Origin of the sequence: Modicisalibacter tunisiensis, assembly GCF_020148005.1 — a bacterium.
In the GTDB taxonomy this organism is placed as follows: Bacteria; Pseudomonadota; Gammaproteobacteria; order Pseudomonadales; family Halomonadaceae; genus Modicisalibacter; species Modicisalibacter tunisiensis.
Window position 1 is genome coordinate 1,708,886 of sequence record NZ_JAGXFD010000001.1, and the last position, 55,186, is coordinate 1,764,071.

Sequence of the window (55,186 nt, forward strand, 5' to 3'; positions counted from 1 at the left end):
GCATCACCCACACGGTGCGCGGGGCCTCGAGGCGCTCGACCATGGCCGCCAGGCTGGCGGCGTGGTCGGCGCCTTCCTCGATCAGCGCCGAGGTGACGGCGGCGTCCTGGTCATGGGCGACGACCGCGTGGCCGCCGCGCATCAGGCGGCGGGCGATGTTGCCGCCCATGCGGCCGAGGCCGATGATACCGAGTTGCATGGTGTTTCCTTTCACGATGGATCGGGGGATAGGGGAGTCGGGACGGCGGCAAGCCTACCGTCAGCGATGCCGGGACGCAAAGCGGGCCATGTCGTGTGACATGGCCCGTCGATGACACGCCGCCGGCAGGCGGAATGGGGTGGCGCTCAGTCCCAGCTCAGCGCCCCGCCGACCTGGTATTCGGTGACGCGGGTCTCGAAGAAGTTCTTCTCCTTGCGCAGGTCGATGATCTCGCTCATCCACGGGAAGGGGTTCTGCGCGCCGGGGAACTGCTCCTTCAGGCCGATCTGCGCCAGGCGGCGGTTGCAGATGAAGTGCAGGTACTCCTCCATGATCGCCGCGTTCATGCCCAGCACGCCGCGGGGCATGGTGTCGCGGGCGTAGGCGACCTCCAGCTCGGTGCCCTCGAGGATCATCTGGGTGACCTCGTCCTGGAACTCGGGCGTCCACAGGTGCGGGTTCTCGATCTTGATCTGGTTGATCATGTCGACGCCGAAGTTCAGGTGCATCGATTCGTCGCGCAGGATGTACTGGAACTGCTCGGCGACGCCGGTCATCTTGTTGCGCCGGCCCATGGAGAGGATCTGGCTGAAGCCGCAGTAGAAGAAGATGCCCTCGGTCACGCAGTAGAAGGCGATCAGGTTGCGCAGCAGCTCCTGGTCGGTCTCCGGGGTGCCGGTGTGGAAGTCCGGGCGCGCCAGCGACTGGGTGTGCTTGAGGCTCCACGCGGACTTGGCGGAGACCGAGGGCACCTCGCGGTACATGTTGAAGACCTCGCCCTCGTCCATGCCCAGCGACTCCACGCAGTACTGGTAGGCGTGGGTATGGATCGCCTCCTCGAAGGCCTGGCGCAGCAGGTACTGGCGGCACTCGGGATTGGTGATCAGCCGGTAGACGGCGAGCACCAGGTTGTTGGCGACCAGCGAGTCGGCGGTGGAGAAGTAGCCCAGGCTGCGCTCGACGATGCGCCGCTCGTCGGCGGTCAGGCCGTCGCTGCTCTTCCACAGCGCGATGTCGGCGTTCATGTTGATTTCCTGGGGCATCCAGTGGTTGGCGCTGCCATCCAGGTACTTCTGCCAGGCCCACTCGTACTTGAAGGGCACCAGCTGGTTGAGGTCGGCGCGGGCGTTGATCATGCGCTTGTCCTCGACATCGATGCGCGCGGCACCCATCTCGAGTTCCTCGAGCCCGGCGGCCACGTCGAGCTCCTCAAGCGAGGCGCGGGCACGGGCCAGCCGGTCGCCCTCGGCGGGGCGGTAGTCGCCGCCGGTCTCTCGGACGGCCGGCTCGCTGCGCGGCGCCGGCTGCGGGGCGGGGGCCGGCTCGGGCGTCTCGGCGACCGGGGCCTCGTCTTCGTGGAAATCGTCCCAGTTCAGCATGTGTCTGTCCTGTTCTCTCGCTGGCGGCGTCAGGGCATGACGCCGGTGGCTAGATTCTGTGAGCTTCGAGCTTCGAGCTTCGAGCGGCTCGCTGCCCGTGACCGGATTACTGACAGGCCTCGCAGCCCAGCTCGTCGATCTCGCCGGCGGAGGGGGCGCGCGAGCCGCTGCCGCCCTTGCCGGTCAGGAAGTCGTCGATGCCGCGCGGCTCGGCCTTGGGCGCCTCGGCGGCCGGGGCGGGGGCCGGTTCACCGCTCGGCGCGCCGGCGTTGCTCACGGCGTTGAGCTTGCCGCGGTCGACGGTCGACTTCTCCACCGAGGTGGCGCTCAGCGCCCGCAGGTAGTAGGTGGTCTTGAGCCCGCGGAACCAGGCCATGCGGTAGGTGACGTCGAGCTTCTTGCCCGAGACCCCGGCGATGTAGAGGTTCAGCGACTGCGCCTGGTCGATCCACTTCTGGCGACGCGCGGCGGCCTCGACCAGCCACTTGGGCTCGACCTCGAAGGCGCTGGCGTAGCGCGCCTTGATGTCGTCCGGCACACGATCGATCGGCTGGAGGCTGCCGTCGTAGTACTTGAGGTCGTTGATCATCACCTCGTCCCACAGGCCGCGTGCCTTGAGATCATTCACCATGTAGGCGTTGACCACGGTGAACTCGCCGGACAGGTTCGATTTCACGAACAGGTTCTGGTAGGTCGGCTCGATCGACTGCGAGACGCCGCAGATGTTGGAGATCGTCGCGGTCGGGGCGATCGCCATCACGTTGGAGTTGCGCATGCCCTGGCTGGCGACCTTGTCGCGGATGCGCTGCCAGTCCTGGGTGGTGGAGGTGTCGACCTCGATGTAGTCGGCGCCGCGCTCGGCCTTCAGCTTCTCGATGGAGTCGATCGGCAGGATGCCCTGGCTCCACAGCGAGCCCTCGTAGCTCTCGTAGCGGCCGCGCTCGGCGGCGAGGTCCGAAGAGGCCTCGATGGCGTGGTAGCTGACCAGCTCCATGGAGGTGTCGGCGAAGCTCACCGCGTCATTCGAGGCGTAGGCGATGCCCTGCTTGTAGAGGGCATCCTGGAAGCCCATGATGCCCAGCCCCACCGGGCGGTGCCGGAAGTTGGAGCGCTGCGCCTGGGGTACCGCGTAATAGTTGATGTCGATGACGTTGTCGAGCATGCGCACCGCGGTCTTCACGGTCTTCTTGAGCTTCTCGCCGTCGAAGGCACCGTCGAGTACGTGCTGGGCGAGGTTGATCGAGCCCAGGTTGCACACCGCGATCTCGTCGGCGCTGGTGTTGAGGGTGATCTCGGTGCACAGGTTGGAGCTGTGGACCACGCCGGCGTGCTGCTGCGGGCTGCGCAGGTTGCACGGATCCTTGAAGGTGATCCACGGATGGCCGGTCTCGAACAGCATCGACAGCATCTTGCGCCACAGGTCCTTGGCCTTGACGCGCTTGAAGAGCTTGAGCTGACCGGTGTAGGTCATCGCCTCGTACTCCTCGTAGCGCTTCTCGAAGGCGGCGCCGTAGAGGTCGTGCAGGTCCGGGCACACGGAGGGCGAGAACAGCGTCCACTCCTTGTCGTCGAACACCCGCTTCATGAACAGGTCCGGCACCCAGTTGGCGGTGTTCATGTCATGGGTACGGCGGCGGTCGTCGCCGGTGTTCTTGCGCAGCTCGAGGAACTCCTCGATGTCCAGGTGCCAGGTCTCGAGGTAGGCGCAGACGGCACCCTTGCGCTTGCCGCCCTGGTTGACGGCCACCGCGGTGTCGTTGACCACCTTGAGGAACGGCACCACGCCCTGGCTCTTGCCGTTGGTGCCCTTGATGTAGGAGCCCAGCGCGCGCACCGGCGTCCAGTCGTTGCCCAGGCCGCCGGCCCACTTGGAGAGCAGGGCGTTGTCGCGGATCGCGCTGTAGATGCCGTCGAGATGGTCGGGCACGGTGGTCAGGTAGCAGCTGGAAAGCTGGCTGCGCACCGTGCCGGCGTTGAACAGGGTCGGCGTGGAGGCCATGTAGTCGAAGCTGGAGAGCAGCTCGTAGAACTCGATGGCACGTGCCTCGCGGTCGTCCTCGTTGAGCGCCAGGCCCATGGCGACACGCATGAACATCACCTGCGGCAGCTCGTAGCGCACGTCGTCACGGTGGATGAAGTAGCGATCGTAGAGGGTCTGCAGGCCCAGGTAGGTGAACTGGTTGTCGCGGGTGTGATCGAGGGCGTCGCCCAGGCGCTCGAGATCGAACTCGGCCAGCGCCGGGTCGAGCTGCTCGAATTCGATGCCCCTGGCGATGTAGGCCTGGAAGGCCGGCTTGTAGAACTCGGCCATCTCCTGGTAGGTGGCCTCGTCGGCGATGCCCAGGAACGACAGCGCCTCGCGGCGCAGGTTGTCCTGCAGCAGCCGCGCGGTGACGTAGGTGTAGTTGGGTTCCTTCTCGACCAGGGTGCGCGCGGTCATCATCAGCGCCTGTGAGACCCCGTCGGCGCTGACGCCGTCGTAGAGGTTCTTCAGCGAGTCGTCGACGATCTTCTTGGGCTCGACGTTGTCGAGCTCGGCGCAGGCGTCGTGCACCAGCGTCTCGACCCGGCCCAGGTCGAGCGGACGCACGGTGCCGTCGGCCAGGGTGATGTTGAGCGTGGGGTGGGGCTTGGCGATGTCGCCGCCGGCGGCCTGGCGGGCGCGGGCGTGTTCCTCGCGGTAGAGCACGTAGGCGCGGGCGACCTTCTGCTCGCCGGCGCGCATCAGGGCCAGCTCGACCTGGTCCTGGATGTCCTCGATGTGCAGGGTGCCGTTGTCCGGCGTGCGCCGCTCGAAGGCCTCGACGATCTGCGCGGTGGCCTCGGCGACGAAGTCGCGGATGCGCGAGGAGGTGCCGGCGTTGTCACCCTCGACCGCGATGAAGGCCTTGGTCATGGCCACCGAGATCTTGCTGGCGTCGAAGGCGGCAACGTCGCCGTTGCGCTTGATCACCCGCAGTTGCTTGGGAGCGGTCACGTTCATGCCCGTCGGGTCGGGAGCGAGAGTGGTTTCCATGGCGCCGGTCATCCGTTGGTGATAGGTCGTGAAGTGAGTTTGCCGCCGGCAGGGCGGCATGGCAGCGCGGTCAGCGAGCCGCGGATGCGGTCATTGACAGCGCTTGCCTGGCTTGTTAGGCGGCACAGCATATAGTGCCCTTGACGTGAATGGGCACAAGATAGTGTGCTTTTCGGGGCTCGGCAAGTGGATAACTTGTGGGCAAGATGTGTCTTGTCCAGGGGCTTCCCGGTGACCCGGCTGCAGGGTGCATGGTTGCGCCTCTCGGCGTCTTCGGACGTTTTCGGCGCCGCGCGTGAGTGTTTACAATGAGATGCATTGGCACTTTATTCAGCAATTCAGCGCGAGTCGCTCCGGGGCCGTGATGCCGAAGACAGGCATCTCGCCGGTGCCGGACTGGCAGGACCCGCGAGCCGGAACGAGAACGGGTGTCCTCCGCGACGATTCGCTAGGGTTGAGGAGGGCCGTCTCGTAACCCCGTGTTGCAGGGTGTAGCATCACGGAAGCGGTTGCAGGGGCCGATGGGAACCGATCGTCGGCGGCGGCAGGCCGCCCCAGTCAACAGGATGGATGACAGCTTGGACAGCAAACACAAGGATCATGTACTGATCATCGAGGACGATGAGCGCCTGGCGAACCTGACTCGGGAGTACCTCGAGGCCAATGGCTTTCGCGTGACGCTCGAAGCGGATGGCACCCATGCCGTCGAGCGCATCGTCGAGCTGGAACCGGATATCGTGATCCTCGATCTGATGCTCCCCGGCGAGGACGGCCTGTCCATCTGCCGGCGGGTGCGCCCGCAGTACGCCGGCCCGATTCTGATGCTGACCGCGCGTACCGACGACATGGATCAGGTGCTGGGTCTGGAGATGGGCGCCGACGACTATGTGCCCAAGCCGGTGCAGCCGCGCGTGCTGCTGGCCCGCATGCGGGCGCTGATGCGGCGCAGCGAGCCGATGGAGAGCGCCAGCGGCGCGGTCCGCCTGACCTTCGACAATCTGGTGATCGACAGCGCCACCCGCGAGGCCTGGCTGGAAGGCGAGCGCATCGACCTGACCAGCGCCGAGTTCGACCTGCTCTGGCTGCTGGCCGACAACGCCGGCCGGGTGCTGACCCGCGAGGAAATCTTCTCCTCGCTGCGCGGCATCAAGTACGACGGCCAGGACCGTTCGATCGACGTGCGCGTGTCGCGAATCCGGCCCAAGATCGGTGACGATCCCAACCAGCCGCATCGCATCAAGACCGTGCGCAGCAAGGGTTATCTGTTCGTCAGGGATGCCTGATCGCCATGCGCCGGATGCTGGCCGACAGCACCTTCCTGCGGGTCTACGCCGCGCTGCTGCTGGCGCTGGTGCTGACCTTCGGCCTGGCGATGCTGGGCTATCTGGTGGTCGACCAGGTGCGTCGCGAGCACTATCGCGAGCGCCTGGCCAGTGCACCCATGGTGCTGCTCTCGACCCTGGTCGGCGAGGTCGCGCCCCTTGAACGCCCCGCCTGGCTCGAGCGCCAGAGCGAGCGCCTCAACATCGCCCTGATCCTGCATGGGTCGGATACCCTCGACATCAATTACTTCCAGCGTGCCCGGCTGCAGGAGGGGCGCCCGCTGGTCGAGAGGGACGGCCACGGGACCTGGCACCTGTGGCGGCAGGTGCCCGGTGAAGCCGTGATCCTCGAGGCGATGTTCGAGCAGTTGACCGAGCAGCAGATGCGCGGGCTGGTCGACAGCCTGCGCGGCTGGCTCGAGTCGGTACCCGACCCCGACCGGCGCCTGCAGGCGCTGGTCGACAAGCAGTCGCTGCCCATCACCCTGAGCCCCGACCCGCCCGAGGATCTCGACGAGCGCCAGGCCGAGCGGCTGCGCGGCGGCGAGGTGGTGCTGCGCCTGGAGCCCGTCGAGCGCAGCCTGTCGGCCCATGCCCGGCTTCTCTCGCTGGGCGACGAGGGCACCGGCACGCGCTGGCTGCAGGTGGGGCCGGTGCATGCCTTCGACACCATGCCGCTGACCCTGACCCTGGGGCTGGTGCTGATCTCGCTGATGCTGCTGGCCGGCGCCATCTACCTGATCGTGCGTGGCGTCGAGGCGCGCATGGCGCGCCTCGAGAAGGCGGCGACGCGCATCGCCGGCGGCTACCTGGACACCCGCGTCAAGGTCGACAGCAGCGATTTCATGGGCCGGCTGGGCATGGCCTTCAACGGTATGGCGGCGCAGGTGCAGTCGCTGATCCGCGCCCAGCAGGAGATGATCCGGGCGGTTTCCCACGAGCTGCGCACGCCGGTGGCGCGGATCCGCTTCGCCGTGCAGATGGTCGACGACATGACCGAGCAGGAGGCGGTGCGCCGCCAGCTCGAGGGCATCGACAACGATATCGAGGAACTCGACCAGCTCATCGACGAGATCCTCACCTACGCCCGGCTGGGCAGCGACAACGCCAGCGGCGTGCGCCTGGAAACCGACAGCGTCGACTGCCGGGCGATGGCCGAACGGGTCGTCGAGGCCCTGGCGCCGCTGCATCCGCGGATCCGGCTGTCGGTGGCGCCGGGCGCGGAGGTCGAGGTGGTCGCCGAGCCGCGCTACCTGCAGCGGGCGCTGCAGAACCTGGTGGCCAACGCCTGTCGGCATGCCGAGGGCCGGGTGCTGATTCACCTCTCCCAGGATGCCCGGGCCGTGCGCCTGGATGTCGAGGACGACGGTCCCGGGGTGCCGGAAGGGCATCGCATGGAGGTCTTCAAGCCGTTCGCCCGGCTCGACGACAGCCGCACGCGGCGCTCCGGCGGCTACGGCCTGGGCCTGTCGATCGTCCAGAAGATCATGCTCTGGCACGGCGGCAGCGTGGTGGTCGACGACAGTCCGAGGCTGGGCGGCGCCCGCTTCAGCCTGCTGTTGCCGGTCACCACCCAGGTCGTGCGCAAGGGCCCCGTCACCTGATCCGAGGAAATCCCATGTCCCCTGAGAAGACCGTGAGTGTCGCTGAGCTGGCGGGTGCCTGGCGGCTGGCACGCTTCGTCCACCGCTGGGCCGACGGGCGCGAACTGGCCCCGCTGGGCGAGGCGCGGGGCCGGCTGCTCTATCTGGTGGATGCCGCGGGCCGCCCGGCGCGCATGGCGGTGCAGGTGGCCGCCGGCCGGCGGCCACCGCTCGATCCGACCAGCGAGGCCAGCCTGGCCGCCCACTTCCAGAGCGGCTTCGCCTATGGCGGGCACTGGGCGCTGGAGGGGGAGGCGGTGCACCATGACGTCGACATCGCCAGCCTGCCGTTCTGGGAGGGCACCCGCCTGACCCGCGACGTATCGTTCGACACCGGGCGCCTGAGGCTGACCACCGAGGAGCCCAGCCCGCAGCTGCCCGGGGGCGGCTACACGACCCTTCTCGAATGGACCCGCGACATTCCCGGGTTTTCAGGACAAGCCTAAGCCGGCTTGATCCCCGACAGCACCGCGAATGACGTCTCGCGGGCGGTGCGCAGGAAATCCTCCATCCACGGCAGCTCGCGGGTGTCCTCGCGGATCGCCGCGAACAGCGTGCTCCACACGCCGTGCTCGCCCAGCGGCAGCGCCCGCACATAGTCGCGCTCGAGATACTCGGTCAGCGCCCAGTTGGGCAGGGCGCAGACGCCGCGGCCGCTGGCCACCAGCTGCATCATCATGATCGTCAGCTCGGCGGTGCGCACCTCGCGCGGCGCCAGCCCGGCGGGGTCGAGAAACTGGGTGAAGACGTCGAGCCGGGCATGTTCCACCGGGTAGGTGATCAGCGTCTCCTCGGCCAGGTCCGCCGGCGTCACGTAGGGCCGGTCCACCAGGCGGTGCTGCTTGGCCACCGCCAGCAATCCCTCGTAGCGGAACAGCGGCTCGTAGTGCACGCCGGCCAGCGGCTGCGGGTCGGCGGTGATCACCAGGTCGAGCTGTTCCCGGGCGAGTGCCGGCAGCGGGTCGAAGTTGTGGCCGCTGGGAATGTCGACCTCGACCTCCTGCCAGTGATCGCGGAAGCGGTCGATGGTCGGCATCAGCCACTGGAAGCAGCTGTGGCACTCGATGGCCATGTGCAGCCGCCCCTGTTCGTCGCCGGCCAGGCGCGCCAGGTCGCGTTCGGCCATGCGCACCTGGGGCAGGATCTGGTCGGCCAGCGCCAGCAGGCGTTCGCCGCTGCGGGTGAAGGCCACCGGGCGTGTCTTGCGCAGGAACAAGGGATTGCCGAGGCGCTCCTCGAGGTCCTTGATCTGGTGCGACAGGGCGGACTGGGTGAGGTGGACCCGCTCGGCGGCCTCGACCAGCGAGCCGGCATCGCGCAGGGCAATCAGGGTGCGGAGATGACGAAGCTCGAGCATGACATGAAAGCCACTCACGTTGATGATTAGTTAATTTAGTTTGATTCACCTTGCGTGGCCAGTGAGACTTGCCGTCAACGCGAATGGCGAAACCTGTTCACATTTTACCGGTTCACGACGGCAAGGAATAATCATGACGCTGGCTCATACCCTGGGATATCCCCGCATCGGGGCACATCGCGAACTCAAGCGTGCCGTCGAGGCCTACTGGAAGGGCGAGATCGACGCGGCCGCACTCGAGGCCACCGGCCGCGAGCTGCGTGCGCGCCACTGGCAGGCGCAGCGCGACGCCGGGCTGGACTTCATCACCGTGGGCGACTTCGCCTTCTACGATCAGGTGCTCGATGTCTCCGTGCTGGTCGGTGCGGTACCGCCGCGCTTCGGCGCCGAGGACGAGGTGGCGCGCGGCGACGTATCGCTCGACACCGCCTTCCGCATGGCCCGCGGCCGGGCGCCGACCGGCACGCCGGCGGCGGCCTGCGAGATGACCAAGTACTTCGACACCAACTATCACTACCTGGTCCCCGAGCTGTACCGGGATCAGCCACTGCGTCTTGCCGGCACCCGGCTGTTCGACGAGGTGGACGAGGCCCTGGCCACCGGCCATCCGGTCAAGGTGGTGCTGACGGGCCCGCTGACCTGGCTGTGGCTGGCCAAGAGCCGTGAGGCGGGCCTCGAGCGCCTCGCGCGGCTCGACGAACTGGTCACGGTCTACGGCGAGATCCTCGCGCGGCTGGCCGAGCAGGGCGTCGAATGGGTGCAGCTCGACGAGCCGGCGCTGGTCCAGGACCTGCCGCGGGACTGGCAGCAGGCCTTCGAGACGGCCTACCACCGGCTGCAGTCGGCGCCGGTCCGGCTGCTGCTGGCCACCTACTTCGAGGATCTGGGCGACAACCTGGGCCTGGCCACCGGGCTGCCGGTCGACGCCCTGCACATCGACTGCGTGCGGGCCCCGGACCAGCTCGAGCGGGTGCTCGACCGCCTGCCGGCCTACAAGATCCTCTCGGTGGGGGCGATCGACGGCCGCAACATCTGGCGCGCCGATCTGGCGGCACTGCGCGAGCGTCTGGCCACCGCCCGCATGCGCCTCGGCGAGCGGCTGTGGCTGGCGCCGTCCTGTTCGCTGCTGCATGTGCCGGTGGACCTCGACAGCGAGACACGCCTCGACCCCGAGCTCAAGAGCTGGCTGGCCTTCGCCCGCCAGAAGCTCGACGAGGTGGCCACCCTGGCGCGGCTGGTCGACAACCGCGGCGATGACGCCGACCGGGCCGCGCTCGAGGCGGCCACCGCGGCGCTGGACGCCCGCCGCCGCTCCACGCGCATCCATCGGTCGGCCGTCGCCGAGCGTCTCGCGGCGCTGCGCCCCGCGGACGCCCGCCGGACCAGCCCCTATCCCGAGCGGGCCCGCGCACAGCATGCCCGGCTCGAGCTGCCGCTGTTCCCCACCACCACCATCGGCTCCTTCCCGCAGACCGCCGGGATTCGCACGACCCGGCTCGCCTTCAAGCGTGGCGAGCTGAGCCGCGAGGCCTACGAGGCGCGCATGCGCGAGGAAATCGCCCATGCCGTCGAGCGCCAGGAGGCGCTGGGTCTCGACGTGCTGGTTCACGGCGAGCCGGAACGCAACGACATGGTCGAATACTTCGGCGAGCGGCTCGACGGCTTCGCCTTCACCGATTTCGGCTGGGTGCAGAGCTACGGCTCGCGCTGCGTCAAGCCGCCGGTGATCGTCGGCGATGTCAGCCGGTCGCGGCCGATGACCGTGGCCTGGAGCGAGTACGCCCAGTCGCTCACCGACCGGCCGATGAAGGGCATGCTCACCGGTCCGGTGACCCTCCTGCAGTGGTCCTTCGTGCGTGACGACCAGCCCCGCGAGACCACCTGCCGGCAGATCGCCCTGGCGCTGCGCGACGAGGTCGCCGATCTCGAGGCCGCGGGCATCGGCGTGATCCAGATCGACGAGCCGGCGCTGCGCGAAGGGCTGCCGCTGCGCCAGAGCGGGTGGCAGGGCTATCTCGACTGGGCGGTGAACTGCTTCCGGCTGAGCGCGGCGGTGGCCCGCGACGCGACGCAGATTCATACCCACATGTGCTATTCGGAGTTCAACGACATCATCGCCGCGATCGCCGCGCTGGATGCCGACGTGATCACCATCGAGACTTCGCGTTCGGACATGGAACTGCTCGACGCCTTCCAGGACTTCGCCTATCCCAACGAGATCGGCCCGGGGGTCTACGACATCCATTCGCCGAACATTCCCGAGGTGGACTGGATGGTGGCGCTGATGGCGAAGGCCGCCGAGAAGATCCCCGCCGAGCGGTTGTGGGTCAACCCGGACTGCGGCCTCAAGACCCGCGGCTGGGCCGAGGTCGAACCGGCGCTGGCGGCGATGGTCGAGGCCGCCGGGGTGCTGCGCCGGCGTTTCGGCTGAGCCAGGCCGGTCGAGCGCGACGCCCGGTCGCCGGTGTGCGGCCGGGCGTCGCCGCTTGCACGATGACTGATAAGATAGTCCCGATCGCATCGCTTTCATCCGACGGGAGTCATCATGCGCCTCATTCCTGCCTCGCTGCTTTTCCTGATGCTTGCCGGCCCGCTGGGCCTGGCCGGCTGTGCCGTCCGCCAGCCCGGCTCGCCGCCGCCGGCGGTGTCCGATCTGGCCTCCGGGGAGGCGTCGGCCGACACGGCCGATGTGCCCGCGTCTCCGCTGCTGCCCTCGGCCTTCTTCGCCGACGGGGCCGATGCCTTCATCGCCTGGCGCTGCACCCCGGCTCAGGACCTGATCGCGGCGTTTCCCGAGGATCACCTGCGACTGTGGTCGGGCCAGGGCCACTACCGGCTCGACCCGGCGGTGGTGGCCTCGGGCGCCCGCTATGTCAAGGGTGACCTGTCGTTCTGGAACAAGGGCGACAAGGCGCTGGTGGAGAGCGACAACGGCCGCCTGGAGTGCCATGAGGACGTGCATCGCCGGACCCTGACGCGGGCCGATCATCCCGACTCGATCTTCCACGCCGTGGGCAACGAGCCGGGCTGGACGCTGGACCTGGACCGCCGTGCCGCCCGCCTGCACCTGGTGACCGAGTATGGCGAAAAGGCGCGCACCCTGAGCTATCAGCTGCTCGGTCTCGACAACGGCGAGCAGGCCCGTGTCACCCTGCGTGCCCACGACAACGGCGAGCCGATCACCGTGCGCCTGCGGGCGCGGGCCTGCTTCGACGCGATGAGCGGCAAGCCCTATCCGGTGCGGGTGCGCATCGAGACTCCCGAGCGGGTCCTGCAGGGCTGCGGGCAGGGCATCGAGCGCTCGCCTTGAGTCGATTTCATCGAATGGTTGGCGGAGTTTTTTGCGATTCTCATTGCAAAAAAGCCAAGTAACATGGGCGGCATGATCCATTCATCAGGAGACCGGAGCCATGACCACACCGACCAGGGTACTGCTGCTCAACAGTTCGATTCTCGGCGACAACGGCCAGTCACGAGGCCTGGCGGCCCACTTCAGGGCGCAGGCCGAGCGTCGCGGCGGCGTGACCATCACCGAGCGTGACCTGGTGAGCGATGCGCTGCCCCACCTGGACGGTGCCGAGCTGGGCAGCTGGATGATCGAGCCGGCCGAGCGCGATGCCGCCCAGCGTGAGCTGGCCGCGCGTTCCGAGACGCTGCTCGAGGAGTTCTTCGCGCATGACGTGATCGTGCTGGCGGCGCCGCTGTACAACTTGGGCATTCCCTCGCAGCTCAAGGCCTGGTTCGACCGCGTGCTGCGCGCCGGTCGCACCTTCCGCTACACCGAGAATGGCCCGCAGGGGCTGGTCGAGGGCAAGCGCGCCCTGGTGCTCGCCGCCCGCGGCGGTCAGTATGCCGGCACGCCGCTCGACTCACAGACGCCGCACCTCACCCACATGCTGGGGCTGATGGGCATCGGCGACGTCGAGTTCGTGTATGCCGAGGGGCTGGCGATGGGCGACGAGGCACGTGAGAGTGCGCTGGGCGAGGCGCACCAGGCGATCGATGCGCTGGTTGACCGCCTGTAATCAGCGCGCCGTCTATCGCCAGCGATGCCGGGCCTCAGCGCCCGGCATCGTCGTTTCCGGCGCGTGATGCGACGAAGGTGCGGTGGTCCTGGGCGACGCAGTCGGCATAGCGCATCGCCAGGGTGATGACCAGGTCGGTGAAGGCGTCCAGCCGGCCTTCCAGGTGGTGGCAGACGTGGCGGGCGAAACGGCCCGGGTCGTCGGGATTGAGCGAGCGTGAGCCGCGCAGGTGCTCGCGGGCGAGGATCCGCCCCCACTGGCGGACCAGCTTGCGGTAGGGCTTGCCGGCGTCGATCTTGTGGGTCGGGTAGTCGGCCTTGAACGGCGAGCGCTCGCGCACCGAGAACACCGTCTCGCCGAGATGCAGCCAGCCCAGGTACGGGTCGGGATGCTCGGCGATGGCATGGAAGGCGGCGGCGTGGCGAATGCCTTCGTGCGGGAAGGCGGCGCGCCAGGCGCGCTTCTCGGCGCGGTCCATCAGCCGCCAGCCCTCCGGCGGTGTCTGCTGCTTGATGTCGAGGATCACGTCGTCGTGGCCGTGGGCCTCGTCGGCCTCGATCAGCACGTAATAGCGTTCCAGCCCCAGCGAGCCGGTGCCGGCGTCGAGGCGGCGCGCCAGGTCCTTGACGCGAAAGTGCGCCGCGCCCTGGTTGGCGGCGCCGCCGGACAGGGTCTGCGGGTATTCCGTCTCCACCGCCTTGCGCAGCTGGCTGGCCTTGTCGGCCGGCAGGCCGGCCAGCTTGTTGGGGCGGTCGGCGAAGCGACGCCCCTCGCCGTCGCGCCGGGTCCACTTGCCGAGCATGCGCGCCCGGCTGTTCCTGGCGGCGACGTCGCCGAGAAAGCCCTTGAGCACGCCCTTGGCGGTATCGAGGTTGACGGCCTCGGGGATCTCGCCCTCGCGGTGGCGGGCCAGCTCGGCCTGATAGTGGGCGAGCAGGGTGGCGACCGCCTTGCGCGTGGCCTTGGCGGACAGCCCCACGTTCTCCCGGGCGTCGAGCACCACGCTGATCGCCAGGCGCCAGACGTCGTACTGGTAGTCGCCGATCAGGGCGTCGTCGAAGTCGTCCATGCCGTAGCGCACGCGATCGTCGTGGTGGCCGTAGGCGCCGAAGTTGTAGGCATGGGCGTCGCCCTGCAGCCAGGTCTGGGTCTCGGGCGTGCCGCCGAACAGCGCGACGCGCCAGTCATGCCACACGTCGTCCCAGTAGAGGTGGTTGGTGCCGCGGAAGAAGCGGTAGGGCGAGGCGGCCAGCTTGGCATACTTGGCCTCGCGGTCGGCGGCGTCGAGGCCCGCGTTGGCCCGGGTGATGGCGTCGATCACCTGGCGGGGCCGGTTGTGCAGGGTCAGGGGCTGTGACATGCGATCGATTCCTGAAAGGTGGCGGCCGCCTGGGGCGGCGGTGCGGACAGGGAGTCTAGCTCAGGCGGATGACCGGCGTGTGTCGGCGTCCGTGTCAGGCCGCGGCCCAGGGCGGGCGATGGGCGAGAGCGCGAGCGTGAACCGGGCAGTCCTCGCGATGGGCGCCGGGCAGATAGCCGGTGCTCATCAGGAACTCGTTGACGATTTCCGGGCCGGTGAAGCGGAAGGTCCGCCGGAACAGCCGGGTCCACTCGGCGAGCGAACGCGGGTGATGGGCGTCCAGCCAGGCCTTGAAGCTGCCGTGCTCGGCCTGCAGGGCCTGCACCACGCCGGCGTTGTGGATCGCGGCGTCGACCTTGCGGCGGTTGCGGATGATGCCGGCATCGCCGAGCAGACGTTCGCGTTCGGCCGCGTCGTAGGCGGCGACCCGGGCGACCTGAAAGCCGTCGAAGGCCGTCTGGAAGGCCTCGCGCTTCTTGAGCACCGTCAGCCACGACAGCCCCGCCTGGTTGATCTCCAGGACCAGGCGCTCGAACAGGGTGTCGTCATCGGCGACCGGGAAGCCGTACTCCCGGTCATGGTAGGGCCCGTGGTAGGGGTGGCCGGGGGCCAGGTCACAGTAGTCGGCCATGGCGGTTTCCGCATCGCGAATGAAGGTGCCCGGGCCGCCCGTGTGACGCGGCGGCCGTCATCGGGCATCATGCCCCAGAACGCGTCGCCGGGAAAAGCCGTTCCCGGCAGCCCACCACGGAGGAACGTGAACATGCAGTATCTGCACACCATGGTTCGGGTCAGCGACCTCGAGGCGTCGCTGCACTTCTACTGCAACCTGCTGGGACTCAAGGAGATCAGCCGCAAGGAGAGCGAGAAGGGGCGCTTCACGCTGGTCTTCCTCGCGGCACCCGAGGACGAGGCGCGGGCGCGCGAGGAAGGCACGGCAATGGTCGAGCTGACCTGGAACTGGGACCCCGAGGACTACAGCGGCGGCCGCAACTTCGGCCATCTGGCCTATCGGGTCGAGGACATCTACGCCCTGTGCGAGCATCTCCAGGCCAACGGCGTGACCATCAACCGCCCGCCGCGCGACGGCCACATGGCCTTCGTGCGCTCGCCGGACGGCATCTCCATCGAGCTGCTGCAGAAGGGCGAGGCCCTGGCGCCGCGCGAGCCGTGGGCTTCCATGGAGAATACCGGCAGCTGGTAAAGAGGGTGCTTGCAAACTACTGCGCTAGGCCATGCTGCGTCGAAATCAGCCTCGCGCGCGAGCCCGGTCAATAGTGCTCATTTACAGGCTCGTAAACTCGTGCGCGAGCCCGGTCCGCTATTTCGGCTGATTTTTCCTTGCCTGGCCGTCGCTCGTAACATTTGCAAACACCCTCTGGGTATTGGTTCAGGATCGGGGAGGAGCGCATGCAGCTGGATGACGCGTTGCACGCCGCCTTTCGCCGCGAGGCGACGGGGCTGGAGGGCATCGATGTCGCGGTCTACGAGAAGTACGACCGCGACCCGTGCGAGCCGATCATCGGCCTTGGCCCGCGCGAGGCCCCGATCGGTTTCTTCGGGCGTGACCCGGGGGAGCAGGAGGTGCGCTGGGGCGAGCCGTTCATCGGCGCCGGCGGGCAGAAGGTCCGCGAGGGATTGTACCGGGCGATCCACGGTGCGGCACTGCCGGACTTCGAGGCCTCGCGCGAGGTCGGCCGGCTGGCCTTCTGGGCCAACACCGTGCCCTACAAGCCGCTCGGCAACAAGGCCTGGCCGATGGCGGTCAAGCGCCGCTTCCAGCCGCTGATGGCCGCGGTGCTGGTGGATCACTGGCAGGGACGCGAACTGATCACCCTGGGCCGCGAGGCCTTCCTGTGGTTCGGCATCAACCAGTCCCGCGAGACGCGCCAGGCGCTCGACGCGTTCTGGAAGCGCGACGACCGCTTCGAGACCCATCACGACACTCCCCTGCAGCTGGAGAACGGCCACGCGGCGACCTTCCGGCTGTATCCGCTGCCGCATCCCTCGCCGCTCAACCAGACCTGGTACCGGCGCTTTCCGGACCTGCTGGCGGCACGCCTGGAATCACTCGATGCCGCGCGCCGGCTGGGCTGAACCGGCCGTGTGGCGAGCCTAGGCACTGTCTGAAAAGTCGACGAGCGAAGGTCAGACAAGGCAAAAATCAGCGAAAAGGCGGAGTTTACGGGGTGTAAATGAGCATTTTGAGCTGATTTTTAACGCAGTATGGCCGAGCGCAGACAGTTTTCAGACAATGCCTAGTCGGGGCGGATCGCCAGCCGCCCGCTACCCAGCAGGATCAAAGCGAGAGCGCCGATCAGGTACATCCCCTGCAGTTCCAGTGCCCAGCCGCCCTGATCGCTCAGGCTCAGCAGCTGCCCGGTATGCACCAGGGCGATGGCGACGATCATGTTGCCGGCCATCAGCACACCGGCGATGCGCGTCTGCCAGCCGAGGATCGCCATCAGCGGCGCCACCACCTCGCCGACCAGCACGCCGTAGGCCAGGACGGTGGGCAGGCCGTGATCGGCGACGAGCCCGCCGATCCAGTTGAGCGTGGCGGGGTGCAGCAGCTTGGCGATTCCGTGCAGGAGAATCAGGCCGCCGAGGCCGAGCCGCAGCAGCAGCTTGCCGAGGGCGTCGTTGTGGAGGGCGTTGCGCATCGAGTTCCTCGCCGTGAGTGGTGGGCTGATGTGACGTCCTACTATTCCATGATTGGGTCACCGGGCCCAGCCACGCTTTCCACGACGAGACAACGCCGTCGGGCGGCGCGAACAAAATCCCCCGAGCCCCTACAAAAGCCGGGACCGAGCGGCTACCCTAAGGACCGTCGAGCGTGCCGTACCTCGACGGCGCGTCCTGCCGGGCGAAGTGGCAGGGCGTATCTGATCCGGACACAAGAGACCGGGCACCAGAGAACAGAGAACGACATCGCAACCGAAGACTCGTCGCATCGCCAGGCGTGATGCGTCGTCGCGGGCCACCGGGCAAGGACGTCCGTGACACCACGACGACATCGAGCATTCGGACCATGAGGCTCCTCGTACGGCCCGGTCGCCACGAGGAAGCAGCCGCCGGCACGAGGCCGGTGGAAGGAGAAAGGGACTTTCCATGCGAGGCATCTTCCGTCCTTTGCAGGCTCGGCTGGCGCGCATGCTGCCGGTGCGTGCCCTGCCCCCCGAACGACAGCGCTACTTCCATACGCTGTCGCGACTCTACCTGATCGCCATCATCACCTACGTCGTCGACCTGATCCCGCTGTTCTGGCTGCTGGGCAGCCGGCGGCTGCTGGCGGTGTCGCTGGTCGGCCTTGCCGTGACGCTGGTGGCCCGCGAGATCCACCGGCGCGGCTACATGAGCAGTGCCGTGCTGCTGCTGCTGGGGATGATGACCGTCCACATGCTCTCGGCCCTGCAGGTCTACGGCAGCGGCCGGGGCTTCGAGCTGTATTTCGCCCTGACCCTGCTGATCACCTACATCAGCGCCCTCGACCAGCGCCTGAAGTGGCTGGTCAGCACCGGGGTGCTGACGCTGACCGCCTGGCAGCTGGTGCGTGACGGCGCGTCCGGGGGCATGCTGGCGCCCGGCGTGGCTAATGCCGTGCTGGTGGTGAACCTGGCCACGGTGAGCGTGCTGTTCGGCGTGATCCTGCGCCAGCTCGAGGGCGTGACCGAGCGTCTCGAGGTCAGCTACCGGCGTCAGGCCAATCACGATGCCCTGACCGGCGTCTACAACCGGCGTGCGGCCCTCAAGGCCGTCGAGCGTGCTCAGTTCGACGGTGCGCCCTTTGCCCTGCTGATGCTGGACATCGATCATTTCAAGCGCATCAACGATACCTACGGCCACAAGTGCGGCGACCGCGCGCTGTGCCATGTGGTCGAGTGCCTGCGTCTCAATCTGCGTGACGAGGACATGCTGGGCCGCTACGGCGGCGAGGAGTTCATCGCCGTGCTGCAGGGCATGGATCGCGAGGAGGCGATGGGCGTGGCCCGGCGTCTGCGGGCCTGCGTGAGCGACACGCCCTACGAGACGCAGAGCCACGGCACGCTGTCCCTGACGGTGAGCATCGGCGTGGCGGTGCCGCGGGAAGCCGCCGACCTCGATGCCCTGGTGGCGCTGGCCGACCAGCGGCTGTATGCCGCCAAGCGCAGCGGGCGCAATCGGGTCTGCGGCCACGACATCGAATCCCCCGCCGCCCGCGAGGCCATGCGGGAGATGCCGCTGGCCTTCGCACCGTCACGCTCGTGAGCGCCTCCGGCCCGGCCAGAGGCGGCCGGGCCGGCAGGGTCGGGGCTACAGGGCGGCGATCTTGTCGCGCTGCTCGGCGAGCACCTGGCGGCTGGCCTGGGCCTCGGCCAGCTTGGCGCGCTCCTTCTCGACCACCTCGGCGGGCGCCTTGGCAACGAAGCTCTCGTTGCCGAGCTTCTTCTCGAGTCCGCCGATGAACTTGTCCTGCTTGTCGAGCTCCTTGCCCAGGCGCTTGAGCTCGGCGTCCTTGTCGATCAGCCCGGCCATCGGCACCAGCACCTCCATGTCGCCGACCAGCTGGGTGGCGGCGAGCGGTGCCTCGGCGGGGTCGTCGAGCCATTCGGCGCTGTCCAGCTTGGCCAGCTTGGCGAGGAAGCGACGATTGGCCACGAGCCGCTCGCGATCGGCGTCGCCGCCCTTGGTCAGCAGCACGTCGAGCGGCTTGCCGGGAGCCAGGTTCATCTCGGCGCGGATGTTGCGCACCGCGACGATCACGCCCTTGAGCCACTCGATATCGCGCTCGGCGGTCTCGTCGAGGCGGGCGTCGTCGGCCTGCGGCCAGGGCTGGGTCATGAGCGACGCGCCCTCGGCGGCCGTGCCGGCCAGCGGCGCCACGCGCTGCCAGATTTCCTCGCTGATGAACGGCATCATCGGGTGCGCCAGGCGCAGGATGGCCTCGAGCACGCGCACCAGGGTGCGTCGCGTGCCGCGCTTGGCGGCCGGCGAGGCGTTGTCGTCCCACAGCACCGGCTTGGAGAGCTCCAGGTACCAGTCGCAGTACTCGTTCCAGACGAACTCGTAGAGCGCCTGGGAGGCCAGGTCGAAGCGGTAGTCGTCGAGCGTGCGGGTGACCTCGCGCTCGGTGCGCTGCAGCCGCGAGACGATCCAGCGATCGGCCAGGGACAGCTCGACCTCGCCGTCGAGCCCGACGTCCTCGCCCTCGGTGTTCATCAGCACGTAGCGCGAGGCGTTCCACAGCTTGTTGCAGAAGTTGCGGAAGCCGTCGAGACGGCCCATGTCGAACTTGACGTCACGCCCGGTGGTGGCCAGCGACAGGAAGGTGAAGCGCAGCGCGTCGGTGCCGTGGGGCTCGATGCCCTCGGGGAACTCGGCCTGGGTGGCCTTGGCGATCGCCTTGGCCTTCTGCGGCTGCATCATGTTGCCGGTGCGCTTGGCCACCAGGCTGTCCAGGTCGATGCCGTCGATCAGGTCGATGGGGTCGAGCACGTTGCCCTTGGACTTGGACATCTTCTGGCCCTGGGCGTCACGCACCAGACCGTGGACGTAGACCTGCCTGAAGGGCACCTCGCCGGTGAACTTCAGGGTCATCATGATCATCCGCGCGACCCAGAAGAAGATGATGTCGAAGCCGGTGACCAGCACGCTGGAGGGGTGGAAGGTGGCGAGTTCGGGCGTGGGTTCCGGCCAGCCCAGGGTGCCGAAGGTCCACAGCCCGGAACTGAACCAGGTGTCGAGCACGTCCTCGTCCTGGGCCAGCGCCACGTCGGCGGCCAGGCCGTACTTGTCGCGGGCCTCGGCCTCGCTGCGCGCCACGTAGACGTTGCCCTCGGCATCGTACCAGGCCGGGATGCGATGGCCCCACCACAGCTGGCGCGAGATGCACCAGTCCTGCAGGTCGCGCATCCAGGCGAAGTACATGTTCTCGTAGTTCTTCGGCACGAACTGGATATCGCCGTTCTCGACCGCCTCGATGGCGGGCTTGGCGAGCGTCTCGACGGCGACGAACCACTGGTCGGTGAGCAGCGGCTCGATGACGTCGCCACTGCGGTCGCCATAGGGCAGTGTGTTGGTGATCGTCTCGGTCTTCTCGAGCAGCCCCGCGGCCTCCATGTCGGCGACGATGCGCTCGCGGGCGGCGTAGCGATCGAGCCCGGCGTAGGCGGCCGGCAGGGCGGGATCGATGTCGTCACGTGGGCGACCCTGCAGGTCGAAGGCCTCGGCGCGCTCGCGGATGGTGGCCTCGGGGGTCATGACGTTGATCAGCGCGAGCCCCTGGCGCTTGCCGACCTCGTAGTCGTTGAAGTCGTGGGCCGGGGTGATCTTCACGCAGCCCGAGCCCTTGTCCATGTCGGCGTGCTCGTCGGCGACGACGGGAATGCGCCGGCCGACCAGCGGCAGCTCGATGAACTTGCCGATCAGCGAGGCATAGCGCGGGTCGTCCGGGTTGACCGCCACCCCGGTGTCGCCGAGCAGGGTCTCCGGGCGGGTGGTGGCGACCACCAGGTGGTCGAGCCCGGCGTCGGTTCTCGCGCCGTCGGCCAGCGGGTAGCGGAAGTGCCAGAACTGGCCCTGCTGCTCCTTGTTCTCGACCTCGAGGTCGCTGATCGCGGTGTGCAGCGTGGGATCCCAGTTGACCAGCCGCTTGCCGCGGTAGATCAGGCCCTCGTCGAACAGCCGCACGAAGACCTCCTGCACCGCCTTGTAGAAGCCGTCGTCCATGGTGAAGCGCTCCCGCGTCCAGTCGACGCTGGCGCCCATGCGACGCAGCTGGCGGGTGATGTGGCCGCCGGACTCCTGCTTCCATTCCCAGATCTTGTCGGTGAACGCCTCGCGGCCCAGGTCGTGGCGGCTCTTGCCTTCCTCGGCGGCGACCTTGCGCTCGACCAGCATCTGGGTGGCGATGCCGGCGTGGTCGGTGCCCACCTGCCACAGGGTGTTGCGGCCCTTCATGCGCTGGTAGCGCACCAGGGTGTCCATGATGGTGTCCTGGAAGGCATGCCCCATGTGCAGGCTGCCGGTGACGTTGGGCGGCGGGATCATGATCGAGAAGGGCTGACCCTCGCCCGAGGGCGCGAAGCGGTTGTCGGCTTCCCAGCGCTGGTACCAGCGGGTTTCGATCTGTTCGGGTTGGTAGGTCTTGTCCATGAGCGCTCTGTCTGACGGTGCCGGGTCGACCGAGCGCGGCCTCGCTTGTCGCGGCGCGCCACCGATCGCAGGCGTGAGGAAAAATGGGCCCGATTATAGCGTCCGTGGCCGGCAACGTCATGGGAGAGTCGGGCTGTGTAAACCCACCCGGTTGTTCACGGGAAGCCCCACCCGACTAATCGGGAGGTGGTCATTCAGGCTGACGGGCCCGCCGGGGTATCGTGGGGCGGGGATTTATCCCCGATGGCGGCTTCATCGCGACTGAAGTCGCTCCCACAGTCGCTCGGCCATGCTGGCCGGCCTGATTGAGGGTCTTGTGGGAGGGGATTCATCCCCGATGGCGGAGCCCGGTGGCCGCCCCTCGCGACTGACGTCGCTCTCACGGCCAGGCTCCGGATGAACAATCTGGTGAGAGATCACGGCTAGAGCTTGTGGGCCTTGACCGGGTATCCGCGCTGTTTGTAGGTCTGCCAGCATTCGCGCTTGGCCTCGAGCACGGCCTGATGCTGGTTGATGATCTCGGCGACCCGCTCGAAGCGCGAGAACCACTCGGGAATGGCGTCATCGAGGTTGAGCATCGCCTCGATGGGCGGGCTGTCGGGCCCGGGGTCGGGGGGCGACTCCCAGCCCAGGGTCACCGGCGGCGTCGGCGCGATGGCATCGGCGAGCAGGCCGTGGGGCAGGTAGCTCTCGGGCTTGAAGGTCCACAGCCGCTCGTCCATGTCGCGGGCCATGGCTTCGTCGCGGGTGTGAATGTGCAGCCGGTAGCCCTTGCGGTGGATGGTCTCGGCCAGCCGGCAGGCGAAGTCGAGACGCGCCTCGAGGGTGGTGTCGGGTAGGATGTAGAAATCGACGTGGGTCATGAGACTCCGTCTAAAACGGACTGCGCTCGGCCATGCAGCGTTAAAAATCGGCTCGTACGCGAGCGCGGTCAAGATGCTCATTTAACAACCTGTAAACTCCGCTCTCTCGCCGATTTTTGCCTTGCAACCCACATGGATGTGGGAAGTGCGTTGGCCCGTAGGGAACGGGCCTAGCCCTGGCCTTCGCTCGTCGGCGTTTTATCTCGGAGTCTTGGGAGTGAGGTGGCTGCCTTGCCCCCGGGAAGGCCGTCTTGCCGGGGGCAGGGAAAGCCGCTTACGCCAGCCGGGTCAGCCAGCCGCGCTTGTCCTCGCTGCGACCGTACTGCAGGTCGAGCAGGCGGGTGCGCAGGCGCTTGGCGTATTCGCCGCCGTTGTCGCCGGAAAGGCGCAGACGCTCGTCCTCGCTGACCAGCTCGCCGACCGGGGTGACCACCGCGGCGGTACCGCAGGCGAAGACCTCGACCAGCTCGCCGGAGGCCGCCCCCTCGCGCCACTCGTCGATGCTGATGTGGCGCTCTTCCGGGGTCAGGCCTTCCTCGCGCGCGAGTTCGAGGATCGAGTCGCGGGTCACGCCCTCGAGGATGGTGCCGGTGAGCTGCGGGGTGACGATGCGCCCGTCCTTGTAGACGAAGAACAGGTTCATGCCGCCGAGTTCCTCGATCCAGCGGTTCTCGACCGCATCGAGGAAGGCGACCTGGTCGCACTGGTGCGCCTCGGCTTCCTTCTGCGCGGCCAGCGAGGCGGCGTAGTTGCCGCCGCACTTGGCATAACCGGTGCCGCCCGGGGCGGCGCGCTTGTAGTTGGACGACAGCCAGATCGACACCGGCTTGACGCCGCCCTTGAAGTAGGCGCCGGCCGGTGAGGCGATCACGTAGTAGTCGACCTCCTTCGAGGGCCGCACGCCGAGGAAGGTCTCGCTGGCGATCATGAACGGACGCAGGTAGAGGCTGGTTTCCTCGCCGTCGCGCGGGGTCGGCACCCAGGCGCTGTCCTGGGCGAGCAGGGCCTTCAGCGAGCCGATGAAGTCCTCGTCGGACAGCTCGGGCAGCGCCAGGCGGCGGGCGGAGGCACGGAAGCGTTCGGCGTTCTTCTCCGGACGGAAGGTCCACACCGAGCCGTCGGCATGCCGGTAGGCCTTGACGCCCTCGAAGATCTCCTGGCCGTAGTGCAGCACGGCAGCGGCCGGATCGAGGGTCAGCGGCCCGTAGGGACGGACTTCGCGGCCGTGCCAGCCGGCGTCCGCCGTCCAGCGGATATGGGCCATGTGGTCCGTGAAGTAGCGGCCGAAGCCGGCGTTGCCGAGAATCTGCTCGCGGATGGCGGGATCCGTGGGGTGGGCGGTAGGCCGGATGTCGAAGCCTGAAGTGGTCACCGGAGGTCTCCGTAGCTGTGATGGCCGGGGCGGGCTGCCCGGCGGTCGTTACGCGTTGCGGGTTTCGTTCGGACACCGCTCGGAGGTGGTCGGGGAGGACCGGGCAGGGCGGTGCCGTGGATGCTGTCGAGAATGACACAAACGCTGCGGGCCGGGAAAGCCCGGCCCGCAGCGCGTCACGAGGACGTTAGCACGCAAATGGCTGGCTGCGAAGCCTCACTCCTCTTCGGAGACGACCGACTCGGCCTCGCGATCCAGCAGGTACTGGGTCAACAGCCCCACCGGCCGGCCACTGGCGCCCTTCTCCTTGCCGCTGCTCCAGGCGGTACCGGCGATGTCCAGATGCGCCCACGGGTAGTGGTCGGTGAAGCGCGAGAGGAAGCAACCGGCGGTAATGGTGCCCGCCGGGCGCCCGCCGACGTTGGCCAGATCGGCGAAGTTGGAGTCCAGCTGCTCCTGATACTCGTCCCACAGCGGCAGGTGCCAGGCGCGGTCCCAGGCGGTCTCGCCGGCGTCGAGCAGGTCGAGCGCCAGGTCGTCGTCGTTGGCCATCAGGCCGGTGGCGTGATGGCCCAGCGCGATGATGGCGGCACCGGTGAGGGTGGCGATGTCGACCACGCTGGCCGGCGTGAAGCGCTCGGCATAGGTCAGGGCGTCGCACAGCACCAGGCGACCCTCGGCGTCGGTGTTGAGCACTTCCACCGACAGCCCCTTGAGGGTCTTGATGATGTCGCCGGGCTTGGTGGCGCGGCCATCGGGCATGTTCTCGGCGCTGGCGACGATCGCCACCAAGTTGATCTTCGGGCGGATGGCAAGAACCGACTTGACGGTACCGAACACGCTGGCGGCACCGCACATGTCGAACTTCATCTCGTCCATGCCCGCGCCGGGCTTGAGCGAGATGCCACCGGAATCGAAGGTGATGCCCTTGCCGACCAGCACGTGGGGGGCTTCCTCGGGGTCCTCGGCGCCCTGGTACTTCATGACGATCAGCCGCGAGGGTTCATCACTGCCGCGACCCACGGAGAGCAGCGAGTGGGCGCCCAGTTCCTCCAGGGCGGCCTCGTCGAGGATCTCGACGCTCAGCGCGCCGGCGGAGGTCTTGCCGAGCTCCTCGGCCTGGGCGGCAAGGTAGCGGGGCGTGCAGACGTTGCCGGGCAGGTTGCCCAGGGTGCGGGCATAGTTGATGCCCTCGCCAACGGCCTGGCCGACCTGTGCGCCCTGGCGGGCGGCGTCGGCCTCGGCGCTGTCGGTGACCAGCAGGCCGAGTTTGGCCAGCCGTGAGGCCGGGGCAGGCTCCGACTTGAACTCGGTGAAGCGATACAGGGCGCGCAGCGTGGCCTCGCCGACCATGCGGGCCTTCCAGGCCGCGTCGCGCTCATTGACCGGCACGTCGTTGAAGGCGACCACCGCCTCGTCGACGGGCAGCTTGGCCAGTGCCGGGAAGGTGGCATCGAGGGCCTTGCGGAAATTGCCCTCGTGGCACTTGTCGCGCTCGCCGAGGCCGACCAGCAGCAGGCGTTCGGCGGCCAGGCCCGGCGCGAAGGGAATCAACTGCACGTTGCCGAGCCCGGCGTCGAAGTCGCCGCGCTCGATCAGCTGGCCGATCAGCCGTTCGCTGGCGTCGTCGAGCTTGGCGGCGGCCGGGAGCAGGTCGCCGTCCTTGAACACCGGCACCACGAGACAGGCCGTCTCCACCTTGGCCGGATTGACGGTGAGAACAGAAAATTCCATGGCGTCTCCACAGGGCTGGGGGTACTGACGGGGATCGCCGCCCGTGACGAGACAGCGCCCCGGGGAATCGGGATAATGCCGGCGGCGTCGAGCGCGGCCGGCCGAATTCCCAGTGTACGCAAAGCGCTGCGGCATTGCATGGACGTCGTGAGCGCGCCGGCGACGGGACGTGCTATCGTAAACGCGCCCTGAGGGAGACCGCTTTGATTATCTTTCGTTATCTGATTCGCGAAATCCTGATCACCATGGCGGCCGTCGCCGGCGTGCTGTTGCTGGTGATCATGGGCAGTCGCTTCATCCGTTATTTCTCGGATGCCGCCGCCGGCGAGATTCCGGTCAGCCTACTGGGTACGCTGATGCTGCTGCACATGCCCAGCTTTCTCGAGCTGATCCTGCCGCTGGCGTTCTTTCTCGGCATCCTGCTGGCCTACGGCCAGCTCTATCTCAACAGCGAGATTACCGTGCTCGTCGCCTGCGGGGTCAGCCCCAACCGGCTGCTCAAGGTGACCATGCTGCCGGCGCTGCTGGTCACGCTGCTGGTGGCGGCGTGCAGCCTGTGGCTGACCCCCACGGGGGCGCGCCAGAACGCCATGCTGATCGAGGAGCAGCAGAGCCGCCTGGATTTCTCGGCCCTGCAGCCCGGGCGCTTTCAGGACTTCGGCGACGGCCGCACGGCCTACACCCGCGACTTCAACGACGACAAGACGCGCATGCAGGACGTGTTCATCAGCGAGCGCCAGCGGCGCGGCGACGGCACCCCGGAAACCGTGGTGACGCGTGCCGAGGGCGGCTACCAGACCACCGATCCCGATACCGGCAGTCGCTTCTTGGTGCTGAAGAACGGCCGGCGTTACAGCGTCGCGCCGGGGCGCAACGTGGCCGAGCGCCTGGACTTCGAGACCTATGCCGTGCGGCTGTCGCGGGCCGCCGAGATGGCCACCCTCGACGATGCCAGGTACGCCTCGACACCGACGCTGATCGCGCGTGGCGACGTCCAGGCCCAGGCCCAGCTGCAGTGGCGCGCGAGCCTGCCGCTGATGGTGCCCATCCTCACGCTGCTGGCGCTGCCGCTGTCGCGGGTCAATCCCCGCCAGGGCCGCTTCGCCCGGCTGCTGCCGGCGATCTTCCTGCACATCAGCTACCTGAGCCTGCTGCTGGCCGCGCTGGATGCCATCGGCCGCGGCTCGTTGTCGCCGACGATCGGCATGTGGCCCATCCATCTCGGCTACCTGCTGCTGGGGCTGTGGCTGACCCGACGTTCGCAACTGGCGGGAGGACGCTGATGCTGGCCGATCGTTTCGACCGTTACCTCGCCCGCAACGTGCTGGGCGCCATCCTGGTGGTGCAACTGGTGCTGCTGGGGCTCGACCTGGTGATCAGCTTCATCAACGACCTCAACGACGTCGAGGGGGGCTACTCGACCCTCGACGTGCTGTTCTACCGCGGGCTGCAGCTGCCCTGGCGCTTCTACCAGTACGCGCCGGTGGCAGTGCTGATCGGCTCGCTGATCGGGCTGGGCAGCATGGCCTCGAGCAACGAGCTGACGGTGATTCGTGCCGCGGGACGTTCGCTGACGCGGATTCTCTGGGGGGCGATGAAGCCGCTCATCCTGATCGTCGCCATCCTGCTGCTGATCGCCGAGTTCGTCAGCCCGCGCACCGAGCAGTTCGCCAAGGCCTGGCGGCTGGAGCAGATGGAAGGCGCCGGGGCGGTGCTCAGCGAGCGTGGCGGCTGGCAGCGGGAAGGCGACGACTACTATCGCTTCGGGGCGATTCGGGCCGACGACACGGTGGTCGGCGTGACCCGCTACCACTTCGACGGCCAGCGGCTGCTCAGCGCCACTCAGGCCAGCCGGGCGGTCTGGCAGGGCGACCACTGGGAGCTCGAGAACGTCGATGTCACCCGTTTCACCGAGTCGGGCACCACCTCCCGCCATGCCCCCCGTCAGGCCTGGGACACCTCGCTCTCGCCGGCCCAGCTCAACCGTCTGCTGCGACCGGTCGACAGCCAGGCGCCCAGCGAGCTGTGGGCCTATGCACGCTACCTGCAGTCCCAGGGGCAGGCCGCCACCCAGCCGCTGCTCTATTTCTGGCAGAAGCTGCTGCTGCCGTTGACCCTGGCCTCGCTGGTGCTGGTCGCCGCCTCCTTCGTCTTCGGACCGCTGCGCAGCGTCGCCGCCGGCACACGGGTGTTCTACGGCGTGATCGTCGGCCTGTCGTTCAAGTACCTGCAGGACCTGCTGGCGCCGGCCTCCACGCTGTTCGGCTTCTCGCCGGTCTGGGCGGTGCTGGCGCCCACCCTGGGCTGCGTGGCGCTGGGGCTGTACCTGCTGCGCCGCAGCGGCTGACCCGGCCCGCCTCGCGCGGTCGGCCCCCGGCCCTGACCTGATAGCCGGCCCTCATCGTCATGATCGTTTTTGACGATGAGGGTTGCGGAGACATATGCGAATCATTTACATTCGATATCGCATTACCCAGCGAGGTGTGATCATGTACGTATGTCTCTGCAAGGGCGTTTCCGATCGGGCCATCCGCCAGGCCGTGGACGAGGGCGCGCGCAACTGGCGTGAGGTGCGCGAGCGGACCGGCTGTGCCACGCAGTGCGGCAAGTGCGCCTGCATGGGCAAGGCGATCACCCGCGATACCCTGGCGCGGCAGGCCGAGTGCGAGCCGAGCCTGGCCTACGCGATCTAGTCGAGACTGCTTGACGTTGCCATCCGTCATTTCATGGCACTTGGGAATCGTGTGTAACCTGTTGGTCTGATTGGACTTTTTTTACCCTGTCAGCAATACTGGAAGCCAATCGACCGCGGTCGGCGGCGTACCGCTGTGCCCGTGACACAACAAGGCTTGCAAGGAGATTCCCATGAAAGGCGACGTCAAGGTCATCGAGTACCTGAACACCGTGCTCGGCAACGAGCTGGTGGCGATCAACCAGTACTTCCTGCATGCCAAGATGTACAAGGACTGGGGCCTGAAGGCGCTGGCCAAGTGGGAGTACGACGAGTCGATCGAGGAGATGCGCCATGCCGACGAGCTGATCGAGCGCATCCTGTTCCTCGAGGGCCTGCCCAACCTTCAGGACCTGGGCAAGCTGCGCATCGGCGAGGATACCCGCGAGATGCTCGAGAGCGATCTGGCCCTGGAACACCAGGCACGCGGCGACCTGCTGGATGCCATTACCCACTGCGAGCAGGTGCGCGACTACGTCAGCCGTGACCTGTTCCGCAAGATCCTCGACGACGAGGAGGAGCATATCGACGCCCTCGAGACCGAACTCGGCCTGATCGACAAGGTGGGCATCGAGAACTACCTGCAGAAGCAGATGCACGACGCCGGCTGAACCACCGAGGATGGGCCGTGCAACGACGAAGGCGCCCCGCGGGGCGCCTTCGTTGCGTTCGGGGCGGCGTTTTTTCGGCGCTCCGGCGCTCCGGCGCTCCGGCGTCAGCCCAGCTCGTTGACCAGCAGCGCCTCGACGGCGGCGATGCGCTCGGCGAGCTGCGCCTCGTCGGCGGCCAGCACCGTCACATGGCCGATCTTGCGTCCCGGGCGCGGCGCCTTGCCGTAGTCGTGCCAGCGGGTGCCGGGAATGGCGAGTACCGCGTCGCGCTCGGGCAGGGTACCGATGACGTTGAGCATGGCGCAGGGGACCAGCCGCGCGGTGTCGCCCAGCGGCAGGCCGGCGATGGCGCGCAGGTGGTTCTCGAACTGGCTGGTCACCGCGCCCTCGATGCTCCAGTGGCCGGAGTTGTGCACCCGCGGGGCGATCTCGTTGGCCAGCAGGCCATCGCCGGCGACGAAGAACTCGAAGGCCATCACGCCGACGTAGTCCAGGCGCTCCATCACCCGCCGGGCGTAGTCCTCGGCGCGTGCCTGCTGCGGATGCCCGGGCTGCGGCACCGAGCAGTGCAGCATGCCCTGACGATGCTCGTTGCGCGCCAGCGGCCACACGCGCACCTCGCCATCGCGACCGCGCACGGCGATCACCGAGACCTCGTGGTCGAAGTCGATGAAGCCTTCCAGCACCATCGGCACGCCGCCCAGCTCGGCGAAGGCGCCCGCGACGTCGCCGGCCTCGCGCAGCATCTTCTGGCCCTTGCCGTCGTAGCCCAGGGTGCGGGTCTTGAGCACCGCGGGCAGGCCGATGTCGCCCACCGCGGCGTCGAGATCGGCCTGGCTGTCGATCGCCGCCACCGGGGGGAGCGGGATGTCGAGATCGCGGAACAGGGTCTTCTCGGCCCAGCGGTCGCGGGCCGTGGCCAGCGCCTGCGCGGGCGGGAAGGCCGGGCGTTCGTCGGCGAGGCGGGCGACCACCTCGGCGTCGATGTTCTCGAACTCGAAGGTGATCACGTCGCTGACCGCGATCAGTCGCTCGCGGGCGGCGGCGTCGTCCCAGGCGGCGCGCAGGTGGTCGCCGTGGAGTGCGGCGCAGGGCGCCTCGCCGGGGTCGAGGAAGGTGAAGCGGGCGTCGAAGCCGGCGCCGGCTTCGGCAAGCATGCGGCCCAGCTGGCCGCCACCGACGATACCGATACGCATGATCACTGGTCTCCCTGGTCCTGCGGGCGCGGGTCGGGGGCGTCGAGCACGGCCCGGGTCTGTTCGGCGCGATACGCCTCGAGGCGTTCGCGGATCTCGGGGTACTTGTTGCCGAGCATCGCCGCGGCCAGCAGCGCGGCATTGACCGCGCCGGCGCGGCCGATCGCCAGGGTACCGGTGGGGATGCCGGCGGGCATCTGGACGATCGACAGCAGCGAGTCGACGCCGCTGAGCATGCTCGACTGCACCGGCACGCCGAGCACCGGCAGCACGGTCTTGGCGGCGGCCATGCCGGGCAGATGAGCGGCGCCGCCGGCCCCGGCGATGATCACCTCGAGGCCGCGCTCGGCGGCGCTGCCGGCGTAGTCGAACAGCAGATCCGGGGTGCGGTGGGCGGACACCACCTGCACCTCATGCTCGATGCCCAGCCTGTCGAGGGTCTCGGTGGTGTGGCACAGGGTCGACCAGTCGGACTTCGACCCCATGATGACGCCTACCAGTGCGCTCATGCTCTTTTCCCCTTGCGGCGTCGGGCCGTTGCCGACGGGACCGTAACCGGGGCCGGCGGCCGGGACGCGCTCGCTCGTCTGTGGATGATCCGGGCGGGGCGCGCAGGCCCCGCGAAGCAGGCGCCGGATTATAGCATCGCGGCGCCCTCGGGGCATGCCGTCGGGGTCTGGATGCAGGGCAATCGCCGTTGACTCTGATGAGGGCGCCGGGGGCAGGTTGAAGAGGGGGTCCTACGCCATGGATGGCGTAGGTAGCGCCCAGGGAAGGGGTCACAGCGCCCCCTAGCAGACCTGCCGACGGATCAGACCGAGTCATGTTGCAGCTATCTACATAGCCCTGGACCTAGATGAAAGAGGCCTCGAGCTCGAAGCGCGGCACCGGCTCGCCGGCGACCTCGACGGTTTCGCTGAACATCGAAAGCGGCCTGACCCACAGGCCGTAATCGCCGTAGAGCGCCCGGTAGACCACCAGCGGCTCCTCGGTCTCGCTGTGATGGGCCACGCCGAGCACCTCGTAGGTCTGCCCCTTGTAGTGACGGTAGATGCCCGGCACCGGGTGGCTGGATTCACGAGACATCGGCGCTCTCCTCGGTAATGGGTGTCGGGGCCGGGCGTGCGGCCAGCCTGGCCAGTACGCGTGCGGCGGCGGTGAAACCGAAGCTGCCGGTGACGAAGGTCGCCGCGCCGAAGCCGCTGGCGCAGTCGAGCCGGGTGGCCTCGCCGCTGCCCGGCTTCTGCAGGCAGACCTCGCCGTCGCTGCCCGGATAGACGAGCTGCTCGTCAGAATAGACGCATTCCACGCCGAAGCGGCGTTTCGGGTTGCGCGAGAAGCCGAAATCCCGGCGCAGCCGGGCGCGCACCTTGGCCAGCAACGGATCGTGCTCGGTGCGGGCCAGGTCGGCGACGCGGATGCGCGTGGGGTCGGTCTGGCCGCCGGCGGCGCCGGTGACGGTCAGGCCCAGCTTGCGGCGCTTGCACCAGGCGATCAGCGCGGCCTTGGCGACGACGCTGTCGATGGCGTCGACCACGTGGTCGGCGTCCTCGGGCAGGCGCTCGGCGAGATTGGTCGGGGTGACGAAGGCGGTGTCGGCGACGACCTCGATCCCGGGATGGATCGCCCGGCAGCGCTCGGCCAGCACCGCGACCTTGGGGCGGCCGATGGTGCCGTCCAGGGCGTGGAGCTGACGGTTGACGTTGGACACGCAGACGTCGTCCAGGTCGATCAGCGTCAGCCGGCCGATGCCGGCGCGGGCCAGCGCCTCCACCGTCCAGCTGCCGACACCGCCGACACCCACCACCACCACGTGAGCGTGGCGGAAGCGCTCGGCGGCCCGGGCGCCGTAGAGGCGACGGATGCCGCCGAAGCGAAGGTCGTAATCGTCGTTCATGGCGTCTCCTCGGCAATGCCGCGAGAGGCCGACGGGGCGGCCTCGGACCAGTGGTAGCCGTCGCCCGGCGCATGCGCCGACCAGCCGAAGCGCGTGAACAGCCGCTGCATGTCCGGTTCGAGCGCGCCGCGCAGACACAGGGTGGCCTCGGCTCGCGGATGCCGGACATGCAGCTCGACGGCGGCCAGCAGCAGGCGCGGGCAGTCCAGCCGCTCGCGGAAGAAGCGGTTGTGCACGCCCTTGCCGTGCTTGGCGTCGCCGATGATCGGGTAGCCGCGCCGCGACAGATGACGGCGAATCTGGTGGCGACGTCCGGTCAGCGGCCGCGCCTCCATCAGTGAATAGCGCGTGGTCGGGTAGCGGTCGACGCTCACCGGCAGTTCCACGCTGTCGAGCCGGCACACCTCGGTGAGCGCCGGCTGGGCGGGCATCTCGGCCTTGGGGCGCGGCCCGTCCTCGTCGCGCAGCGGGCCGTCGAGGCGGTCCCGTTCGGGGCCGACACCGCGCACCACCGCCAGGTAGCGCTTGTGCACCCGGTGCGCGGCGAAGGCCTCGCCGAGCTCCCGCGCCGTGTCGGCGTCCAGGGCGAACAGCAGCACGCCGGAGGTCGGCCGGTCCAGGCGGTGCACCGGGTAGACGCGCTGGCAAAGCTGATCGCGCAGCAGCTGCAGGGCGAAGCGCGACTCGCCCCGCGCCAGGGCGGTGCGATGCACCAGCAGGCCCGGGGGCTTGCGCACGGCGACCAGATGGTCGTCCCGGTAGAGGATCGGCAGCGGCTCGTTCATCGCGGCAAGACGTGTCGTGTGGCAGAAGGGCGGGCATTGTCGCCGTTCGTGGCGGTGGCTGTCACCCTTCTTGCGGGGCGGCGTAGACGGCTGACTCGCTCGCGGCTGGTGCCGACGACAAGTCTTCGAGGGGGGCGCTGTGGACCCTTCCCTGGGCGCTACCTCGGCCATCCCCGGGCCGAGGACCCCCTCTCCGGTCTGTCCCCGGCGCCTCTCGCGACAGTGCTGCAGGCCGGGACCTATGAAGGCGGGCGGCGATGGTATAGTCAAGGGCCGAGATCGACGCGGAGCCCGCCATGAGCCAGCCCGATTCCCGCCGCCTGGTGGTCCTCACCGGGGCCGGCATCAGCGCCGAGAGCGGCCTGAAGACCTTTCGCGACGGCGACGGCCTGTGGGAGAACCATCGCATCGAGGACGTCGCCACGCCGGAGGCCTGGGCGCGCGATCCCGAGCGCGTGCTGCGCTTCTACGACGAGCGCCGCGAGCAGGTGCGCCGCGCCCGCCCCAACCCGGCGCATCAGGCCCTGGCGCGCCTCGAGCGGGCGGGCTTCGCGGTGCGGATCATCACCCAGAACATCGACGACCTGCATGAGCGGGCCGGCTCCTCGGACGTGCTTCACCTGCACGGCGAGATCCTCAAGGCGCGCTCCAGCGTCGACCCGCGCCTGCTCTATCCGCTGGCCCGCGGCGGCATCCGCCCGGGTGACCTGTGCGACAAGGGCAGCCAGCTGCGCCCGCATGTGGTGTGGTTCGGCGAGGCGGTGCCGGCCTATGGTCCGGCCTGCGACAGCGTCGCCGAGGCCGACCTGCTGCTGGTGGTGGGCACCTCGCTGACGGTGATGCCGGCGGCGATGCTGCTCGATGCCGCCCCCGTCGAGTGCCCCTGCCTGCTGGTCGATCCCCGGGCCAGCGAGGTCTCGCCGCGCTGGGTCACCGCCTTCGACGAGCTGGCGAGCCGTGGTGTGCCACGACTGGTCGAGCAGTGGCTGGCGGCGGGGCGGCTGCTCGCGCCGTCGTGATGCCCGCCCTGCCGGGGCGGGACGCCATCGATTGACGGGCTACCGGGCCGGGCATGCTAGAATGCCCGGCCCTGTCGTTGATGGCCTGTCCTGCCCATGAAAGATGATTCCGACGCTCCGATCGCCGAGCGGGCGCCCGCGCCGGACGTGGCGTCCGATGCGCAGGCCGACCCGCCGCGCAAGCCCTTCAAGGCCCGCGGCAGCTTCGTCGAGCGCTGCGAGGAGTGCCGCCTGCCGGTGCTCAACTGCCTGTGTCCCTACTGCGTCACCGCCGAGAGCACCACGCGCGTGTGGCTGCTGACCCACCCGCTGGAGCATTACAAGCCCACCAACACCGGGCGGCTGATCGGCGACGTGCTGGCCGACACCGAGGTCTTCACCTGGCGGCGCACCGAGCCGGACGAGCGTCTGCTGGCGCTGCTCGACGACCCGCGCTTCGCGCCCTTCGTGGTGTTTCCCGACGACCAGCCGGACTACGCCGATCGCGTGGTGGGGCCGGAGGCCGTGCACGAGGCGCGCGACGACGGGCGCATACCGGTTCTGATCCTGCTCGACGGCACCTGGCGCCAGGCGCGGCGGATCTTCCGCAAGAGTCCGTATCTCGACACCCTGCCGGTGCTGCCGCTGCACACCTCCCGACACACGCGGTATCACCTGCGCAAGCCGGCTTCGGCCGCGCATCTGTGCACCGCCGAGGTCGCCGCCGAACTGCTGCGCCAGGTCGGCGATGCCACGGCGGCGGACGTGCTCGACGACTATTTCGATGTCTTCAACGACAGCTACGCTTCCAGCCGGCGCCACAGCAAGCTGGAGGCACCGACCCCGGCGATGAAGCGGCTGCTGGCGCGTCGCTCGGTGTAGTCGGTCAGAGCAGCTGGTCGGCGATGCGCAGTCCGGCGATCCAGGTGCCGGCGGCGGAGCCGAGGGTGGCGAGCAGAAAGACCAGCAGGGTGCGCGAGACGCGGTTGCGCCACCAGCCCTTCACCGAACTGACGTCGCGGCGCAGGCGCGAGAAATCGCGCACCTTGGGCTTGCGCAGGGCCAGCTCGACGCCGGCGGCGACGAAGCCGGCGCCGATGGTGGGGTTGAGCGAGGTCAGCGGCGCGGCGACGAAGGTCGCCAGGATGGTGAGCGGATGCGCCAGGGCGATCGCCGAGCCCAGCGCCGAGAGCACGCCGTTGATCAAAAACCACTCGGCGATCAGCTGCCAGCCGAGCTGGGTGTCCCGCGAGAAGCCGATCGCGAAGCCGGCCAGCACCAGCACCGTGACCAGCCAGGGCAGGGCCTTCCACCAGCGCGTCCGCGGCGGCGTGGCCTCCAGTTCGGCGCGCTCGGCGCCGGGATCCTCGGGCAGCGGTTGCGAAAGATGTTCGGCGAGCCCCTTGAGATGGCCGGCGCCGATCACCACCAGCACGTGGCGATGAGGCGGGTCGCGGCGCTCCTCGGCCAGGCGCAGGGCCATGTAGCGGTCGCGTTCGCGAATCAGCGGCTCGTAGAGGGTCTCGGAGCGCTCGGCGAACTCGGCGAAGGTGGATTCCAGCACGTCGCCCTGCTTGAGCCGCTCGATGTCCTCGCTGGACACCGTGTCGCGGGAGAACAGGCTGCCCACCAGGCCGCCGATCAGGCCGGCGCGCTGCCACCAGGGCACCCGGGTATAGATGCGCTTGAGGGTCACGCCGATGTCGCGGTCGATGAGCAGCAGCGGCAGGTCGGCACGCCGGCAGGCCTGGACGGCGGCACGCATCTCGGCGCCGGGTTCGATGCCGGACTGCTCGGCAACGCGCTGCTGGAAGGCGCCCAGTGCCAGGCTGGCGGCGACCATGCCGGCCTTGCCCTGGCGGAAGATCTGGAACAGGTCCTGATCGTCCATGCTCCTGGGCTGGGTGAGGTTCTGGTGGCGCGAGGGGCACAGTTCGACGGCCACGGCGTCGAACTCGCCGGAGTCGATCAGCTCGCGAACCTCGTCGGCGCTGGCGCGCGAGACGTGGGCGGTGCCCAGCAGGGTGTAGCGGGTGTCGCCGGCGTCGATCACCTGGCGCGGGCCGCGGGTGGTGTCCGGCGAGGCGATGTCCTGGGTGTCGGTCATGAGGGCTCGCTGTTTCAGGCAGAAACTCGATTATCCACGCCATGGCCGGGGGGGCAAACGCCAGCGGTGATTGAACTGTAAATGAGTATTTTGAGCCGATTTTTAACGCCGTATTGCCGAGCGCAGGCAGTTTTCGTATAAAGCCTAGCGTCGCCAGAAGGCGGGCGTGAATAACACCAGCACCGTGAAGATCTCCAGACGCCCCAGCACCATCGCCACCACCAGGATCCACTTGGCCAGTGCCGGGATCTCGCCGAAGTCGGTGGCCACCTCACCGAGCCCCGGCCCCAGGTTGTTGAGTGCCGAGCCCACCGCGGACCAGGCGGTGACCTGATCGAGCCCGGTGGCCAGCAGGCCGATCAGCATCAGGAAGAACAGCAGCACGTAGACCGCGAAGAAGCCCCACACCGCCTGGGCGACGCCGTCGGTCACCCGTATCTTGCCGACCTTGATGGCGATCACCGCGGTGGGATGGATCAGACGGGTCACCTCGCGCATACCCTGCTTGAAGATCAGCAGGATGCGGATCACCTTCATGCCGCCGCCGGCCGAGCCCGAGCAGGCGCCGACGAAGGCGGCGACGAACAGCATGAAGGGCAGGGCGCCCGGCCACAGCGAGAAGTCGGCGACCCCGAAGCCGGTGGTGGTGGCCACCGAGACCGCCTCGAACAGCCCGTGACGCAGCGCCTTCCACTGTGTGTAGTTGGGGTCGGCGAGCAGGGTGGCGATGCTGAGCAGGCTCAACAGCGCCAGGAAGCTCACGAAGAAGCGAAACTCCGGATCGTGCAGGTAGTGGCTCAGGCGCTTCTCGCGCCAGACCGCGAAGTGCAGCCCGAAGCTGGCCGAGGAAATCACCATGAAGACCACGCAGATCTGCTCGATGGTCGGGCTGTCGAAGTAGCCGATGCTGGCGTCATGGGTCGAGAAGCCGCCGATCGCCACCGTCGAGAAGCTGTGGCCCAGGGCATCGAACCAGTTCATGCCGGCCAGCCAGTAGGCCAGCCCGCAGATAATGGTCAGCGCCGCATAGATGTACCACAGCGCCTTGGCGGTCTCGGTGATGCGCGGGGTAAGCTTGGAGTCCTTGAGCGGGCCGGGAATCTCGGTGCGGTAGAGCTGCATGCCGCCGATGCCCAGCGTCGGCAGGATGGCCACCGCCAGCACCACGATGCCCATGCCGCCCAGCCACTGCAGCTGCTGGCGGTAGTAGCGGATGCCCTCCGGCAGCAGGTCGATGCCGGTGAGCACGGTGGCGCCGGTGGTGGTCAGCCCGGAGAAGGACTCGAACACCGCATCGGTCCAGGACAGCGAGGGGGCGCTGGACAGCATCAGCGGCAACGAGCCGAACAGGCCCAGCACGCTCCAGAACAGCACGGTGATCAGGAAGCCGTCGCGGGTGCGCAGCTCCTTGTGGGCGCGGCGGTTGGGCCAGTAGACCAGCGCGCCGGTGCCGGCGGTGATCACCATGGCGATGGCGAAGGCATGCCAGTCGCCGTCGGCGAACAGCCAGGAGATCAGGATCGGCGGCACCAGGGTCAGGCTGAACAGCATCAGCAGCAGACCCAGGATACGCAGGGCGACGCGCGGACTCATGACGGCGTTCCGTCTGGGTGAGGCATGACGAGTGACGGCGTCCGGGTCAGAAGAAGGTCAGGCCGACCTGGAACAGGCGCTCGACGTCGCGGATGCGGCGCTTGTCGATGACGAACAGGATGACGTGATCGCCGGACTCGACCACCACGTCGTCGTGGGCGATCAGCACTTCCTTGCCGCGCACCACGGCGCCGATGGTGGTGCCTGCCGGCAGGTCGATCTCGTCGATCGCCCGGCCCACCACCCGGGAGGAGCGCGAGTCGCCGTGGGCGATCGCCTCGATGGCCTCGGCCGCGCCGCGGCGCAGCGAGTGGACATTGACGATGTCGCCGCGGCGTACATGGGTGAGAAGACCACCGATGGTCGCCTGCTGCGGCGAGATGGCGATGTCGATCTCGCCGCCCTGGACCAGGTCGACGTAGGCGGCGTTGTTGATCAGCGTCAGCACCTTCTTGGCGCCGAGTCGCTTGGCCAGCATCGACGACATGATGTTGACCTCGTCGTCGTTGGTCAGCGCGCAGAAGATGTCGCAGTCCTCGATGTTCTCCTCGATCAGCAGCCGCTTGCTGGTCGCGCTGCCGTGCAGCACCACGGTGCGGTCGAGACGTTCGGAGAGCACGGTGCAGCGGTCCAGGTCGTGCTCGATGATCTTGACCTGGTGGCTGTGCTCGAGCTGCTCGGCCAGACGCTGGCCGATGTTGCCGCCGCCGGCGATCAGCACCCGGCGGAAGTCGCGTTCGACCTTGCGCAGCTCGCTCATCACCGCACGGATGTCCTTGCGCGCGGCGATGAAGAACACCTCGTCGTCGGCCTCGATCACCGTGTCGCCGCGCGGGATGATCGCCCGGTTGCGGCGGTAGATCGCCGCCACGCGGGTGTCGACGTTGGGCATGTGACGGCGCAGAAAGCCCAGCTCCTGACCCACCAGCGGCCCCCCGTAGTAGGCCTTCACCGCCACCAGCTGGACCAGCCCGCCGGCGAACTCCAGCACCTGCAGCGCCCCGGGGTAGACGATCAGCCGGCGGATGTGGTCGGTGACCACCTGCTCGGGGCTGATCAGCACGTCCACCGGCACCGCGTCGTGGGAGAACAGCCCCTTGCGCGTCAGGTAGGCGGCGGCGCGCACCCGGGCGATCTTGGTCGGGGTACGGAACAGGGTGTGCGCCACCTGGCAGGCGACCATGTTGACCTCGTCGGAGTTGGTCACCGCGATCAGCATGTCGGCGTCCTCGCCACCGGCCTGGCGCAGCACCATCGGATACGAGGCGGGCCCGGTGACGGTGCGGATATCGAGGCGGTTGTGCAGTTCGCGCAGCCGCTCGGTATCGGTATCCACTACCGTGATGTCGTTCTCTTCGTGGGCCAGATGTTCGGCCAGTGTGCCGCCGACCTGGCCGGCGCCCAGTATGATGATCTTCATCGATGTCGAGTCCGCAGGGTTCGATGCCATCGCGCGGCCGGGCCGCGAGGCGGTGTATCAGACGCGGGCTAGCATAAACCACCCGGGCCGGGCGGGGACAGGTGTGTCGCGGTTCGGGGCAGGGATTTCGGCGCCCGGGCCGCCGCGACGGCCCGGGACAGGCGGTCAGCTCAGGGTAAAGCCGACCTTGACGGTCACCTGCCAGTGGGCGACGCGGCCGTGCTCGACATGGCCACGGGTGTCGGTGACCTCGAACCAGCGAATGTCGTGAAGCGTCTCGTTGGCCTTGGCCAGGGCCTGCTCGACGGCATCCTCGATGCCCTTGGGCGAGGAACCGGTCAGTTCGATGTGCTTGTAGACATGCTCGGACATGGGCTGCTCCTTGCCGTTGCGAAACGAAGGCCCCGCCGGGGATGTGTCGTTCGGCGGGACCCTGGTCAGTATAGGCATCAGGTGCCGGGCGTTGTCGACTCCTTGACCAGCCGCGCGTAGAAGAAGCCGTCGTGGCCGCCGGTCTGCGGCAGCAGCTGGCGGCCGGCACCGGCAACCCGGCCCCAGGCGGCGTTCGGGGTGTCGGCCCGGGCGTTCGGCGTGCGCGCCAGGAAGGCGGCGATCTGCTCGGCGTTCTCCTCGGGCATCACCGAGCAGGTGGCATAGACCAGGGTGCCGCCCGGGGCCAGTGCCCGCCAGAGGCTGTCGAGCAGCCGCCCCTGCAAGGCGGCCAGTTCGCGCAGGTCCGAGGGGCGGCGCAGCAGCTTGATGTCCGGATGGCGCCGTATCACCCCGGTGCCCGAGCAGGGCGCGTCGAGCAGGATGGCCTCGTAAGGCGTGCCGTCCCACCAGTCGAGCGCGCCGGCGTCGGCGGGCTCGAGGCGTGCCGCGAGGCCCAGGCGCTCGAGGGTCGTGCGCACCCGGGCCAGGCGCTGGGCGTCGACGTCCAGTGCCGTCAGCTCGGCGTCGGCGGTTTCCAGCAGATGGGCCGTCTTGCCGCCGGGCGCGGCGCAGGCATCGAGCACCCGGAAGCGGGCGTGGCCGGCGAGCGTGGGGGCGAGCAGGTCCGCGGCGAGCTGGGCGGCCTCGTCCTGCACGCTGACCTCGCCCTCGGCGAAGCCGGGCAGGGCGCCGACGTCGCAGGGTGTCTCGAGGGTGAGCCCCGCGGCGGCATGACGGCACGGTTCGGCGGCGATGCCTGCCTCGGCGAGTCGTGCCAGATAGGCTTCCCGGGTGGTGCGGCGGGCGTTGACCCGCAGGGTCATCGGCCCCGGCTGGTTGTTGGCCTCGGCGATGGCACGCCAGTCGTCGGGCCAGGCCTGGCGCAGCCGCTTGAGCAGCCAGGCCGGGTGCAGCAGGGCCACGCCGGGGTCGCGGTCGACCCGCCCCTGCAGGGCGACCGACTCGCGCTGGAAGCGGCGCAGACAGCCGTTGATCACGCGTGTCGCCCAGCCCTTGTTCAGCGACCGGGCGGCGCCGGCGGTCTCGCTGACCGCGGCGTGGGGCGGCACGCGCATGTACAGGAGCTGATAGAGCCCCAGCAGCAGCAGGGCGTGGACATCGTCGTCGCGCTGCTTGAAGGGCTGGCGCAGCAGCTCCCGGGCCAGTGCCTGCAGGCGAGGATGGGCGCGGCACACGCCGAAGCACAGCGCCTTGGCGAAGCCGCGATCGCGGGCGGCGATGCCGCTGTCGGCGAGGGCGGCGTCGAGCCCGGCGAGCGAGCCCTGGCCGGCGAGCACCGGGGCCAGCTGGCGGGCGGCGAAGGCGCGAACGTCAGCCATGGATGGTCTCTCCCAGACGCTGCCCGGCGGCGAAGCGCTCGCCGCGGGCGTTGAGCAGGTCGCGTACCGCCAGCGGCTTGCCGCCGGGCAGCTGGGCCCGGGTCACCCGCAGCACCTCGCGGCCTTCGGGGCCACAGGCGATGCGCAGGGCGTCGGGGGCGCTCTCCAGCAGGGTGCCGGGGGCGGCGCCGGTGGCCGACGGCGCGGACTCCGACTCGGCCAGCCATAGCCGCAGGGTGTCGCCGTCAAGGCGCGTCCAGGCCACCGGCCAGGGATTGAAGGCACGCACCCGGGCGGCGAGCTCCGCCGCCGGGCGGGAAAAGTCCAGCGCCGCCTCGGCCTTGGAGAGCTTGGCCGCGTAGGTCACGCCGCTGTCGGGCTGGGGCGTGGCGGCGAGGCCGTCGCCGGCCAGGGCGTCGAGCGCCTCGGCCAGCGCCTCACCGCCCAGCGTGGCCAGCCGGTCGTGCAGCTCGCCGCCGGTGGTCGTGGCGGTGATCGGCGTGTGGCGTTCCAGCAGCACGTCGCCGGTATCCAGCCCGGCGTCCATCTGCATGATGGCCACGCCGCTCTCGCGATCACCGGCCTCGATGGCGCGCTGGATCGGTGCCGCACCACGCCAGCGCGGCAGCAGCGAGGCGTGGACGTTGAGACAGCCAAGCCGCGGGATGTCGAGCACCGCCTGGGGCAGCAGCAAGCCGTAGGCCACCACCACCATGATATCCGGGCGGTAGGCGGCGAGTTCGTGCTGGGCGTCTTCCGCCTTGAGGCTGGCGGGCTGATGCACCGGCAGGCCGTGCTCGAGCGCCAGCGCCTTGACCGGGCTGGGGGTGAGCTTGCGGCCGCGCCCGGCGGGGCGGTCGGGCTGGGTGTACACGGCGACCACCTCGTGGCGGCCGGCGAGCAGCGCGCGGAGGCTTTCCGCGGCGAAGTCCGGGGTTCCGGCGAAAACGACGCGCAGGGATCGGGTCATCGACAGGGCCTTGCTGACGGGAAAATGAACGATAGCGTAGCGGATGGGGCGGCGAACGAAAAACGCCGGAGCACCTCATGGGCGGCCCCGGCATCGGTTTCAGTGCCCCTCGGGCAGGGAAGCGTCGTCAGGCGGACTGCATCTGCCGGTGACGCTTCTGCATCTTCTTCATCACGCGGTCGCGCTTGAGCGGCGAGAGGTAGTCGACGAATAGCCGCCCCTCGAGATGGTCGCACTCGTGCTGGATGCAGTGCGCCAGCAGCCCCTCGGCCTCGCGCTCGTAGGGCTGGCCGTCGCGCCCCAGCGCCTTGAGCCGCACGCGCAGGGCGCGGGGCACCTCGGCGTAGTACTCGGGGATCGACAGGCAGCCTTCCTGCATCGGCTCGCGCTCGTCGCCGAGCGGCTCGTACTCGGGGTTGATCAGGACCAGCGGTTCGCTGCGGTCCTCGCTGGCATCGATGACGATCACCCGACGATGGACGTCGACCTGGGTCGCCGCCAGGCCGATGCCGTGCGCGTCGTACATGGTCTCGAGCATGTCGTCGACCAGGGCGCGGACCTCGTCGTCGACGGTCTCGACCGGCGCCGCCCGGGTACGCAGGCGTTCGTCGGGGAATTCGAGGATTTCTAGCTTGGCCATGGCGTTGAAGGTACCGTATTCGGTTTATGCAACAATGTTGCCCCAATTGTAGTCCGCGGCGGCGCATTACGGAACCGCCGGGCCGGGCATCGCCGCGATAGGGCTCGGCTATGGAGCGCGGCAGGCGTTGCGTCGTGTCGCTCGTTCGACCCCGCGGGGCGCGCGGCGTTCCCGTCGGTGCGCTCCCGAAGTGCGCAGAAGAGAAAGTACGCAGGAAAAGGCACAGACCACCATGAATGAATGCAAGGGTGCCGGCCGCCGGCGACGGTGGCTCGTCAGGTTGCTGGCGGCATGGCTGCTGATCTCGGCCTGGAGCCTGGTCGCCGGGCTCCCCGCCGCCGGCGCCAGTGAAACGGGCGCGTCCGCGCCGCAGGCAGGCACGTCCTCGACGGTGCTGCGTCGCGATGCGCCGGCCCGCTACACCGTGCAGCGCGGCGACACGCTCTGGGACATCGCCGGGCGCTTCCTCGCCGACCCCGGGCAATGGCCGCGCCTGTGGCGGGGCAACCCGCAGGTCGACGACCCGCACTGGATCTATCCCGGCGACGTGATCCATCTCTACCGTGCTGCCGACGGCACACCGCGCCTGGGGCTCGAGCGCGGGCAGGACGTGGTGCACCTGTCGCCGCAGGTGCGCCGGGTGCCGCGGCGCCGGGCGGTGCCGCCGCTGCCGCTGGACAAGGTGCAGCGCTTTCTCGAGGCCAATCGCATCGTCGCGCCCGCCCAGCTGGCGCAGGCGCCCTACGTGATCGCCGGCGATGACCGACGCCTGATCAGCGGGGCCGGCGATCATGTCTACGTGCGTGGCGCGCTGCCCCCGGGCGAGCGTTTTGGTCTCTATCGCCCCGGCGAGCGCTACGTCGCCCCGGATACCGGCGAATTCCTCGGCCTTGAGCTCGAGACCCTGGGCGAGGCCCGCGTGCTGCGCCGCGAGGGGGACGTCTCCCGGCTGGTGGTGACCGCCTCGCGTCAGGAGATACGCCCCGGGGATCGGCTGCTGCCGCTGGAGTCGCTGCCGGTGACGCCCGAGTTCCAGCCGCGCCCGCCGTCGCACCCGGTCGCGGGGCACATCCTCTCGGTGCCCGGCGGCGTGCGCTACATCGGTCGTCTCGACGTGGTGGCGCTCGACCTGGGGCGTCGCGAGGGCATGGCGCCGGGCACGGTACTGGCCGTCGAGCAGCGCGGCGAGACGCTGAGCGACCCGCTGACCGACGCGGCGGTGACCCTGCCCGACGAGCAGGCGGGCCGGCTGATGGTGTTCCGGGTCTATGACCGGGTCAGTTATGCCCTGGTCATGCATGCCACGCGCAGCCTGGCGGTGGGCGACCGGGTGCGGGCGCCGCGCCCGGCGGGAGGGCGAGCGCCATGACCCCGGAGCTGCGCGACTGGCTGGCGCTGTGCCATCTGCCGAAGGTGGGGCCGCGGCGGCTGGCCGAGCTGAGGGCGGCCCGGCCCGCCTGGCCGGACGGCTGGCTGGCGGTGCTGCCGGCACCGGCGCGGGACGCCCTGCGGCTGTGGCTGGCTCGCCCGGCGGCGAGCCCGATCGAGGCGCTGGTCGACCGCGCCCTGGCCTGGGAGGCGGCGTCGGTGACCCATCACCTGCTGTATCCCGGGCATCCGGCCTGGCCGGCCCTGCTCGATGAGCTGCCCGATCCACCGCCGCTGCTCTGGGCCTGGGGGGAGCTTTCCGCGCTCGACGCACCGGGGCTGGCGATCGTCGGCACCCGCCGGCCCACCCGCGACGGCCTGGGCAATGCCGCGCGTTTCGCCGGCGAGCTGGCCGGTGCCGGGTTCTGCGTGGTCAGCGGCATGGCGATGGGCATCGACGGTCGTGCCCACCAGGCCGCGCTCGAGGCCGGCGGTCCCAGCATCGGCGTGCTGGGCTGCGGCATCGATGGCGTCTACCCGGCCCGGCACGGCGCGCTCTACCGCGCGATGCGCGAGACCGGCCTGCTGCTCAGCGAACACCCGCCCGGCACCCGGGCCAATCCGGCGTTCTTCCCGCGCCGCAACCGGCTGATCACCGGGCTGTCGCTGGGCGTGCTGGTGGTCGAGGCGGCGGAGAAGAGCGGCTCGCTGATCAGCGCACGGCTGGCCGGGGAGCAGAACCGCGAAGTGTTTGCGCTGCCCGGCTCCCTGAACAATCCCCAGGCGCGCGGCTGCCTGGCGCTGATTCGCCAGGGCGCCACCCTGGTGACGGAACTCGACGACATCCTCGCCGAGCTCGCTCACTGGATCCCGGTGGGCGGCGAGCCATTTGGCGAGCCATTCGGCGAGCCTGCCGGCGCGGCATCGCCGCCGGCGACACCGGAGGAGCCGCTGCTGGCCCTGCTCAGCGACTCGCCCACGCCGCTGGACCTGCTCATCGAGCTGTCCGGCCAGGGCGTGCTGCACTGCCAGCAGCGCCTGCTGGAGTTCGAACTGGACGGCCGGGCGGCCCAGGTGCCCGGTGGCTGGGTCCGCCTGCCCGGGGCCTGAGGCGCTGTGACCCCCGGCGCGGCATGCTAGAATGAGCGGCTTTCGGACGTGCGGAGACAACGGGCGAAATGAGCACCGCGACTGGTTTCGAGGCCGCCGTGGCGACCCTGCGCGACGGCGGCGTGATCGCGTATCCCACCGAAGGGGTGTGGGGGCTGGGTTGCGACCCGGACGACCCCGCGGCGCTGCAGGCCGTGCTGACCCTCAAGCAGCGCGACCCGGCCAAGGGGTTGATCCTGATCGCCGGCGACATCGCCCAGGTGGCGCCGTGGCTGGAGGGCATCAGCAAGGCCCAGCGCGAGACGCTGCTGGCCACCTGGCCCGGGCCCAACACCTGGCTGGTGCCCGACAACGGCCGGGCCCATCCGCTGCTGCGCGGCGAGCATGACCGCGTCGCCCTGCGGGTCAGTGACCATCCGCTGGTCGCCGTGCTGTGCGCCGCCCACGGCGGGCCGATCGTCTCCACCTCGGCGAACCCGGCGGGCGCCGAGCCGGCCCGGGACCTGGCCACCGTGCGCCGCTACTTCGGGGCGTCGCTGGTCGCCGTGGACGGCGCGCTGGGTGGCCAGGCCCGTCCCAGCCGCATCCGCGACCTGGTCACCGGGGACACGCTGCGCGAGTGAGCCCGGCGCAGCGCGCACGTATCCACTCCATCCAGCCATTGTGACGAGGAGCCTGCCGTGGCGCATGCCTATCTCGACGACGTGAAGCATTACCTGCTCGACCTGCAGGATCGCCTGTGCCGACAGCTGGCCGAGGCGGATGGCGGGGCGACCTTCCGCGAGGATGCCTGGGAGCGGCCCGAGGGTGGCGGCGGTCGGTCCCGGGTGATCGAGGGCGGCGGCGTGTTCGAGAAGGGCGGGGTGAACTTCTCCCACGTCCACGGCGACACCCTGCCGCCCTCCGCCACGGCCGCGCGGCCCGAGCTGGCCGGTCGCGGTTTTCACGCGGTGGGCGTGTCCTGGGTGCTGCACCCGACCAACCCGCACATTCCCACCAGCCACGGCAATGTGCGCTTCTTCATCGCCGAGAAGACCGGCGAGGCGCCGGTGTGGTGGTTCGGCGGCGGTTATGACCTGACCCCCTTCTATCCGGTCCACGAGGACGTGCTGCACTGGCACCGGGTCGCCCGTGACGCCTGCGCGCCCTTCGGTGACGACGTCTATGCGCGCTACAAGCGCTGGTGCGACGACTACTTCTACCTCAAGCACCGTGACGAGACCCGGGGTGTGGGCGGGCTGTTCTTCGACGATCTCAACGAGGGCGGCTTCGAACGCTGCTTCGCCTTCCAGCAGGCGGTAGGCGACAGCTTCCTCGACGCCTACCTGCCGATCGTCGAGCGGCGCCGCGACACGTCCTGGAGCGAACGCGAGCGGGCCTTCCAGCTCTACCGGCGCGGGCGCTACGTGGAGTTCAACCTGGTCTGGGACCGCGGCACCCTGTTCGGCCTGCAGAGCGGTGGGCGCACCGAGTCGATCCTGATGTCGATGCCGCCGGTGGCGGAGTGGCACTACGGCTGGACGCCCGAGCCGGGCAGTGCCGAGGAGAGGCTCTATCGGGACTATCTGCGCCCGCGCGACTGGCTGGACGAGGCACAAGGAGACGCTGATGAGTGACCGCTACTGCGTATTCGGCCATCCGATCGGCCATTCGAAGTCGCCGCGGATCCATGCCGCCTTCGCCGAGCAGACCGGCGAGGCGATGACCTACGAGGCGATCGAGGCGCCGCGGGACGACTTCGCCGGGGCATGGCGGGCGTTTGCCGCGGCCGGCGGTCGCGGCGCCAATGTCACCGTGCCCTTCAAGGAAGATGCCTTCCGGATGGCCGAGGACCTTAGCCCTCGCGCGCAGCGGGCCGGGGCGGTCAATACCCTGTGGCTCGATGACGGCGGCCGCCTGCACGGCGATACCACCGATGGCGTGGGGCTGGCGCGGGATCTAGAGATGCATGCCGCGCCGCTGGCGGGTGCCCGCATCCTGGTGCTGGGCGCCGGCGGGGCGGTGCGCGGCGTGCTCGAGCCGCTGCTGGCCACGCGGCCGGCGAGCCTGACGATCGCCAATCGCACCGCCGCCAGGGCCGAGGCGCTGGCGGCGGACTTCGCCGACCTGGGCGACGTGCGGGGCGGCGGCTTCGCCGACGTGGCCGGCCCCTTCGATCTGGTGATCAACGGCACCAGCGCCAGTCTGGCGGGAGATCTGCCGCCGCTGCCCGAGGCGCTGTTCGCCGACGGCGCGCTGGCCTACGACATGATGTACGGCGCCGAGCCCACGGTGTTCCTGGTCTGGGCCGCCGAGCGCGGCGCGCGCACCGTCGACGGTCTGGGCATGCTGGTCGAGCAGGCGGCGGAGTCGTTCTTCCTCTGGCGCCACACGCGCCCGGACACGGCCCCGGTACGCGAGATGCTGCGCCAGGCGCTGTAGCCGGGCTCAGCCCGGCCGCTGGCAGTCGGGCGTGCGACCGGCGTCGCGGGCCTGACGGTAGAGCTGGAGCGCCTGATCCATCTGCGCCTGCAGGCCGTCGATGCGCTGGCCGTGGCTGGGGTGGGTGGACAGCCACACCGGCGGCTGGCTCTGGCTGTTGGCCTCCATGTTCTTCCATAGGTCGATGCTCGCGCGTGGGTCGAACCCGGCGCGGGCCATCAGGTTGAGCCCCAGGGTATCGGCCTCGCTCTCCTGCTTGCGCGAGAAGGGCATCAGGATACCGTACTTGGCGCCCATGCCCAGCAGGCCCATCAGCTGCTGCCCCCCCTGACCCTCGAGCCCGGCGGCGGACTGCAGCACCGAGAGGCCGGTCTGGGTCGCCGCCTGGGTCGAGACCCGCTCGTTGGCGTGATGCGCCAGCACGTGGGCGACCTCGTGGCCGAGCACGGTGGCCAGCTGGTTCTGGTTCTTGGCGACCTGGAGAAGCCCGGTGTTGACGCCGATATGGCCGCCGGGCAGGGCGAAGGCGTTGGCGGAGTCATCCTTGAAGACCTTGACCTCCCAGCTTTCGCCGCTGCCGGTCTGGGCGGTGACGGCATGGGCCACGCACTGCACGTAGTCGGCGGTCGCGCCGCCCACGGTGGGCAGTTTCTGCTGGTACTGCTGGAAGCTCTGGTCGCCCATCTGATTGATCTCCTGGTCGGAGAACAGGGTCAGCTGCGAGCGCCCGGTGGGCGTCTGGCTGCAGGCGGCCAGCACGAGTGTCAGGCTGATCGCGCCGAGCGTACGAAGTGTCATGGGTCTCTCCCTGAGAATGGGCTGGGGGAACCGCGCTGGACAGCGGCGGTCGCGTTCCGTGTCGGTGATCGCCTTCAAGATACCCCGTTGCCACGCGGGGTCAACCGGATTGGAGAGAGGGAGAAACCATGGATGATCGCCTGTCGCAACGCCTGCACGGCCTGCTGGATCGCATCGAGGCGTGGCTGCCGCCGGCACCCGAGGCCGCCGACTGGTCGCGGGACGTGGCCGCGATCTGGCAGCGCCATCCGCTCGGCGGCCAGCTGGTCCCGGTGGCGGCCCGCGATGCGGTGCGCCTCGACGACCTGGTGGGCGTCGATCGGCAGCGCGAGGCGCTGCTCGCCAACACGCGGGCCTTCCTGGCCGGCCGCCCGGCCAACCACGCCCTGCTGTGGGGCGCACGGGGCAGCGGCAAGTCGTCGATGGTGCGGGCGCTGCTCAACACCCTGGCGCCGGAAGGGCTGCGGTTGATCCAGGTCGACCGCCACGACCTGGCCGGCCTGCCGGCGCTGGTGGCGCAGCTGCGCGATACCGAGCACCGCTTCATCGTCTATTGCGACGACCTGTCGTTCGAGGGCCACGACGACGCCTACAAGGCGCTCAAGAGCGTGCTCGACGGCACCCTGACCGGCCCGCCGGAGAACGTGCTGCTCTACGCCACCTCCAACCGTCGCCATCTGCTGCCCGAGTCGCTGGCCGACAACGCCGACACCCGGCTGGTCGGCGACGAGCTGCATCACGGCGATGCCGTCGAGGAGAAGATCTCGCTGTCGGACCGCTTCGGCCTGTGGCTGGCCTTCCATCCCTTCAACCAGGACTCCTATCTCGAGGCCTGCCGTCACTGGGTGGCGCACCTGGGCGGGGGGGACGCCTGGAACGAGGCGGCCCGGGAAGCCGCGCTGCGATACGCGACCCTGCGCGGGGCGCGCAGCGGACGGGCCGCCTGGCAGTTCGCCTGCCAGTGGGTGGGCAGCGGGGTCGGTTGAGCCGCGCCCCGGGCGGGGTCAGCGCCGGCTGCGGCGCGCCTCGCGGGTCCTTGCCAGCTGGCGGGCGCGGGCCTTCTCGCGGTCGTTGGCGCCGGCATTGGGGTCGTAGGGGTTGGCGCCGGAGCGGAACTCGAAGCGGATCGGCGTGCCGCGCACCTTGAGCACCTTGCGGAAGGTGTTGGTCAGGTAGCGCTTGTAGGCCTCGGGCAGCGACGCCGTCTGGTTGCCGTGGACGACGATGATCGGCGGGTTGCTGCCGCCCTGGTGGGCCATGCGCAGCTTGATGCGCCGGCCGTTGATCAGCGGCGGCTGGTGCTCGCTGACCGCATCCTGAAGGATGGTGGTCAGGCGGTTGGTCGACCAGTGGGCGGTGGCGGCCTTGTAGGCACGCTCGATCGACGGGTAGAGATCGCCCACCGCGGTGCCGTGCAGCGCCGAGATGAAGTGCAGGTCGGCGTAGTCGGCGAAGCCCAGGCGGCGCTTGATCTCGCTGCGCATCTTGTCGCGCTGCTCGCTTTCCAGGCCGTCCCACTTGTTGACCGCCAGCACCAGTGCCCGCCCCGAGGAGAGCACGTAGTCGAGCAGGTGCATGTCCTGCTCCACCAGCCCGCTGCGGGCGTCGAGCACCATGATCGCCACATGGCATTCCTTGATCGCCTCGAGCGTCTTGATGATCGAGAACTTCTCGGCCACCAGGCTGACGTTCTTGCGGCGGCGCACGCCGGCGGTGTCGACCAGCACGTAGGGCCGGCCGCGGCGCTCGTAGGGGATCTCGATGGCGTCGCGGGTGGTGCCGGCCTCGTCGAAGACCACCACCCGCTCCTCGCCGAGGAGGCGATTGACCAGCGTCGACTTGCCGACGTTGGGGCGGCCGATCACGCCGATGCGGATGCCCTGGTCGGCGGGGGGAAGCGCATCCGCGTCGCTGTCGGTGTTGCGTTCGGGGAAGGGCGCGAGCACCTCGTCGATCAGCGCGGTGACGTTGCGCCCGTGGCTGGCGGCGATGGGGCGCGGGTCGCCCAGACCCAGCCCCCAGAACTCGGCCATCGCCGAGTGCTCCTCGAGGCCGTCGGTCTTGTTGACCACCAGCCAGGTCTTCTTCTGGTTGACCCGCAGGTGGTTGGCGATCGCCTCGTCGGCGGGAATCAGGCCGCTGCGCGCATCGACCAGGAACAGCACGATGTCGGCCTCGTCGATGGCCAGCAGCGACTGCTCGGCCATGGCCGCGTCGATGCCCTGCTCGTCGCCGCTGATGCCGCCGGTATCGATGACGGTGTATTCCTTGCCGCCGAGCTGGCCGTTGCCGTACTTGCGGTCGCGGGTCAGCCCCGGGAAGTCGGCCACCAGGGCATCGCGCGAGCGGGTCAGGCGATTGAAAAGGGTCGATTTGCCGACATTGGGTCGGCCGACCAGGGCGATCACGGGAGTCATGGGAGTCAACGAGCCGAGGTTCAGGAACGGAATGTCGCACGGCCCCGGGCGGGGCGCGCGGTCAGGGAGGCGATTCTAGCATTACCCGGGCGGGGCGCCCAATGTTCTATGGGGAAGTGGTGAAGAAGGGCAGGCGGTGTGGCTTTTCCGGCGGCAAGGCTTCTCGAGGGGCGCTGTAAACCCTTCCCTGGGCGCTACCTCGGCCCTCCCTGGGCCGAGGCCCCCCGCTTCGACCTGTCCCCCGGAGCCCCTTGCGAGACGCAACGAGGTCGCCTGTGGGGGGGGGTGATGCCGACGGGCCGGGGAGGCCCCGTCGGCGTGCGACTTACTGGCCGCCCTTGAGGCGATAGGCGGCGAGGTCGCCCTCGTTGTCCATCACGTAGAGCCGCTTGCCGTCGCTGAGCGGAGTCAGGCTGATGCCGTCGCCGAGTTCGGTGCGACCCACCAGCTTGCCGCTTTCGGCGTCGAGCAGGTGCACGTAGCCGGCGTAGTCGCCCACGGCCAGACGGCCGTCGATGAAGGCCGGTGAGGTCAGGCTGCGGCCCTCGAGGGCATCGCTTTCCCACATCACCCGCCCGGAGTTGGCGTCGAGGGCCAGCACGTGGCTGTCCGCGTTGACCGTGAACAGGAAGTCGCCGACCAGCAGCGGGCTCAGGTAGCTGGAGGCGTCGTGTGACCAGAGGATCTTGCCGGTGGTGGCCTGTAGGGCCAGCAGGCGGCCGTTGTAGCTGGTGACGTAGAGCCGGCCGTCGGGGGTGAGCAGCGGCTGGCCGTCGAGGTCCACCAGGCGGTCGACCTCGGTGCGGCCCTTGGGCACCGCCACGCGCATGTCCCACAGCGGCTGGCCGCTGCGGTTGTCGAGCGTCACCAGGCGGCCGTTGGCGAAGCCGGCGAAGCTGACCTGGTTGATCACCCGCGGCGTGCCGGTGCCGCGCAGGGTCAGCGCCGGCTGGTTGCTGGTGTAGACCCACTGCTCCTTGCCGGTGGCGCGGTCCAGGGCGGTGACCGCGCCGTCGACGCTCTGCACCACCAGCAGGTCGCGATTGGCCTGCGGCGCGGCGAGCACCTCGCTGGAGACCCGCGAGCGCCAGACGACGCTGCCGTCGGCCTGGTCGAGGGCCAGCACCTCGCCGTTGCGGGTGCCCAGGTAGATGCGGTCGGCGATGGCGGTGAGGCCGCTGGAGACCGGCGTGTCGAGGGTCACCTGCCACTGGGTCTCGTCGGTGGCGGTGTCGATGGCCCGCAGCAGGCCCGACTGGTCGGCGGCGAACAGCCGGTCCTGGTCGATGGCCGGGGTGATCGGGTAGCGGGCGATGCCCAGCCCGTCACCGATCGACTGGTCCCACTGCATCTGCAGGTCGGCCTGGCGGTCGATGTCGGTCAGCGGCTTGGGCGGGTACTCGGGCTCGACGTTGCCCGAGCAGCCCGCCAGCAGGGAGAGCAGAAGGGCGGGGGCGAGCAGCTGGACGAGTTTCATAGCGTGGCATCCTCCGCGCCGAGATTGTCGAGCTTGAGCTGGGCGCCGAACACCGGCTGGCCCTGCTCGCGGGACAGGTCGAGCGCCTTCTGATAGGCGGTGCGCGCCTCGTCGTTGTTATCCAGGGCCACCAGGGCGTCGCCGCGGGTCATGGCCTGCGAGGCGGCCAGGCTGTCGGGGATGCCGGCGTCGAGGGTGTCGAGCGCCGCCTGGGGGTGGCCGTCGGCGACCTGGATGCGTGCCAGGCGCAGGCGGGCCAGCCCCTTGAGATAGGCATCGTCGCTGGTGTCGATCACGTTCGACAGCGCCTGCCGGGCGCCGGCGAGGTCGCCGTCGGCGACCTCCAGGCGGGCCTGGATCAGCGCGGCCAGGTCCGCGTAGAGGGTGCCGCCGTGCTCGTTGCGCAGCGTGCCGATCAGTTCGTCGGCGCGGGCGATGGTCTTGTCGTCAAGGCTGTCCTGGCCGGCCAGCCCCAGCAGTTCCTGGTAGCTCGCCGAGGCGGCGGCGGCCTGGTTGTGCTGGTAGCGTTCCCAGGCCTTCCAGCCGACCACCGCGGCCGCCGCGACGGCCACGCCGAGGATCAGCGACTTGCCGTTGTCCTTCCACCAGCGCTTGATGGCGTCCAGCTGTTCTTCTTCGCTCCTAAGCTCGGCCACCGATGGCCCCTCCTATGCCGTGAGGTCCCGTGCCGGGGGCACGGACTTTATTTCAGTCTCAGTCGAGTCGTTCGCCCAGACGGGCGATCGCCGCCGCCTGGTCCAGGGTTTCCTGCTCGCGCTCCTCGCGCAGGTACTTGATGGTCAGCTGGCCCTGCGCGAGTTCGTCCTCGCCGAGGATCAGCGCCAGCCGGGCGCCGCTGCGGTCGGCCTTCTTGATCTGGCTCTTGAAGCCGCCGCCGCCGCAGTGGACCTGCAGGGCCAGGCCGGGCAGGGCGTCGCGCAGCCGCTCGCCGAGCAGCAGGGCCTCGCGCTCGGCGTCTTCGCCCATCGCCAGCAGGTAGGCATCGGGGCCTCGCTGGCTCTCGGCGGGGATCAGCTCGAGGGTCTCGAGCAGCAGGATCAGCCGCTCCACGCCCAGGGCGAAGCCCACCGCGGGTGTGGGCTTGCCGCCGAGCTGCTCGACCAGGCCGTCGTAGCGGCCGCCGGCGCATACCGTGCCCTGGCTGCCCAGCGCCGTGGTGGTCCACTCGAACACGGTGCGGCTGTAGTAGTCCAGCCCGCGGACCAGGCGTGGATTGATGCGGTAGGCGATGCCGGCCGCGTCGAGCCGTGCCTTGAGCGCCTCGAAGTGCTCGCGGGAGGCGTCGTCGAGATGGTCGAGCAGCTGCGGCGCGTCGGCGAGCATCGCGGCCATGTCGGGGTTCTTGGAGTCGAGGATGCGCAGCGGGTTGCTGGACAGCCGGCGCCGCGAGTCCTCGTCGAGCAGCTCGTGATGGCGCTCGAAGTAGGCCACCAGGGTGTCGCGGTAGGCGGCGCGCGCCTCGGGCGAGCCCAGCGAGTTGAGCTCGAGGGTGACGTGGGCGTCGAGCCCGAGCTGCTTCCACAGCCGCGCCGAGAGCAGGATGACCTCGGCGTCGATGTCCGGTCCGTCGAGGCCGTAGGCCTCGATGCCCACCTGATGGAACTGCCGGTAGCGGCCCTTCTGCGGACGCTCGTGGCGGAACATCGGCCCTTGGTACCACAGCCGCTGGGTCTGGTTGTGCAGCAGCCCGTGTTCCATCGCCGCGCGCACGCAGGCGGCGGTGCCCTCGGGGCGCAGGGTGAGGCTGTCGCCGTTGCGGTCGTCGAAGGTGTACATCTCCTTCTCGACGATGTCGGTGACCTCGCCGATGGAGCGCTTGAACAGCGCGGTCTGCTCGACGATGGGCGTGCGGATCTCGCGATAGCCGTAGCGTCGCATCAGCGTGCGGACCTGCTCCTCGAAGTACTGCCACAGCGGCGACTGGTCCGGCAGCAGGTCATTCATGCCACGGATGGCCTGGATCTTCTTGCTCAACGAAACGAATCTCCTGAAGCGGTTCAGCCCTCGCGGGCGATGGTGTTCTGCTCGGCCTGTTCCTTCTCGCGGACCTTGTCGCGGATCAGCCGTTCCAGGTCGTCGACCAGGTGGTCGTTGCGCAGCTTGGAGGCCGGCTTGCCGTCGATGTAGACGAGATTGGCGGGGCTGCCGCCGGTCAGGCCGATGTCGCTTTCCTTGGCCTCGCCCGGGCCGTTGACCACGCAGCCGATCACCGAGACGTCGAGCGGCGTCATGACGTCGTCGAGACGCTCCTCGAGGGCGTTCATGGTGCCGATGACGTCGAAGTTCTGGCGCGAGCAGCTGGGGCAGGCGACGAAGTTGATGCCCTTGGCGCGCAGGCGCAGGCTCTTGAGCATGTCGTAGCCGACCTTGACCTCCTCGACCGGGTCGGCGGCCAGCGACACGCGGATGGTGTCGCCGATGCCGTCCATCAAGAGCATGCCCAGCCCGATCGACGACTTGACGGTGCCCGAGCGCAGGCCGCCGGCCTCGGTGATCCCCAGGTGCAGCGGCTGCTCGATGCGCGTGGCCAGGTCGCGGTAGGCGGCGACCGCCATGAACACGTCGGAGGCCTTGACGCTGACCTTGAAGTCGGGGAAGTCGAGGCGCTCGAGATGGTCGATGTGGCGCATCGCCGACTCGACCAGCGCCGCGGGGGTGGGCTCGCCGTATTTCTTCTGCAAGTCCTTTTCCAGCGAGCCGGCGTTGACGCCGATGCGGATGGGGATGCCGCGGTCGCGGGCGGCGTCCACCACGGCGCGCACCCGGTCCTCGCGGCCGATGTTGCCGGGGTTGATGCGCAGGCAGTCGACGCCGAGCTCGGCGACGCGCAGGGCGATCCGGTAGTCGAAGTGGATGTCGGCGACCAGCGGTACCGGCGAGCCGGCCTTGATGCGGCCGAAGGCCTCGGCGGCGTCCATGGTCGGCACCGAGACGCGCACGATGTCGGCGCCGGCCTGGGCGAGGCGCTGGATCTGGGCGAGCGTGGCCTCGACGTCGAGGGTGTCGGTGTTGGTCATGCTCTGCACGGAGATGGGCGCGTCACCACCTACCGGGACGGAGCCGACATGAATCTGGCGCGACTGGCGCCGCTTGATCGGGGATTGCGCGTGCATCGCGAAGTCCTCTCCCAGTTATTCGCCCAGCGTGAAGCGGGCGACATTGTTGCCGCCGGTATGGGCGCCGAGGTCGACGGTCTCGCCGTGCCAGGTCAGCTCGACGCCGCTGGCGTTGCCGATGGTCAGCCGGAACGGCGGCTGGCCCTCGACCGTGGTCTGGCTACCGGCGGGCTGCAGACCGACCAGGATGCGCTTGTCGTTGGCATCGTGGATCTCGGTCCATGACTGTTCGTTGAAGGTGAAGGCCAGGCGCCGGGCCGTGTCGGCGGTCGGCGTCTGGTCCTCGGCGGCCGTGTCGGTCGTGGCGCTTGCGGTGTCGGTGGCTGCCGCGGCC

At 69.2% G+C, this 55,186-nt stretch carries 51 protein-coding genes (2 of these 51 cut by a window edge); 21 read left to right on the plus strand and 30 right to left on the minus strand.

Translation table 11 applies throughout. The annotated features are described in order from the left end of the window. From gnd to KGQ91_RS07980, 3 genes are all read right to left on the minus strand, one after another. Positions 1–199, minus strand: partial view of a phosphogluconate dehydrogenase (NAD(+)-dependent, decarboxylating) gene (gnd, locus tag KGQ91_RS07970; protein ID WP_163650325.1) — the beginning only. The gene continues 779 nt to the left of window position 1, outside the view; 199 of the gene's 978 nt are visible here — the first part of the coding sequence; its start codon is at positions 197–199; its stop codon lies beyond the left edge, outside the window. 146 nt (positions 200–345) lie between these two features. Then, positions 346–1,578 carry a ribonucleotide-diphosphate reductase subunit beta gene (locus tag KGQ91_RS07975; protein WP_163650326.1) on the minus strand — a complete coding sequence of 411 codons (1,233 nt, stop codon included), beginning with the start codon at positions 1,576–1,578 and terminating at the stop codon, positions 346–348. A gap of 106 nt (positions 1,579–1,684) precedes the next feature. Further along, on the minus strand, positions 1,685–4,594 hold the full coding sequence (locus KGQ91_RS07980; RefSeq protein WP_224420715.1) for a ribonucleoside-diphosphate reductase subunit alpha: 2,910 nt from the start codon (positions 4,592–4,594) through the stop codon (positions 1,685–1,687). Between the two features lie 566 nt (positions 4,595–5,160). On the opposite strand from KGQ91_RS07980, the gene KGQ91_RS07985 reads away from it, so the two are divergent. From KGQ91_RS07985 to KGQ91_RS07995, 3 genes are read left to right on the plus strand one after another with little or no spacing between them, the layout of a single operon-like run. Next, a complete protein-coding gene (locus KGQ91_RS07985) occupies positions 5,161–5,877 on the plus strand; it encodes a response regulator (RefSeq protein ID WP_163650328.1) in 717 nt (238 codons plus the stop codon). A gap of 5 nt (positions 5,878–5,882) precedes the next feature. After that, positions 5,883–7,520 (plus strand): ATP-binding protein, encoded by a 1,638-nt coding sequence (locus KGQ91_RS07990; protein WP_163650329.1) that lies wholly within the window; start codon positions 5,883–5,885, stop codon positions 7,518–7,520. A 14-nt stretch (positions 7,521–7,534) separates the two neighbouring features. Further along, positions 7,535–8,005: a lipocalin-like domain-containing protein gene (locus KGQ91_RS07995; protein ID WP_163650330.1), complete on the plus strand. Its 471-nt coding sequence runs from the start codon at positions 7,535–7,537 to the stop codon at positions 8,003–8,005. Here the strand turns inward: KGQ91_RS07995 and KGQ91_RS08000 are convergent. After that, positions 8,002–8,916, minus strand: a complete 915-nt coding sequence (locus KGQ91_RS08000; RefSeq protein WP_163650331.1) for a LysR family transcriptional regulator — start codon at positions 8,914–8,916, stop codon at positions 8,002–8,004. The two genes, KGQ91_RS07995 and KGQ91_RS08000, sit on opposite strands and share 4 nt — an antisense overlap. A gap of 133 nt (positions 8,917–9,049) precedes the next feature. Here KGQ91_RS08000 and metE point away from each other — a divergent pair, with 133 nt between their 5' ends. The 3 genes from metE (at position 9,050) to KGQ91_RS08015 (ending at position 12,941) form a co-directional block, all read left to right on the plus strand. Beyond that, positions 9,050–11,347, plus strand: a complete 2,298-nt coding sequence (gene metE / locus KGQ91_RS08005) for a 5-methyltetrahydropteroyltriglutamate--homocysteine S-methyltransferase (protein WP_224420716.1) — start codon at positions 9,050–9,052, stop codon at positions 11,345–11,347. Between the two features lie 114 nt (positions 11,348–11,461). After that, on the plus strand, positions 11,462–12,226 hold the full coding sequence (locus tag KGQ91_RS08010) for an MliC family protein (RefSeq protein WP_224420717.1): 765 nt from the start codon (positions 11,462–11,464) through the stop codon (positions 12,224–12,226). A 100-nt stretch (positions 12,227–12,326) separates the two neighbouring features. Beyond that, positions 12,327–12,941: an FMN-dependent NADH-azoreductase gene (locus KGQ91_RS08015; RefSeq protein ID WP_224420718.1), complete on the plus strand. Its 615-nt coding sequence runs from the start codon at positions 12,327–12,329 to the stop codon at positions 12,939–12,941. Between the two features lie 34 nt (positions 12,942–12,975). On the opposite strand, the gene KGQ91_RS08020 is transcribed toward KGQ91_RS08015, so the two are convergent. Together KGQ91_RS08020 and KGQ91_RS08025 are read right to left on the minus strand one after the other, a co-directional pair. After that, positions 12,976–14,301 (minus strand): DUF2252 domain-containing protein, encoded by a 1,326-nt coding sequence (locus tag KGQ91_RS08020; RefSeq protein WP_224420719.1) that lies wholly within the window; start codon positions 14,299–14,301, stop codon positions 12,976–12,978. 94 nt (positions 14,302–14,395) lie between these two features. Then, positions 14,396–14,932, minus strand: coding sequence for a DNA-3-methyladenine glycosylase I (locus tag KGQ91_RS08025; protein ID WP_224420720.1), 537 nt, complete (start codon positions 14,930–14,932; stop codon positions 14,396–14,398). A gap of 132 nt (positions 14,933–15,064) precedes the next feature. Between KGQ91_RS08025 and gloA the strand changes: the two genes are divergently transcribed. Together gloA and KGQ91_RS08035 are read left to right on the plus strand one after the other, a co-directional pair. Next, positions 15,065–15,505, plus strand: coding sequence for a lactoylglutathione lyase (gloA, locus tag KGQ91_RS08030; RefSeq protein ID WP_163650336.1), 441 nt, complete (start codon positions 15,065–15,067; stop codon positions 15,503–15,505). A 206-nt stretch (positions 15,506–15,711) separates the two neighbouring features. After that, positions 15,712–16,398, plus strand: coding sequence for a uracil-DNA glycosylase family protein (locus tag KGQ91_RS08035; protein ID WP_163650337.1), 687 nt, complete (start codon positions 15,712–15,714; stop codon positions 16,396–16,398). 161 nt (positions 16,399–16,559) lie between these two features. Here the strand turns inward: KGQ91_RS08035 and KGQ91_RS08040 are convergent, their stop codons facing one another. After that, positions 16,560–16,964 (minus strand): DoxX family protein, encoded by a 405-nt coding sequence (locus tag KGQ91_RS08040; RefSeq protein ID WP_224415567.1) that lies wholly within the window; start codon positions 16,962–16,964, stop codon positions 16,560–16,562. A gap of 448 nt (positions 16,965–17,412) precedes the next feature. On the opposite strand from KGQ91_RS08040, the gene KGQ91_RS08045 reads away from it, so the two are divergent. After that, complete coding sequence (locus KGQ91_RS08045; protein ID WP_224415566.1) at positions 17,413–18,549, plus strand: GGDEF domain-containing protein; 1,137 nt, start codon at positions 17,413–17,415, stop codon at positions 18,547–18,549. 45 nt (positions 18,550–18,594) lie between these two features. Here the strand turns inward: KGQ91_RS08045 and KGQ91_RS08050 are convergent, their stop codons facing one another. The 4 genes from KGQ91_RS08050 to KGQ91_RS08065 all read right to left on the minus strand — a co-directional run bounded on the left by KGQ91_RS08050 (position 18,595) and on the right by KGQ91_RS08065 (position 25,404). Beyond that, positions 18,595–21,435, minus strand: coding sequence for a valine--tRNA ligase (locus KGQ91_RS08050; protein ID WP_224420721.1), 2,841 nt, complete (start codon positions 21,433–21,435; stop codon positions 18,595–18,597). 422 nt (positions 21,436–21,857) lie between these two features. After that, entirely contained in the window at positions 21,858–22,298 is a 441-nt protein-coding gene (locus KGQ91_RS08055) for a DNA polymerase III subunit chi (protein WP_224415564.1), read from the minus strand. Positions 22,299–22,572: 274 nt separating this feature from the next. Further along, the gene (locus KGQ91_RS08060; RefSeq protein ID WP_224420722.1) at positions 22,573–23,670 is read right to left on the minus strand and encodes a branched-chain amino acid aminotransferase; all 1,098 of its coding nucleotides are present in this window, start codon (positions 23,668–23,670) and stop codon (positions 22,573–22,575) included. Positions 23,671–23,886: 216 nt separating this feature from the next. Further along, positions 23,887–25,404: a leucyl aminopeptidase gene (locus tag KGQ91_RS08065; protein ID WP_224420723.1), complete on the minus strand. Its 1,518-nt coding sequence runs from the start codon at positions 25,402–25,404 to the stop codon at positions 23,887–23,889. Between the two features lie 203 nt (positions 25,405–25,607). Between KGQ91_RS08065 and lptF the strand changes: the two genes are divergently transcribed. The 4 genes from lptF to bfr all read left to right on the plus strand — a co-directional run bounded on the left by lptF (position 25,608) and on the right by bfr (position 28,746). Beyond that, complete coding sequence (lptF, locus tag KGQ91_RS08070) at positions 25,608–26,687, plus strand: LPS export ABC transporter permease LptF (RefSeq protein ID WP_163647793.1); 1,080 nt, start codon at positions 25,608–25,610, stop codon at positions 26,685–26,687. Beyond that, positions 26,687–27,751 (plus strand): LPS export ABC transporter permease LptG, encoded by a 1,065-nt coding sequence (lptG, locus tag KGQ91_RS08075; RefSeq protein ID WP_163647792.1) that lies wholly within the window; start codon positions 26,687–26,689, stop codon positions 27,749–27,751. The genes lptF and lptG overlap by 1 nt, the downstream gene beginning before the upstream one ends. Before the next feature lie 142 nt (positions 27,752–27,893). Next, positions 27,894–28,097 carry a (2Fe-2S)-binding protein gene (locus KGQ91_RS08080; protein WP_163647791.1) on the plus strand — a complete coding sequence of 68 codons (204 nt, stop codon included), beginning with the start codon at positions 27,894–27,896 and terminating at the stop codon, positions 28,095–28,097. Positions 28,098–28,269: 172 nt separating this feature from the next. Beyond that, the gene (gene bfr / locus KGQ91_RS08085) at positions 28,270–28,746 is read left to right on the plus strand and encodes a bacterioferritin (protein ID WP_163647790.1); all 477 of its coding nucleotides are present in this window, start codon (positions 28,270–28,272) and stop codon (positions 28,744–28,746) included. Positions 28,747–28,850: 104 nt separating this feature from the next. Here bfr and KGQ91_RS08090 read toward each other — a convergent pair whose 3' ends face one another. The 5 genes from KGQ91_RS08090 to KGQ91_RS08110 all read right to left on the minus strand — a co-directional run bounded on the left by KGQ91_RS08090 (position 28,851) and on the right by KGQ91_RS08110 (position 32,624). Further along, positions 28,851–29,942, minus strand: coding sequence for a 5-(carboxyamino)imidazole ribonucleotide synthase (locus KGQ91_RS08090; RefSeq protein ID WP_163647789.1), 1,092 nt, complete (start codon positions 29,940–29,942; stop codon positions 28,851–28,853). A 2-nt stretch (positions 29,943–29,944) separates the two neighbouring features. Beyond that, positions 29,945–30,451 carry a 5-(carboxyamino)imidazole ribonucleotide mutase gene (purE, locus tag KGQ91_RS08095; RefSeq protein WP_224420724.1) on the minus strand — a complete coding sequence of 169 codons (507 nt, stop codon included), beginning with the start codon at positions 30,449–30,451 and terminating at the stop codon, positions 29,945–29,947. Between the two features lie 343 nt (positions 30,452–30,794). After that, positions 30,795–31,028, minus strand: coding sequence for a DUF1653 domain-containing protein (locus tag KGQ91_RS08100; RefSeq protein ID WP_163647787.1), 234 nt, complete (start codon positions 31,026–31,028; stop codon positions 30,795–30,797). Beyond that, the gene (gene tcdA, locus KGQ91_RS08105; protein WP_224420725.1) at positions 31,018–31,839 is read right to left on the minus strand and encodes a tRNA cyclic N6-threonylcarbamoyladenosine(37) synthase TcdA; all 822 of its coding nucleotides are present in this window, start codon (positions 31,837–31,839) and stop codon (positions 31,018–31,020) included. The genes KGQ91_RS08100 and tcdA overlap by 11 nt, the downstream gene beginning before the upstream one ends. Beyond that, positions 31,836–32,624 (minus strand): pseudouridine synthase, encoded by a 789-nt coding sequence (locus KGQ91_RS08110; protein ID WP_163647785.1) that lies wholly within the window; start codon positions 32,622–32,624, stop codon positions 31,836–31,838. Before KGQ91_RS08110 ends, tcdA begins: the two co-directional genes overlap by 4 nt. Before the next feature lie 296 nt (positions 32,625–32,920). Here KGQ91_RS08110 and KGQ91_RS08115 point away from each other — a divergent pair, with 296 nt between their 5' ends. Both KGQ91_RS08115 and KGQ91_RS08120 read left to right on the plus strand, forming a co-directional pair. After that, complete coding sequence (locus KGQ91_RS08115; RefSeq protein ID WP_224420726.1) at positions 32,921–33,643, plus strand: SIR2 family NAD-dependent protein deacylase; 723 nt, start codon at positions 32,921–32,923, stop codon at positions 33,641–33,643. Between the two features lie 96 nt (positions 33,644–33,739). Continuing rightward, complete coding sequence (locus tag KGQ91_RS08120; RefSeq protein ID WP_224420727.1) at positions 33,740–34,504, plus strand: tRNA-uridine aminocarboxypropyltransferase; 765 nt, start codon at positions 33,740–33,742, stop codon at positions 34,502–34,504. A 4-nt stretch (positions 34,505–34,508) separates the two neighbouring features. Here the strand turns inward: KGQ91_RS08120 and KGQ91_RS08125 are convergent, their stop codons facing one another. From KGQ91_RS08125 to def, 7 genes are all read right to left on the minus strand, one after another. Beyond that, complete coding sequence (locus tag KGQ91_RS08125; RefSeq protein WP_224420728.1) at positions 34,509–35,729, minus strand: TraB/GumN family protein; 1,221 nt, start codon at positions 35,727–35,729, stop codon at positions 34,509–34,511. Between the two features lie 144 nt (positions 35,730–35,873). Then, positions 35,874–37,322 (minus strand): TrkH family potassium uptake protein, encoded by a 1,449-nt coding sequence (locus tag KGQ91_RS08130; protein ID WP_163647781.1) that lies wholly within the window; start codon positions 37,320–37,322, stop codon positions 35,874–35,876. 46 nt (positions 37,323–37,368) lie between these two features. Beyond that, positions 37,369–38,742 carry a Trk system potassium transporter TrkA gene (gene trkA, locus KGQ91_RS08135; RefSeq protein WP_224420729.1) on the minus strand — a complete coding sequence of 458 codons (1,374 nt, stop codon included), beginning with the start codon at positions 38,740–38,742 and terminating at the stop codon, positions 37,369–37,371. Between the two features lie 165 nt (positions 38,743–38,907). Further along, complete coding sequence (locus KGQ91_RS08140) at positions 38,908–39,114, minus strand: dodecin (protein ID WP_224420730.1); 207 nt, start codon at positions 39,112–39,114, stop codon at positions 38,908–38,910. Between the two features lie 77 nt (positions 39,115–39,191). Continuing rightward, entirely contained in the window at positions 39,192–40,514 is a 1,323-nt protein-coding gene (rsmB, locus tag KGQ91_RS08145) for a 16S rRNA (cytosine(967)-C(5))-methyltransferase RsmB (RefSeq protein WP_224420731.1), read from the minus strand. Continuing rightward, on the minus strand, positions 40,507–41,484 hold the full coding sequence (gene fmt / locus KGQ91_RS08150; RefSeq protein ID WP_224420732.1) for a methionyl-tRNA formyltransferase: 978 nt from the start codon (positions 41,482–41,484) through the stop codon (positions 40,507–40,509). Before fmt ends, rsmB begins: the two co-directional genes overlap by 8 nt. Positions 41,485–41,611: 127 nt before the next feature. Beyond that, entirely contained in the window at positions 41,612–42,124 is a 513-nt protein-coding gene (gene def, locus KGQ91_RS08155) for a peptide deformylase (protein ID WP_163647776.1), read from the minus strand. Positions 42,125–42,356: 232 nt separating this feature from the next. On the opposite strand from def, the gene KGQ91_RS08160 reads away from it, so the two are divergent. The 5 genes from KGQ91_RS08160 to aroE all read left to right on the plus strand — a co-directional run bounded on the left by KGQ91_RS08160 (position 42,357) and on the right by aroE (position 47,023). Then, positions 42,357–43,493: a LysM peptidoglycan-binding domain-containing protein gene (locus tag KGQ91_RS08160; RefSeq protein ID WP_224420733.1), complete on the plus strand. Its 1,137-nt coding sequence runs from the start codon at positions 42,357–42,359 to the stop codon at positions 43,491–43,493. Beyond that, positions 43,490–44,602 carry a DNA-processing protein DprA gene (dprA, locus tag KGQ91_RS08165; RefSeq protein WP_224420734.1) on the plus strand — a complete coding sequence of 371 codons (1,113 nt, stop codon included), beginning with the start codon at positions 43,490–43,492 and terminating at the stop codon, positions 44,600–44,602. The genes KGQ91_RS08160 and dprA overlap by 4 nt, the downstream gene beginning before the upstream one ends. Before the next feature lie 68 nt (positions 44,603–44,670). Beyond that, entirely contained in the window at positions 44,671–45,225 is a 555-nt protein-coding gene (gene tsaC, locus KGQ91_RS08170) for an L-threonylcarbamoyladenylate synthase type 1 TsaC (protein WP_224420735.1), read from the plus strand. Positions 45,226–45,282: 57 nt separating this feature from the next. Continuing rightward, positions 45,283–46,218 (plus strand): oxygen-dependent coproporphyrinogen oxidase, encoded by a 936-nt coding sequence (hemF, locus tag KGQ91_RS08175; protein ID WP_224415549.1) that lies wholly within the window; start codon positions 45,283–45,285, stop codon positions 46,216–46,218. Next, positions 46,211–47,023, plus strand: coding sequence for a shikimate dehydrogenase (gene aroE / locus KGQ91_RS08180; RefSeq protein WP_224420736.1), 813 nt, complete (start codon positions 46,211–46,213; stop codon positions 47,021–47,023). Before hemF ends, aroE begins: the two co-directional genes overlap by 8 nt. A gap of 6 nt (positions 47,024–47,029) precedes the next feature. Here the strand turns inward: aroE and KGQ91_RS08185 are convergent, their stop codons facing one another. After that, a complete protein-coding gene (locus tag KGQ91_RS08185; RefSeq protein WP_224420737.1) occupies positions 47,030–47,821 on the minus strand; it encodes a M48 family metallopeptidase in 792 nt (263 codons plus the stop codon). A gap of 128 nt (positions 47,822–47,949) precedes the next feature. On the opposite strand from KGQ91_RS08185, the gene KGQ91_RS08190 reads away from it, so the two are divergent. Next, positions 47,950–48,807, plus strand: coding sequence for an ATP-binding protein (locus KGQ91_RS08190; protein ID WP_224415546.1), 858 nt, complete (start codon positions 47,950–47,952; stop codon positions 48,805–48,807). Between the two features lie 18 nt (positions 48,808–48,825). Here the strand turns inward: KGQ91_RS08190 and der are convergent, their stop codons facing one another. The 6 genes from der to KGQ91_RS08220 all read right to left on the minus strand — a co-directional run. Beyond that, a complete protein-coding gene (gene der, locus KGQ91_RS08195) occupies positions 48,826–50,238 on the minus strand; it encodes a ribosome biogenesis GTPase Der (protein WP_224415545.1) in 1,413 nt (470 codons plus the stop codon). 325 nt (positions 50,239–50,563) lie between these two features. Beyond that, positions 50,564–51,715: an outer membrane protein assembly factor BamB gene (gene bamB, locus KGQ91_RS08200; protein ID WP_224420738.1), complete on the minus strand. Its 1,152-nt coding sequence runs from the start codon at positions 51,713–51,715 to the stop codon at positions 50,564–50,566. After that, positions 51,712–52,371, minus strand: a complete 660-nt coding sequence (locus tag KGQ91_RS08205) for a YfgM family protein (protein ID WP_224420739.1) — start codon at positions 52,369–52,371, stop codon at positions 51,712–51,714. The genes bamB and KGQ91_RS08205 overlap by 4 nt, the downstream gene beginning before the upstream one ends. Before the next feature lie 58 nt (positions 52,372–52,429). After that, on the minus strand, positions 52,430–53,710 hold the full coding sequence (hisS, locus tag KGQ91_RS08210) for a histidine--tRNA ligase (protein ID WP_163647765.1): 1,281 nt from the start codon (positions 53,708–53,710) through the stop codon (positions 52,430–52,432). Between the two features lie 23 nt (positions 53,711–53,733). Further along, positions 53,734–54,849: a flavodoxin-dependent (E)-4-hydroxy-3-methylbut-2-enyl-diphosphate synthase gene (ispG, locus tag KGQ91_RS08215; protein WP_224420740.1), complete on the minus strand. Its 1,116-nt coding sequence runs from the start codon at positions 54,847–54,849 to the stop codon at positions 53,734–53,736. An 18-nt stretch (positions 54,850–54,867) separates the two neighbouring features. Then, positions 54,868–55,186: the end of a RodZ domain-containing protein gene (locus KGQ91_RS08220; RefSeq protein ID WP_163647763.1), read on the minus strand. It continues 752 nt past the right edge of the window; the window shows 319 of its 1,071 coding nt (coding positions 753–1,071); its start codon lies off the right edge, out of view; the stop codon is at positions 54,868–54,870.

What these genes read in the sequence shown, in the direction of transcription:
- KGQ91_RS08035 (WP_163650337.1), top strand. Translation starts at nt 15,712, where the DNA reads ATGCAGCTGGATGACGCGTTGCACGCCGCCTTTCGCCGCGAGGCGACG.
- KGQ91_RS08140 (WP_224420730.1), bottom strand. Translation starts at nt 39,114, where the DNA reads ATGTCCGAGCATGTCTACAAGCACATCGAACTGACCGGTTCCTCGCCC.
- KGQ91_RS08120 (WP_224420727.1), top strand. Translation starts at nt 33,740, where the DNA reads ATGAAAGATGATTCCGACGCTCCGATCGCCGAGCGGGCGCCCGCGCCG.
- aroE (WP_224420736.1), top strand. Translation starts at nt 46,211, where the DNA reads ATGAGTGACCGCTACTGCGTATTCGGCCATCCGATCGGCCATTCGAAG.
- KGQ91_RS08080 (WP_163647791.1), top strand. Translation starts at nt 27,894, where the DNA reads ATGTACGTATGTCTCTGCAAGGGCGTTTCCGATCGGGCCATCCGCCAG.
- KGQ91_RS08065 (WP_224420723.1), bottom strand. Translation starts at nt 25,404, where the DNA reads ATGGAATTTTCTGTTCTCACCGTCAATCCGGCCAAGGTGGAGACGGCC.
- fmt (WP_224420732.1), bottom strand. Translation starts at nt 41,484, where the DNA reads ATGACCCGATCCCTGCGCGTCGTTTTCGCCGGAACCCCGGACTTCGCC.
- KGQ91_RS07995 (WP_163650330.1), top strand. Translation starts at nt 7,535, where the DNA reads ATGTCCCCTGAGAAGACCGTGAGTGTCGCTGAGCTGGCGGGTGCCTGG.
- def (WP_163647776.1), bottom strand. Translation starts at nt 42,124, where the DNA reads ATGGCCAAGCTAGAAATCCTCGAATTCCCCGACGAACGCCTGCGTACC.
- bfr (WP_163647790.1), top strand. Translation starts at nt 28,270, where the DNA reads ATGAAAGGCGACGTCAAGGTCATCGAGTACCTGAACACCGTGCTCGGC.
- KGQ91_RS08050 (WP_224420721.1), bottom strand. Translation starts at nt 21,435, where the DNA reads ATGGACAAGACCTACCAACCCGAACAGATCGAAACCCGCTGGTACCAG.
- bamB (WP_224420738.1), bottom strand. Translation starts at nt 51,715, where the DNA reads ATGAAACTCGTCCAGCTGCTCGCCCCCGCCCTTCTGCTCTCCCTGCTG.
- lptG (WP_163647792.1), top strand. Translation starts at nt 26,687, where the DNA reads ATGCTGGCCGATCGTTTCGACCGTTACCTCGCCCGCAACGTGCTGGGC.
- KGQ91_RS08190 (WP_224415546.1), top strand. Translation starts at nt 47,950, where the DNA reads ATGGATGATCGCCTGTCGCAACGCCTGCACGGCCTGCTGGATCGCATC.
- KGQ91_RS08000 (WP_163650331.1), bottom strand. Translation starts at nt 8,916, where the DNA reads ATGCTCGAGCTTCGTCATCTCCGCACCCTGATTGCCCTGCGCGATGCC.
- metE (WP_224420716.1), top strand. Translation starts at nt 9,050, where the DNA reads ATGACGCTGGCTCATACCCTGGGATATCCCCGCATCGGGGCACATCGC.
- KGQ91_RS08130 (WP_163647781.1), bottom strand. Translation starts at nt 37,322, where the DNA reads ATGAGTCCGCGCGTCGCCCTGCGTATCCTGGGTCTGCTGCTGATGCTG.
- dprA (WP_224420734.1), top strand. Translation starts at nt 43,490, where the DNA reads ATGACCCCGGAGCTGCGCGACTGGCTGGCGCTGTGCCATCTGCCGAAG.
- KGQ91_RS08115 (WP_224420726.1), top strand. Translation starts at nt 32,921, where the DNA reads ATGAGCCAGCCCGATTCCCGCCGCCTGGTGGTCCTCACCGGGGCCGGC.
- tcdA (WP_224420725.1), bottom strand. Translation starts at nt 31,839, where the DNA reads ATGAACGACGATTACGACCTTCGCTTCGGCGGCATCCGTCGCCTCTAC.
- KGQ91_RS08160 (WP_224420733.1), top strand. Translation starts at nt 42,357, where the DNA reads ATGAATGAATGCAAGGGTGCCGGCCGCCGGCGACGGTGGCTCGTCAGG.
- KGQ91_RS08125 (WP_224420728.1), bottom strand. Translation starts at nt 35,729, where the DNA reads ATGACCGACACCCAGGACATCGCCTCGCCGGACACCACCCGCGGCCCG.
- ispG (WP_224420740.1), bottom strand. Translation starts at nt 54,849, where the DNA reads ATGCACGCGCAATCCCCGATCAAGCGGCGCCAGTCGCGCCAGATTCAT.
- trkA (WP_224420729.1), bottom strand. Translation starts at nt 38,742, where the DNA reads ATGAAGATCATCATACTGGGCGCCGGCCAGGTCGGCGGCACACTGGCC.
- KGQ91_RS08045 (WP_224415566.1), top strand. Translation starts at nt 17,413, where the DNA reads ATGCGAGGCATCTTCCGTCCTTTGCAGGCTCGGCTGGCGCGCATGCTG.
- KGQ91_RS08185 (WP_224420737.1), bottom strand. Translation starts at nt 47,821, where the DNA reads ATGACACTTCGTACGCTCGGCGCGATCAGCCTGACACTCGTGCTGGCC.
- tsaC (WP_224420735.1), top strand. Translation starts at nt 44,671, where the DNA reads ATGAGCACCGCGACTGGTTTCGAGGCCGCCGTGGCGACCCTGCGCGAC.
- KGQ91_RS08015 (WP_224420718.1), top strand. Translation starts at nt 12,327, where the DNA reads ATGACCACACCGACCAGGGTACTGCTGCTCAACAGTTCGATTCTCGGC.
- der (WP_224415545.1), bottom strand. Translation starts at nt 50,238, where the DNA reads ATGACTCCCGTGATCGCCCTGGTCGGCCGACCCAATGTCGGCAAATCG.
- rsmB (WP_224420731.1), bottom strand. Translation starts at nt 40,514, where the DNA reads ATGGCTGACGTTCGCGCCTTCGCCGCCCGCCAGCTGGCCCCGGTGCTC.
- KGQ91_RS07990 (WP_163650329.1), top strand. Translation starts at nt 5,883, where the DNA reads ATGCGCCGGATGCTGGCCGACAGCACCTTCCTGCGGGTCTACGCCGCG.
- KGQ91_RS08040 (WP_224415567.1), bottom strand. Translation starts at nt 16,964, where the DNA reads ATGCGCAACGCCCTCCACAACGACGCCCTCGGCAAGCTGCTGCTGCGG.
- KGQ91_RS08090 (WP_163647789.1), bottom strand. Translation starts at nt 29,942, where the DNA reads ATGCGTATCGGTATCGTCGGTGGCGGCCAGCTGGGCCGCATGCTTGCC.
- KGQ91_RS08100 (WP_163647787.1), bottom strand. Translation starts at nt 31,028, where the DNA reads ATGTCTCGTGAATCCAGCCACCCGGTGCCGGGCATCTACCGTCACTAC.
- KGQ91_RS07980 (WP_224420715.1), bottom strand. Translation starts at nt 4,594, where the DNA reads ATGGAAACCACTCTCGCTCCCGACCCGACGGGCATGAACGTGACCGCT.
- gloA (WP_163650336.1), top strand. Translation starts at nt 15,065, where the DNA reads ATGCAGTATCTGCACACCATGGTTCGGGTCAGCGACCTCGAGGCGTCG.
- KGQ91_RS08020 (WP_224420719.1), bottom strand. Translation starts at nt 14,301, where the DNA reads ATGTCACAGCCCCTGACCCTGCACAACCGGCCCCGCCAGGTGATCGAC.
- KGQ91_RS08010 (WP_224420717.1), top strand. Translation starts at nt 11,462, where the DNA reads ATGCGCCTCATTCCTGCCTCGCTGCTTTTCCTGATGCTTGCCGGCCCG.
- KGQ91_RS08055 (WP_224415564.1), bottom strand. Translation starts at nt 22,298, where the DNA reads ATGACCCACGTCGATTTCTACATCCTACCCGACACCACCCTCGAGGCG.
- KGQ91_RS08110 (WP_163647785.1), bottom strand. Translation starts at nt 32,624, where the DNA reads ATGAACGAGCCGCTGCCGATCCTCTACCGGGACGACCATCTGGTCGCC.
- KGQ91_RS08025 (WP_224420720.1), bottom strand. Translation starts at nt 14,932, where the DNA reads ATGGCCGACTACTGTGACCTGGCCCCCGGCCACCCCTACCACGGGCCC.
- purE (WP_224420724.1), bottom strand. Translation starts at nt 30,451, where the DNA reads ATGAGCGCACTGGTAGGCGTCATCATGGGGTCGAAGTCCGACTGGTCG.
- KGQ91_RS07975 (WP_163650326.1), bottom strand. Translation starts at nt 1,578, where the DNA reads ATGCTGAACTGGGACGATTTCCACGAAGACGAGGCCCCGGTCGCCGAG.
- KGQ91_RS07985 (WP_163650328.1), top strand. Translation starts at nt 5,161, where the DNA reads ATGGATGACAGCTTGGACAGCAAACACAAGGATCATGTACTGATCATC.